The organism is Mannheimia haemolytica (genome assembly GCF_004342115.1).
Classification (GTDB): domain Bacteria; phylum Pseudomonadota; class Gammaproteobacteria; order Enterobacterales; family Pasteurellaceae; genus Mannheimia; species Mannheimia haemolytica.
The window spans coordinates 1-57,551 of sequence record NZ_SMAC01000010.1 but is presented as its reverse complement, the minus strand read 5'-3'; the positions used below and the strand labels follow the sequence as shown (position 1 = coordinate 57,551).

General features: G+C 40.5%; 60 protein-coding genes, 1 tRNA gene and 2 pseudogenes (1 of these 63 running past the window's edge). 15 read left to right on the top strand and 48 right to left on the bottom strand.

Going from position 1 to position 57,551, the window contains the following annotated elements; translation table 11 throughout:
- The 11 genes from pyrF to pheS all read right to left on the bottom strand — a co-directional run.
- On the bottom strand, positions 1-200 hold the start of the coding sequence (gene pyrF, locus EDC41_RS05015; protein ID WP_006248559.1) for an orotidine-5'-phosphate decarboxylase. The gene continues 493 nt to the left of window position 1, outside the view; 200 of the gene's 693 nt are visible here — the first part of the coding sequence; the start codon lies at positions 198-200; its stop codon lies beyond the left edge, outside the window.
- Positions 201-223: 23 nt separating this feature from the next.
- Positions 224-1,420, bottom strand: coding sequence for a lipopolysaccharide assembly protein LapB (gene lapB / locus EDC41_RS05010; protein WP_006248558.1), 1,197 nt, complete (start codon positions 1,418-1,420; stop codon positions 224-226).
- A gap of 3 nt (positions 1,421-1,423) precedes the next feature.
- Positions 1,424-1,711 (bottom strand): LapA family protein, encoded by a 288-nt coding sequence (locus EDC41_RS05005; protein ID WP_006251188.1) that lies wholly within the window; start codon positions 1,709-1,711, stop codon positions 1,424-1,426.
- Positions 1,712-1,747: 36 nt separating this feature from the next.
- The gene (locus EDC41_RS05000) at positions 1,748-2,029 is read right to left on the bottom strand and encodes an integration host factor subunit beta (protein ID WP_006248556.1); all 282 of its coding nucleotides are present in this window, start codon (positions 2,027-2,029) and stop codon (positions 1,748-1,750) included.
- Positions 2,030-2,157: 128 nt separating this feature from the next.
- Positions 2,158-3,825: a 30S ribosomal protein S1 gene (gene rpsA, locus EDC41_RS04995; RefSeq protein ID WP_006251187.1), complete on the bottom strand. Its 1,668-nt coding sequence runs from the start codon at positions 3,823-3,825 to the stop codon at positions 2,158-2,160.
- 91 nt (positions 3,826-3,916) lie between these two features.
- Complete coding sequence (gene cmk / locus EDC41_RS04990; RefSeq protein WP_006251186.1) at positions 3,917-4,591, bottom strand: (d)CMP kinase; 675 nt, start codon at positions 4,589-4,591, stop codon at positions 3,917-3,919.
- Between the two features lie 8 nt (positions 4,592-4,599).
- The gene (degS, locus tag EDC41_RS04985) at positions 4,600-5,643 is read right to left on the bottom strand and encodes an outer membrane-stress sensor serine endopeptidase DegS (RefSeq protein WP_006249332.1); all 1,044 of its coding nucleotides are present in this window, start codon (positions 5,641-5,643) and stop codon (positions 4,600-4,602) included.
- A 15-nt stretch (positions 5,644-5,658) separates the two neighbouring features.
- Positions 5,659-6,180, bottom strand: a complete 522-nt coding sequence (locus EDC41_RS04980) for an NlpC/P60 family protein (protein ID WP_006251185.1) — start codon at positions 6,178-6,180, stop codon at positions 5,659-5,661.
- Between the two features lie 38 nt (positions 6,181-6,218).
- A complete protein-coding gene (locus tag EDC41_RS04975) occupies positions 6,219-6,515 on the bottom strand; it encodes an integration host factor subunit alpha (RefSeq protein ID WP_006249334.1) in 297 nt (98 codons plus the stop codon).
- A gap of 57 nt (positions 6,516-6,572) precedes the next feature.
- Positions 6,573-8,960 (bottom strand): phenylalanine--tRNA ligase subunit beta, encoded by a 2,388-nt coding sequence (gene pheT, locus EDC41_RS04970; RefSeq protein WP_006252789.1) that lies wholly within the window; start codon positions 8,958-8,960, stop codon positions 6,573-6,575.
- A 47-nt stretch (positions 8,961-9,007) separates the two neighbouring features.
- A complete protein-coding gene (gene pheS, locus EDC41_RS04965; RefSeq protein WP_006249336.1) occupies positions 9,008-9,994 on the bottom strand; it encodes a phenylalanine--tRNA ligase subunit alpha in 987 nt (328 codons plus the stop codon).
- A gap of 228 nt (positions 9,995-10,222) precedes the next feature.
- On the opposite strand from pheS, the gene EDC41_RS04960 reads away from it, so the two are divergent.
- Positions 10,223-10,882 (top strand): NAD(P)H-dependent oxidoreductase, encoded by a 660-nt coding sequence (locus EDC41_RS04960; protein WP_006249338.1) that lies wholly within the window; start codon positions 10,223-10,225, stop codon positions 10,880-10,882.
- 59 nt (positions 10,883-10,941) lie between these two features.
- Here EDC41_RS04960 and EDC41_RS04955 read toward each other — a convergent pair.
- The 7 genes and pseudogenes from EDC41_RS04955 to rplM form a co-directional block, all read right to left on the bottom strand.
- A pseudogene (locus EDC41_RS04955) lies at positions 10,942-12,266 on the bottom strand (L-cystine transporter).
- 100 nt (positions 12,267-12,366) lie between these two features.
- Positions 12,367-13,119: a Zn-ribbon-containing protein gene (locus EDC41_RS04950; protein ID WP_006251547.1), complete on the bottom strand. Its 753-nt coding sequence runs from the start codon at positions 13,117-13,119 to the stop codon at positions 12,367-12,369.
- On the bottom strand, positions 13,119-14,018 hold the full coding sequence (locus EDC41_RS04945) for a cation diffusion facilitator family transporter (RefSeq protein ID WP_020824087.1): 900 nt from the start codon (positions 14,016-14,018) through the stop codon (positions 13,119-13,121). Before EDC41_RS04945 ends, EDC41_RS04950 begins: the two co-directional genes overlap by 1 nt.
- A gap of 8 nt (positions 14,019-14,026) precedes the next feature.
- Entirely contained in the window at positions 14,027-14,590 is a 564-nt protein-coding gene (locus tag EDC41_RS04940) for a hypothetical protein (protein WP_006251545.1), read from the bottom strand.
- A complete protein-coding gene (gene yaaA / locus EDC41_RS04935; protein ID WP_006251544.1) occupies positions 14,590-15,366 on the bottom strand; it encodes a peroxide stress protein YaaA in 777 nt (258 codons plus the stop codon). The genes EDC41_RS04940 and yaaA overlap by 1 nt, the downstream gene beginning before the upstream one ends.
- A 99-nt stretch (positions 15,367-15,465) precedes the next feature.
- The gene (rpsI, locus tag EDC41_RS04930) at positions 15,466-15,861 is read right to left on the bottom strand and encodes a 30S ribosomal protein S9 (protein ID WP_006249344.1); all 396 of its coding nucleotides are present in this window, start codon (positions 15,859-15,861) and stop codon (positions 15,466-15,468) included.
- 16 nt (positions 15,862-15,877) lie between these two features.
- Positions 15,878-16,306: a 50S ribosomal protein L13 gene (rplM, locus tag EDC41_RS04925; RefSeq protein WP_006251543.1), complete on the bottom strand. Its 429-nt coding sequence runs from the start codon at positions 16,304-16,306 to the stop codon at positions 15,878-15,880.
- A 298-nt stretch (positions 16,307-16,604) separates the two neighbouring features.
- Here rplM and EDC41_RS04920 point away from each other — a divergent pair, with 298 nt between their 5' ends.
- Positions 16,605-17,000, top strand: a complete 396-nt coding sequence (locus EDC41_RS04920) for a Z-ring associated ZapG family protein (RefSeq protein ID WP_006248128.1) — start codon at positions 16,605-16,607, stop codon at positions 16,998-17,000.
- Positions 17,001-17,160: 160 nt separating this feature from the next.
- Here the strand turns inward: EDC41_RS04920 and guaA are convergent, their stop codons facing one another.
- From guaA to EDC41_RS04885, 7 genes are all read right to left on the bottom strand, one after another.
- Complete coding sequence (gene guaA / locus EDC41_RS04915) at positions 17,161-18,732, bottom strand: glutamine-hydrolyzing GMP synthase (RefSeq protein ID WP_006251541.1); 1,572 nt, start codon at positions 18,730-18,732, stop codon at positions 17,161-17,163.
- A gap of 16 nt (positions 18,733-18,748) precedes the next feature.
- Complete coding sequence (locus EDC41_RS04910; protein WP_006248130.1) at positions 18,749-19,060, bottom strand: hypothetical protein; 312 nt, start codon at positions 19,058-19,060, stop codon at positions 18,749-18,751.
- Between the two features lie 121 nt (positions 19,061-19,181).
- Positions 19,182-19,853 (bottom strand): HAD family hydrolase, encoded by a 672-nt coding sequence (locus EDC41_RS04905; RefSeq protein WP_006248131.1) that lies wholly within the window; start codon positions 19,851-19,853, stop codon positions 19,182-19,184.
- 120 nt (positions 19,854-19,973) lie between these two features.
- Complete coding sequence (guaB, locus tag EDC41_RS04900) at positions 19,974-21,437, bottom strand: IMP dehydrogenase (RefSeq protein ID WP_006252792.1); 1,464 nt, start codon at positions 21,435-21,437, stop codon at positions 19,974-19,976.
- A 227-nt stretch (positions 21,438-21,664) separates the two neighbouring features.
- On the bottom strand, positions 21,665-24,832 hold the full coding sequence (locus EDC41_RS04895) for an efflux RND transporter permease subunit (RefSeq protein WP_006248133.1): 3,168 nt from the start codon (positions 24,830-24,832) through the stop codon (positions 21,665-21,667).
- A 13-nt stretch (positions 24,833-24,845) separates the two neighbouring features.
- Complete coding sequence (locus tag EDC41_RS04890) at positions 24,846-26,051, bottom strand: efflux RND transporter periplasmic adaptor subunit (protein WP_006248134.1); 1,206 nt, start codon at positions 26,049-26,051, stop codon at positions 24,846-24,848.
- Positions 26,052-26,081: 30 nt separating this feature from the next.
- Complete coding sequence (locus EDC41_RS04885) at positions 26,082-26,624, bottom strand: TetR/AcrR family transcriptional regulator (RefSeq protein WP_115262407.1); 543 nt, start codon at positions 26,622-26,624, stop codon at positions 26,082-26,084.
- Between the two features lie 268 nt (positions 26,625-26,892).
- On the opposite strand from EDC41_RS04885, the gene EDC41_RS04880 reads away from it, so the two are divergent.
- Together EDC41_RS04880 and EDC41_RS04875 are read left to right on the top strand one after the other, a co-directional pair.
- Entirely contained in the window at positions 26,893-27,114 is a 222-nt protein-coding gene (locus tag EDC41_RS04880; RefSeq protein ID WP_006248136.1) for a YejL family protein, read from the top strand.
- Between the two features lie 4 nt (positions 27,115-27,118).
- Positions 27,119-28,852 (top strand): DUF3413 domain-containing protein, encoded by a 1,734-nt coding sequence (locus tag EDC41_RS04875; protein ID WP_006253659.1) that lies wholly within the window; start codon positions 27,119-27,121, stop codon positions 28,850-28,852.
- Between the two features lie 66 nt (positions 28,853-28,918).
- Here the strand turns inward: EDC41_RS04875 and EDC41_RS04870 are convergent.
- From EDC41_RS04870 to EDC41_RS04830, 8 genes and pseudogenes are all read right to left on the bottom strand, one after another.
- Positions 28,919-29,833 (bottom strand): annotated as a pseudogene (locus EDC41_RS04870) (MFS transporter).
- Between the two features lie 152 nt (positions 29,834-29,985).
- A complete protein-coding gene (gene mukB, locus EDC41_RS04860) occupies positions 29,986-34,446 on the bottom strand; it encodes a chromosome partition protein MukB (protein WP_006251536.1) in 4,461 nt (1,486 codons plus the stop codon).
- 175 nt (positions 34,447-34,621) lie between these two features.
- Positions 34,622-35,338 carry a chromosome partition protein MukE gene (gene mukE, locus EDC41_RS04855; protein ID WP_020824088.1) on the bottom strand — a complete coding sequence of 239 codons (717 nt, stop codon included), beginning with the start codon at positions 35,336-35,338 and terminating at the stop codon, positions 34,622-34,624.
- A 48-nt stretch (positions 35,339-35,386) separates the two neighbouring features.
- The gene (gene mukF / locus EDC41_RS04850; protein ID WP_006248140.1) at positions 35,387-36,730 is read right to left on the bottom strand and encodes a chromosome partition protein MukF; all 1,344 of its coding nucleotides are present in this window, start codon (positions 36,728-36,730) and stop codon (positions 35,387-35,389) included.
- Positions 36,731-36,987: 257 nt separating this feature from the next.
- Positions 36,988-37,875 carry a UTP--glucose-1-phosphate uridylyltransferase GalU gene (gene galU, locus EDC41_RS04845; RefSeq protein WP_020824090.1) on the bottom strand — a complete coding sequence of 296 codons (888 nt, stop codon included), beginning with the start codon at positions 37,873-37,875 and terminating at the stop codon, positions 36,988-36,990.
- 135 nt (positions 37,876-38,010) lie between these two features.
- Positions 38,011-38,196, bottom strand: a complete 186-nt coding sequence (gene csrA, locus EDC41_RS04840) for a carbon storage regulator CsrA (RefSeq protein ID WP_006248142.1) — start codon at positions 38,194-38,196, stop codon at positions 38,011-38,013.
- Between the two features lie 89 nt (positions 38,197-38,285).
- Positions 38,286-40,913 (bottom strand): alanine--tRNA ligase, encoded by a 2,628-nt coding sequence (gene alaS, locus EDC41_RS04835; RefSeq protein WP_006252798.1) that lies wholly within the window; start codon positions 40,911-40,913, stop codon positions 38,286-38,288.
- A 194-nt stretch (positions 40,914-41,107) separates the two neighbouring features.
- Positions 41,108-41,533, bottom strand: a complete 426-nt coding sequence (locus tag EDC41_RS04830; RefSeq protein WP_006252799.1) for a universal stress protein — start codon at positions 41,531-41,533, stop codon at positions 41,108-41,110.
- Positions 41,534-41,763: 230 nt separating this feature from the next.
- On the opposite strand from EDC41_RS04830, the gene EDC41_RS04825 reads away from it, so the two are divergent.
- On the top strand, positions 41,764-42,537 hold the full coding sequence (locus EDC41_RS04825) for an FNR family transcription factor (protein WP_006252800.1): 774 nt from the start codon (positions 41,764-41,766) through the stop codon (positions 42,535-42,537).
- A gap of 143 nt (positions 42,538-42,680) precedes the next feature.
- A complete protein-coding gene (locus EDC41_RS04820; RefSeq protein ID WP_006252801.1) occupies positions 42,681-43,472 on the top strand; it encodes an enoyl-ACP reductase FabI in 792 nt (263 codons plus the stop codon).
- 52 nt (positions 43,473-43,524) lie between these two features.
- Here the strand turns inward: EDC41_RS04820 and EDC41_RS04815 are convergent, their stop codons facing one another.
- On the bottom strand, positions 43,525-43,821 hold the full coding sequence (locus tag EDC41_RS04815) for a Bor family protein (protein ID WP_006248148.1): 297 nt from the start codon (positions 43,819-43,821) through the stop codon (positions 43,525-43,527).
- A 24-nt stretch (positions 43,822-43,845) separates the two neighbouring features.
- Entirely contained in the window at positions 43,846-44,124 is a 279-nt protein-coding gene (locus tag EDC41_RS04810; protein ID WP_006251532.1) for a Bor family protein, read from the bottom strand.
- A 159-nt stretch (positions 44,125-44,283) separates the two neighbouring features.
- On the opposite strand from EDC41_RS04810, the gene EDC41_RS04805 reads away from it, so the two are divergent.
- From EDC41_RS04805 to EDC41_RS04785, 5 genes are all read left to right on the top strand, one after another.
- Positions 44,284-46,260 carry an exoribonuclease II gene (locus EDC41_RS04805; RefSeq protein WP_006252803.1) on the top strand — a complete coding sequence of 659 codons (1,977 nt, stop codon included), beginning with the start codon at positions 44,284-44,286 and terminating at the stop codon, positions 46,258-46,260.
- A gap of 91 nt (positions 46,261-46,351) precedes the next feature.
- Positions 46,352-47,164 carry a bis(5'-nucleosyl)-tetraphosphatase (symmetrical) ApaH gene (apaH, locus tag EDC41_RS04800; RefSeq protein ID WP_006251529.1) on the top strand — a complete coding sequence of 271 codons (813 nt, stop codon included), beginning with the start codon at positions 46,352-46,354 and terminating at the stop codon, positions 47,162-47,164.
- A 63-nt stretch (positions 47,165-47,227) separates the two neighbouring features.
- A tRNA-Val gene (locus tag EDC41_RS04795) sits at positions 47,228-47,304 on the top strand.
- Positions 47,305-47,531: 227 nt separating this feature from the next.
- Positions 47,532-48,530, top strand: coding sequence for a tyrosine-type recombinase/integrase (locus tag EDC41_RS04790; protein ID WP_006248153.1), 999 nt, complete (start codon positions 47,532-47,534; stop codon positions 48,528-48,530).
- Between the two features lie 277 nt (positions 48,531-48,807).
- Positions 48,808-48,990, top strand: a complete 183-nt coding sequence (locus EDC41_RS04785; RefSeq protein ID WP_006248154.1) for a hypothetical protein — start codon at positions 48,808-48,810, stop codon at positions 48,988-48,990.
- Between the two features lie 269 nt (positions 48,991-49,259).
- Here the strand turns inward: EDC41_RS04785 and EDC41_RS04775 are convergent, their stop codons facing one another.
- From EDC41_RS04775 to EDC41_RS04725, 12 genes are all read right to left on the bottom strand, one after another.
- Positions 49,260-49,550 carry a hypothetical protein gene (locus EDC41_RS04775; RefSeq protein WP_006248155.1) on the bottom strand — a complete coding sequence of 97 codons (291 nt, stop codon included), beginning with the start codon at positions 49,548-49,550 and terminating at the stop codon, positions 49,260-49,262.
- The gene (locus EDC41_RS04770; protein ID WP_006248156.1) at positions 49,525-49,794 is read right to left on the bottom strand and encodes a hypothetical protein; all 270 of its coding nucleotides are present in this window, start codon (positions 49,792-49,794) and stop codon (positions 49,525-49,527) included. Before EDC41_RS04770 ends, EDC41_RS04775 begins: the two co-directional genes overlap by 26 nt.
- The gene (locus tag EDC41_RS04765; RefSeq protein WP_006248157.1) at positions 49,784-50,116 is read right to left on the bottom strand and encodes a DUF6378 domain-containing protein; all 333 of its coding nucleotides are present in this window, start codon (positions 50,114-50,116) and stop codon (positions 49,784-49,786) included. Before EDC41_RS04765 ends, EDC41_RS04770 begins: the two co-directional genes overlap by 11 nt.
- A gap of 10 nt (positions 50,117-50,126) precedes the next feature.
- On the bottom strand, positions 50,127-50,579 hold the full coding sequence (gene ssb / locus EDC41_RS04760; protein WP_006248158.1) for a single-stranded DNA-binding protein: 453 nt from the start codon (positions 50,577-50,579) through the stop codon (positions 50,127-50,129).
- Positions 50,579-50,911: a hypothetical protein gene (locus tag EDC41_RS04755; RefSeq protein WP_006248159.1), complete on the bottom strand. Its 333-nt coding sequence runs from the start codon at positions 50,909-50,911 to the stop codon at positions 50,579-50,581. Before EDC41_RS04755 ends, ssb begins: the two co-directional genes overlap by 1 nt.
- A gap of 12 nt (positions 50,912-50,923) precedes the next feature.
- Entirely contained in the window at positions 50,924-53,284 is a 2,361-nt protein-coding gene (locus tag EDC41_RS04750) for a replication endonuclease (RefSeq protein ID WP_061888586.1), read from the bottom strand.
- Entirely contained in the window at positions 53,281-53,613 is a 333-nt protein-coding gene (locus tag EDC41_RS04745) for a hypothetical protein (RefSeq protein WP_061888587.1), read from the bottom strand. Before EDC41_RS04745 ends, EDC41_RS04750 begins: the two co-directional genes overlap by 4 nt.
- Positions 53,610-53,852 carry a hypothetical protein gene (locus EDC41_RS04740; RefSeq protein WP_006248162.1) on the bottom strand — a complete coding sequence of 81 codons (243 nt, stop codon included), beginning with the start codon at positions 53,850-53,852 and terminating at the stop codon, positions 53,610-53,612. The genes EDC41_RS04745 and EDC41_RS04740 overlap by 4 nt, the downstream gene beginning before the upstream one ends.
- A gap of 15 nt (positions 53,853-53,867) precedes the next feature.
- Positions 53,868-53,993 (bottom strand): hypothetical protein, encoded by a 126-nt coding sequence (locus tag EDC41_RS14015; RefSeq protein ID WP_006250962.1) that lies wholly within the window; start codon positions 53,991-53,993, stop codon positions 53,868-53,870.
- Positions 53,994-54,002: 9 nt separating this feature from the next.
- Complete coding sequence (locus tag EDC41_RS04735) at positions 54,003-54,296, bottom strand: hypothetical protein (protein WP_042803562.1); 294 nt, start codon at positions 54,294-54,296, stop codon at positions 54,003-54,005.
- Positions 54,297-54,304: 8 nt separating this feature from the next.
- Positions 54,305-54,637: a hypothetical protein gene (locus tag EDC41_RS04730; protein ID WP_006248165.1), complete on the bottom strand. Its 333-nt coding sequence runs from the start codon at positions 54,635-54,637 to the stop codon at positions 54,305-54,307.
- 82 nt (positions 54,638-54,719) lie between these two features.
- On the bottom strand, positions 54,720-54,992 hold the full coding sequence (locus EDC41_RS04725) for a hypothetical protein (protein WP_006248166.1): 273 nt from the start codon (positions 54,990-54,992) through the stop codon (positions 54,720-54,722).
- Between the two features lie 139 nt (positions 54,993-55,131).
- Here EDC41_RS04725 and EDC41_RS04720 point away from each other — a divergent pair, with 139 nt between their 5' ends.
- Positions 55,132-55,377, top strand: coding sequence for a hypothetical protein (locus EDC41_RS04720; protein WP_006253660.1), 246 nt, complete (start codon positions 55,132-55,134; stop codon positions 55,375-55,377).
- Between the two features lie 98 nt (positions 55,378-55,475).
- On the opposite strand, the gene EDC41_RS04715 is transcribed toward EDC41_RS04720, so the two are convergent.
- Positions 55,476-55,688 carry a helix-turn-helix domain-containing protein gene (locus EDC41_RS04715; RefSeq protein ID WP_006248168.1) on the bottom strand — a complete coding sequence of 71 codons (213 nt, stop codon included), beginning with the start codon at positions 55,686-55,688 and terminating at the stop codon, positions 55,476-55,478.
- Positions 55,689-55,811: 123 nt separating this feature from the next.
- Here EDC41_RS04715 and EDC41_RS04710 point away from each other — a divergent pair, with 123 nt between their 5' ends.
- The 3 genes from EDC41_RS04710 to EDC41_RS04700 all read left to right on the top strand — a co-directional run bounded on the left by EDC41_RS04710 (position 55,812) and on the right by EDC41_RS04700 (position 57,448).
- Positions 55,812-56,498 (top strand): XRE family transcriptional regulator, encoded by a 687-nt coding sequence (locus EDC41_RS04710; protein ID WP_006248169.1) that lies wholly within the window; start codon positions 55,812-55,814, stop codon positions 56,496-56,498.
- A gap of 3 nt (positions 56,499-56,501) precedes the next feature.
- Positions 56,502-57,020: a BRCT domain-containing protein gene (locus EDC41_RS04705; protein WP_061888588.1), complete on the top strand. Its 519-nt coding sequence runs from the start codon at positions 56,502-56,504 to the stop codon at positions 57,018-57,020.
- Positions 57,021-57,118: 98 nt separating this feature from the next.
- Positions 57,119-57,448: a hypothetical protein gene (locus EDC41_RS04700; RefSeq protein ID WP_006248171.1), complete on the top strand. Its 330-nt coding sequence runs from the start codon at positions 57,119-57,121 to the stop codon at positions 57,446-57,448.
- Positions 57,449-57,551: the final 103 nt, after the last annotated feature.

The following is a 57,551-nucleotide window of genomic DNA, read 5'->3' as shown; positions in this document are numbered from 1 at the left end:
TTTGGAATATCATGATATTTTAAATCAAGGAATACATCAAATTTACGTTCGTGTAATTGTTTGACAAAATTTGTGCCTAAGGTTGTAAACATTTCTTTGCCTACTTTTAAACGACAAAGCGACGGATCGACCAAATCCACAAATTCTAATGCTTCACGTTCAGTTTCATAGTCTAACGCAACAATTACTTTATTGTTCATTTTCAATTCCTCAGATTCTTTCTTTATTGAATAATACCTTCGATACTTTGTACCGGCTTAATTTTTTCCCATTGATTACAAGAAGGACATTGCCACATTAAGCGATAACTTTGATAACCACAATTTAAACAGCGATATTGGAAGCTGCGTTTTATCTGATTTCCCACCATATTATGTAATAAAACTAAGCTTTCCTTACCATTTCCTTCCTCCGCAAAATCTGCTTGATAGCGAATAAAGCGGTGAAAAGTAATTAAATTCGGATAAGTACTCAACTGCTGGTATAGTTTAGAATGTGCAGCATTGATACCATCTTTTTCTTCAATAAATTCAGTTAAAGCAATATCTACACTACTATTATGTTTTACTCGGTTTGCTCGAATGAGAAATAACTCATAGCCATTTAAATCCTCAAGAGCCATATAGCTTTGCTTAATTCGTCCAAGCACTTCGCTAATATAATCAGGGTCTTGCACAAGAATCTGTTCGAAATAGCTTAATGCTCTTAGATATTCTCCCTCTTCTAAATAGAAATCACCTAATATTATAGAAGCGCGTGTGGATTGAGGATAATATTCTAACGCTTTATTTAACGATTCAATAAATGCCGCTTTATCATCAAATTTAACCCCTTGCGCATATTCACAATAAAAATGTGAAAGCGGTATTTTATCTGCATCCGGCTCTATTCGAAGCCGTTTTTCTGTAACATTAATCGCTTTTTTCCATTCTCTGGTTTTTTGGTAAATAACAGCAAGCTGAGATAAAGAATATTTAGCAAACTCAGGTTCATCAACTAATGAAATGTAATAATTTTCTGCACGGTCATAGAAACCTGCAACCATAAAGTCTTTAGCTAATTGCTGTTTTGCTAATAATTTTTGATCAAATGAATAATGAGGGCTATTCACTAATGTTTGGTGAATACGTAAGGCACGATCTACCTCACCTCTTGAACGGAAAAGATTACCTAGGGTTAACTCCGCTTCAAATTGGGATTCAGATGCAATATGATTTTCGGATTCTTGTTTTTGTAACATAGAGAGGAAAAGGTCCACCGCCTTTTCCTGCTGATTAGATAAAAGAAAATTTAACCCCGTAACATACTCACGAGAGAACTTATTACTAGCGGTTTCTTGATCCTTCTTTGCACTACGTTGTCCCATATACCAGCCATATAGTGCTGCAATAGGCAATAAAAGGAACAATAATTCAAGCATTGATTATTCAGCCTTTGGAGTCGTTAATTCAGTTATTTGCTGAGCTTGGCGCTTTACACGACGATTTAAAGCAACGTTTTGAAACTTAATTTTTAAGTAAAAAATACCCGTTACCAACCAACCAAGAATCAATCCTAAGCCAAATAAAATCGCAACTAACGTTGATAAGCGTAATTCACTCTGAGCAAAAATATAGTTAAAGGTGATAAGTTGATCATTATTGGCACCAATCGTAACAGCGACAATAATAACTGCAATCACAATTAAAATACCTAAAATATACTTAATCATATAATCTCCTTACTACGATTATTGAATTAATAAGACTTAAAGCAGATCAACTCTCTCTTTTAGATCTTTACCAGCTTTAAAATGTGGTACATATTTCGCGCCTAAAAGAACACTTTCTCCTGTTTTGGGATTGCGACCTAAACGCGGCTGCCGATAATGTAGAGAAAAACTACCAAATCCTCTTACTTCTATCCTTTCACCTTCTTCTAAAGTAGCCGTTAACTGCTCTAAAAGCTCTTTTACACAATGCTCCACCATTTTAATTGGTAAACTTGGATTTTTAGATGCTAAACTCTCAATTAATTCAGATTTAGTCATATTATTTCTACCAAAAATTAATTCTATTTTGAATAATCATTTATTATGAAAATAAGTATTCAAAATGGCATTTCTAAGTTTAAATGGGTATGTTCAAAACATACCCATTTTAGATTAGTCTATACTAATTATTCGCCTTTAGCTGCTTTGAAAGCTTCAGCAAATGCATTAGGTACAACAACTTCCTCTTTGTTCACTTGTGCAATTGCTGCTGATTCTTCAGCTTCGTTTTTTGCACGAACAGATAAGTTAACTACGCGAGATTTACGATCAACACCGGTGTATTTCGCTTCGATTGAATCGCCAACAGAAATAACAGAAGTGATGTCTTCTACACGCTCAGCAGTTGCTTCGTTTGCACGAATAAATGCTTCAACGCCACCTTCCAATTCAACTTTAACGCCTTTAGCATCAACTTCTACAACTTTACCTGTTAAGATTGCACCTTTTTTAGTACCATCTACAAAGTTTGTGAAAGGATCAGATTCTAATTGTTTGATACCTAAAGAGATACGCTCTTTCACTGCATCAACTTGTAGAACAACAGCTTCTACTTCATCACCTTTTTTGTAGTTACGAACTGCTTCTTCACCTGAAACATTCCAAGAAATGTCAGATAAGTGAACTAAACCGTCAATACCACCTTCTAAACCGATGAAAATACCGAAGTCAGTAATTGATTTGATTTTACCTGATACTTTATCATTTTTGCTGTGAGTTGCCGCAAATTGTTCCCAAGGGTTTGCTTTACATTGTTTTAAACCTAATGAGATACGACGACGTTCTTCATCAACTTCAAGTACCATTACTTCAACTACATCGCCTACGTTAACCACTTTAGATGGGTGAATGTTTTTGTTTGTCCAATCCATTTCTGAAACGTGAACTAAACCTTCAACACCGTCTAAAATCTCAACGAAGCAACCGTAGTCAGTTAAGTTAGTTACTTTACCAGTTAATTTGCTGTTTACCGGGTGGTTTTCAGCAATTACAGCCCAAGGATCTTGACCTAATTGTTTTAAGCCTAATGATACACGAGTTTTGTCTTTGTCAAATTTTAATACTTTAACAGTAACTTCATCGCCTACATTAACCACTTCACTTGGGTGTTTAACACGTTTCCAAGCCATATCTGTGATATGTAATAAACCGTCAACGCCACCTAAATCTACGAATGCACCGTAGTCAGTTAAGTTTTTAACTGTACCTTTAACTTCAGAACCTTCAACTAAGTTTGCTAATACCGCATCACGATCTTGGTTGCTTTCTGTTTCGATAACAGCACGACGAGATACTACTACGTTGTTACGTTTTTGATCTAATTTGATTACTTTGAATTCGTACTCTTTACCTTCTAGGTTTAAAGAATCACGAACCGGACGAGTATCAACTAATGAACCAGGTAAGAATGCACGAACACCGTTTAATTCAACAGTGAAACCGCCTTTTACTTTACCATTTACGAAACCGATAACTGTAGCTTGTTCTTCAAATGCTTTCTCTAAAGCAATCCAAGCTTCGTTACGTTTTGCATCACCACGAGAAACTACTGTTGCACCAAAACCGTCTTCTACAGCTTTAAGAACAACATCTACTTCATCACCCACTTGAACTTCTAATTCACCTTGTGCGTTAGTAAATTCTGAGGCATCGATTGCAGATTCAGATTTGAAACCTGTATCAACAATAACTAAGCCTTTTTGGATAGCAACAACAGTACCTTTAACAACATCACCTAAACGTGGTGTAGCTGCAAATGATTCTTCAAGTAGTTGAGCAAACGATAATTCTGACATAATAAATCTTCTTAAAAATAAACATCCATCTAACGTCCTGTTAAACGGGGTTGATAATAAAAGCTACACAAATCCTATGTGAAGCAACAAACTAAAATTTAATGTATTGAGCGATATGATTTAATGCTTGGTTAATCACATCTTCAATTGATAAATGCGTTGAATCTAACAGCAACGCATCTTTAGCCGGAACAAGTGGCGCGACTGCTCGATTTCTATCGCGAAAATCACGTTCTTTTATCTCGGCTAAAATCTCGTCAAAGTTAGCATTAAATCCCTTTTCTTGCAACTGTTTTACACGTCTTTTTGTGCGTTCTTCGGCACTTGCATCTAAAAACAGCTTAATTTGTGCATCAGGAAACACAACTGTCCCCATATCTCGTCCATCTGCAATCAGACCTTTTTCGCTACTAAAGGCTCTTTGGCGTTCTAAAAGTGCTTCACGTACCAAAGGGAAAGCAGCGACTTTAGAGGCATTTTGACCTGCTTCTGCCGTTCGGATTAAGTCGCCTACATTTTCTCCTTCCAAAATCACCTGAATCTCGCCATTTTCTGGCAAAAATTGAATATCAAGATTACGCCCAACTTCCGCTAGTTTTTCCTCATCATCAAGGGGAACCTCTTTTTTAATTGCGCTTAATGCAGTAATCCGGTATAAGGCTCCAGAATCTAAAAAATCAAACCCTAATTTTTCAGCCAATGCATGACATAACGTTCCTTTACCTGCACCACTCGGCCCATCAACTGTAATCACTATTTTTTTCATTTTCTACCCTATTGAGTCTGTAACTCAGTAATAGTTACATCAAAGTTAAGTAATTGTTCATCACGTTGAACCAATACTTTTACTGTAGTATAAGGTTTCATTTCAGCAAGCTCTTCCATCATTTGAGAAGGAGAGAATGCCTCAATATCTCCGACTTTAAGCACTAAGTCACCTGCTTGAATCCCCGCTTTTGCGGCTGGCCCATTTTTATCTACATTAACAATGATCACCCCTTTTTCATAACCTTGCATTTTTGCGGTGTCAAGCAAATCTGTACTTACCCCAAAATAGCCACGAATAACTCGGCCATCTTTAATGATCTTACTCATAATTTGATTCGCCAGATTAATGGGAATCGCAAAATTTAGGCCCTCTGACAATTCATTCGTATTTTTCCCAAAACGCAAAGTGTTAATACCTATTAGCTCACCAGCAGTATTAATTAAAGCACCACCTGAGTTCCCTTGATTAATGGAAACATCTGTCTGAATAAAATTTTGTCTACCACTTTCTGTTAAGGTTTTTCGCCCAATAGCACTGACTATCCCTTGCGTAATGCTCTGTCCTAAATTCAAAGGATTACCAATTGCCAACACCACATCGCCAATTTGTAGTTTGCGCTCCGGATTTTGTGGAATAGTAGGTAAATTCTCACCCTCAATTTTTAAAACAGCTAAATCAGTTAAAGAATCATCGCCGACTAATTTTACATTAGTCGAAATAGCACCGTTTTGCAAAGCAATCACGATTTGATCCGCATCTTCAATCACATGCCTGTTAGTTAAAATATAGCCATCGCTACTCATAATCACACCCGAACCTAAATTCTTAACTTCAAATGTTTCATTTTCAGAACTAAAATTTCGGCTATATACGTTAACGACTGCGGGGGAGGCTATTTTAACCGCTGCATTGTAGCTTACAATCTCTTTTTGAGTGAATGCTGATAATGAAAACGAACTCCCTTTACTCTGAATAATTGGAGCTACAAACAAAATTAAAATTGCACAAAAAAGTCCAAATATGACCGCTTGTCCGATTTTTTTCAGCATGTATGTTACCCTAAATTATAAACGACGAGCCTGCCAGAAAGCCTTAGACCAATATGGCGAATCCAAATCAGAATAAATCACCCCTCCCTTTGTTGAGGCGTGAAGAAATTGCCCATTTTTTACATAAACACCAACGTGTTTCCCATTTGGACCACGCCCTGTCTTGAAAAAAACTAAATCACCTGTACGCAATTCGTCTTTGGATATACGCTCACCAGCCTTAGCCTGCTCTGTGGTGGTTCTCGGCAAATCTATCCCAAAAAGATCTTTAAAAGTGACTTGCATAAAACCAGAACAGTCGATGCCAGCCTTGCTATTGCCACCTAAACGATAGCGAGTGCCTTTCCATTCGTGTTGATGTTCACTTAATCGACTAATTGCCATAATAGGATCAGAAAGGTCTGATTGGTATATTGAACGATAAACTTTACTTTTTACTTGAGACTTAGAGGTTGTATCTGAACTTGAACAAGCCACTAACATCGCTGTAGTAGCTAACAAACAACCTAAGGAAAGCCACCGTTTGGTTAATTTCATTTATTACTCCACATTAAATCTAACTAATATAACTGCCCCTATGATTGGGAGCTAGCTTGCTCAACACGTTCTCGTAATTTTTGCCCAGCTTTAAAAACTACTACTCGACGGGCTGAAACAGCCACATTTTCCCCCGTTTTAGGATTTCTTCCTGGACGAGCTTTTTTTTCTCTCAGTGAAAAATTACCAAAACCAGATAATTTCACTTCTTCACCATTTTCGAGGGAGGATCGGATCTCTTCAAAGAACAATTCAACAAATTGCTTCGCTACACGCTTTTCTAACCCAAATTTTTCAATCAGGTTTTCTGCAATTTCAATCTTGGTAAGCGCCATCATTTATCCTTAGTTTATTGTTATGGCTGATAAAATAAATCAGCCATATTTTACTGATTAATCACGAAGTACCGCATTGAAACGTGTTGCTAATTCAGCTAATACCGCTTGAATTACCGCATTGATTTCATTTTCTTCTAATGTTTTTTCATTATCTTGAACCGTTAAGCTAATGGCTAAACTCTTCTTACCACTTTCTAAATTCGAACCACGGTAAACGTCAAATAAATTTACTGCCACTAATTTATTACCACCAGCTTTACGACAAGCCTCTAACACCTCACCTGCAGGAACAGATTCATCAACCACTACCGCAATATCACGGTTATTTGCAGGAAATTTAGAAATTTCGCCCGCTTGTGTAACCGGACGCTCTGCAATAGCTGATGCTAGAATTTCACATACAATCGGTTTGCCTTTAATGCCAAACTTTTGCACAATTGACGGGTGAACAGTTCCGATAAAACCAATTTCTTTGCCATCAAGCATAATCGCAGCCGATTGCCCCGGGTGTAATGCTGGGAACTGTTTTGCGACAAATTGCAGATCGTGGCGGATAGCGGTTAAAGAAAGAATACGCTCAATATCGCCTTTTAAATCAAAGAAATCGGCTGCTTCTGATTTGTTTTCCCAATGTACCGGACGTTTATCGCCTACAATCGCCGCACCAAAAACAAATTCTTGACGCACGCCTGATTCCGCATTGCTATCCGGAATAAAACGTAGACCTGCTTCAAAAATACGCACACGGTTTTGCTGACGGCTTTGGTTATACACGATAGTGTCCAACAAACCGGTTAAAAGAGAAACACGCATTGCCGACATTTCACTTGAAATCGGGTTTGGTAAAATCAAGGCTTCTTGCTGTGGGTGCAATAATGATTGTTTTTTCGGATCAACAAAGCTATAAGTAATCACTTCTTGGTAATCACTATCTACCAATGCCATACGAATACGGTTTGCTTCCAGTAATTTTTCCGGCGTACCTTTCATCGTTAAATGAGCAAGTGGCGAATTATTTGGGATACTGTTGTAGCCATAAATTCGCGCGATTTCTTCAATTAAATCTTCTTCAATTTCAATATCAAAACGCCAACTTGGAGCAATTGCCGTCCAACTATTATCCGCAAATGTTACGTTCAAGCCTAAGCGGGTTAAAATATCGGTTACCGTTGCATCGTCAATATGATGACCAATCACCGAATCTAATTTACTGCGTCTAAGCGTGACAGTATTGCGTTTTGGTAGGTTTTCTTGGCTCACGGCTTCCACAATTTCACTTGCTTCACCGCCGCAAATTTCCAGTAATAATGCCGTTGCACGCTCCATTGCTTGACGAGTTAATTCTGGATCAACCCCACGCTCAAAACGGTGTGATGCGTCGGTATGTAACCCATATTGACGAGCGCGACCGGTAATCGCTAATGAAGCAAAAAATGCAGACTCTAACACCACATCTTTCGTATTCTCGCTCACCCCGCTGGCTTCGCCACCGAAAATACCTGCCATAGCCAATGCCCCTTTGCTATCAGCAATCACTAAGGTATTCGATTGTAATTTAGCGTTTGTGCCATCTAGCAATACCAATTCTTCGCCTTCTTTTGCCATACGCACTTGAATGCCACCTTCAATTTTCGCTGCATCAAAGGCGTGCATTGGCTGCCCTAATTCTAAAAGGCTCAAGTTAGTAATATCAACGATTGGATCGATTGAGCGAATCCCACAACGGCGTAATTTCTCTTGTAACCAAAGTGGCGATGTCGCTTTGACATTCACATTTTTCACCACACGGGCTAAATAGCGAGGGCAAGCCTCCGGTGCTTGTAATTCCACTGAAACTTTATCTGAAATCGTGGCTTTTACATCTGTAATAGTTGGAGCTTTCACATCGACACGGTTAATCACCCCCACTTCACGAGCAATGCCGGCAATGCTTAAGCAGTCGGCACGGTTTGGCGTAAGGCTGATTTCAATCGCCACATCATTTAAATTTAAATATTCACGGAAATCTTGACCAATAGGTGCATCAGCAGGTAATTCAATAATACCGCTATGATCTTCTTTAATCCCAAGTTCTGAGTAAGAACATAACATCCCCTCTGAAGGCTGACCACGCAATTTGGTTTTCTTAATTTTGAAATCGCCCGGTAGCACTGCACCTTCAACAGCGCAAGCCACTTTTAAACCTTGACGGCAGTTTGGTGCACCACAAACAATATCTAATAAACGTTCGCCACCAACATTCACTTTAGTGACACGCAATTTGTCAGCATCCGGGTGCTGGGCGCATTCCACCACTTCACCCACAACTACACCCGAAAACGCACCAGCTACCGGCTCTACATCGTCAACTTCTAACCCTAACATTGTAATTTGGTCGCATAACTGTTCTGTGCTAATTGCTGGGTTTACCCATTCACGCAACCAAGATTCATTGAATTTCATTATTTCTATCCTATTTGTAAAATTTTCTAAATTTTTAACCGCTTGTATTACTTAAATTGTTTTAAGAAACGTAAGTCATTTTCAAAGAATGAACGTAAATCCGTGACATTGTAGCGTAACATCGTTAAACGCTCGACGCCCATTCCCACAGCAAAACCGCTATATTCTTCAGGGTCAATCCCTACATTGCGTAACACATTCGGGTGTACCATACCGCAACCTAACACTTCTAACCATTTGCCGTTTTGACGCATTACATCTACTTCTGCAGAAGGCTCAGTGAATGGGAAGAATGACGGGCGGAAACGCACTTGTAAATCTTCTTCAAAGAATGCTTTGAGAAAATCGTGAATTAAGCCTTTTAACTCGGTAAAGTTTGCTTTTTTATCCACATATAACAATTCGATTTGGTGGAACATCGGTGTGTGGGTTTGGTCGTAGTCATTACGATATACACGCCCCGGTGCCACAATACGGATAGGCGGTTTTACATTTTCCATTGTACGGATTTGCACACCCGAGGTTTGGGTTCTTAATAAACGATTGGCATCAAACCAAAACGTATCGTGATCCGCTCGAGCCGGATGATGATCCGGAATGTTTAACGCATCGAAGTTATAGTAATCGGTTTCAATTTCAGGTCCGTTTGCTACGGTAAAACCTAATTCAGAGAAAAATTTCACCACACGCTCAATAGTGATAGAAACAGGGTGCAAACCACCTAATTCAGTTTTACGCCCCGGCAGTGAAACATCAATGCTCTCATTAGCTAATTTTGCATTTAATACAGCTTGTTCCCATTCTTCTTTTTTGGCATTTAACACATCAAGCACAACTTGCTTTGCTTCATTAATTTTTGCTCCGATTGCCGGTCTTTCTTCCGCTGCAATATTGCGTAATTCTTGCATTAACGTTGTAAAATGCCCTTTTTTACCAAAATATTCGACTCTAAACTCTTCTAAAGCCTCTAAATTTTGATCAATCTTATCTAAAGCTTCACGTGCTTTATTAGTTAAATCTTTTAGGTGTTGCATTACCTATCCTCTAAACTCAATGAAATAAAAAATTTCATGAATAATAATACTTTAGCCAGAAAAAGTAAATCAACCGATTCGTTAAATGATTGATTTTTAAGGTAAAGCAATTTTAAACAAGCGGTCATTTTTTCCTAATTTTTTGCAAATTAACAGGCGTGAAATTCGCATTCTGCTCTAAATCAAGTTATCATTAATCTACTTATTTCACTTATAAAAGGAAAAACGATGTTTAATATTAGCAAACAGCAAGTTTTAGACGCTTTTCACTTCCGTTCGGCCTGTCGCAGTTACGATCCAAACAAAAAAATCAACAAAGAAGATATGGATTATATTTTGGAACTCGGGCGTCTCTCACCAAGCTCTGTCGGTTCTGAACCGTGGAAATTTTTAGTGCTACAAAACCCGGAAACCCGTCAGAAAATCGCCCCGGTTTCGTGGGGAATTAAACACCCAATGGAAGAAATGAGCCATTTAGTGGTGATTTTAACCAAAAAGAATGTCCGTTATGATTCTGTCTATATGCGTGATATGTTAGCCAAACGAGGCTTAACCTATGAGCAGATTGAAGCCTCGCTGGTACGCTATAAGTCGTTCCAAGAAGAGGATATGAAATTGCTTAGTGAACGTGAATTATTCGATTGGAGTACCAAGCAAACCTATATTGCATTAGGCAATATGATGACCGGTGCGGCTCTGATTGGTATTGACTCTTGCCCGATTGAAGGTTTTCATTACGATACCGTAAACCAAATTTTATCGGACGAAGGCTTATTTGACCTAAACGAATATGGTGTGTCTTGTATGATAACTTTTGGCTATCGCAACAAAGAAATTAAGAAAAAATCCCGCAAACCTACCGAAGAAGTGATTGCGTGGATTGAATAATCACCTTAACTTATAAAAACGGGCGAATTAATCGCCCATTTTTATATCTTTAGTTTTGACTACTCGGCTTTCACCCATTTATTGGTTAATGTGCCCGCCACCATTGCACCATTCACGTTTAAGGCGGTGCGAGCCATATCAATAATCGGCTCAACTGAAATGAGCAAGCCTACTAACTCAATCGGCAGATTCAAGGTTGATAGCACCACAATCGCCGCAAAAGTTGCACCACCACCTACACCGGCAATGCCAAATGAGGAAATTGCCACCACCAAAATCAAGGTTAAAATATAGTTTAAGATAAACGGATCCATTCCCACTGTTGGAGCGACCATCACCGCCAACATTGCCGGATAAATTCCCGCACAGCCATTTTGCCCGATGGTTGCCCCAAAGGTTGCAGAAAAGTTGGCAATCACACTGTTATTACCTAATTATTGGTTTGCGTCTCAATATTCAACGGAATGGTTGCCGCACTGGAACGAGACGTAAAAGCAAAACTTAATGTCGGCAACACTTTTTTGTAGTAATCCAACGGGTTGATTTTAGCCACAAAGAGTAAAATACCGTGCACAATAAACATCAAACCAATCGCAATGTATGATGCCACAATAAAGCTACCTAAATTTACAATATCGCTCCATTGAGAAGTTGCCGCCATTTTGATCATCAACGCAAATACGCCATAAGGGGTTAGGCGAATCACAAAACGTACTAAACGCATAACCAGTTTATTTAAGGTCTCTACACCTTGTGCGATACGTTCGCCCAACGCTTTATCTTCTTTGCCTAAGCTCAGTGCAGCAATGCCTAGCAGAGCCGAGAAAATAACCGTGTTGATGATCGACGTTGGGTTTGCACCGGTTAATTCTAAAAACGGATTTTTCGGAATGAAAGAAAGCAACATTGAAGGCACAGATAAGTTGCTCACCTGCTCCACACGCCCTACCACTTTCTCTTGAGCGGCAAGCTCACGGGAGCCGGCGACTAAACCCTCGGCAGATAAATCAAACAGATACACTAAAGCAATACCAATCGCTGCGGCAATCGCGGTGGTCACTAATAACACTGATAGCACACTAAAACTAATTTTGCCTAAAGATCCTGCCTCTTTTAAGCGGGTAATTGCCGATAAAATAGAGACAAACACCAATGGCATTACGATCATTTGTAGCAAGCGAACATAACCGTTACCAATTAAGTTAATCCAATCAAGAGTTGCATCAACAGTAGCTTTTTCGTAAAAAGTTTGCAAAAAAGCACCGCTTGCAAGCCCTAAAAATAACCCAATAAACACCGTTTGACCGAGTTTTTGCGTAGATTTATAAATTTTAGCCAATAAAAATAGTATTGCCGCAAAGACAATTAAGTTGAAAATAAGCACAGAACCTCCAAAGTAAAACCGCTTATTATAAAAATGCCGCAAGAGTATTACGCTTGCGACATTCATTCAAGATGATTTATTACTTTGGTATAACTAAAAGTTATAATAATTCCCAGCTTAGATTAGAGATCAAACGGCAAGGATCACATCTAAAATGGAAAATATCATGCAACGGCTCAGTTAATTTCCATTCTCCGCCACAACAAGGGCATTTGCGTTGATATTCACCTTCATCACGCCCTAAACGGTAGAGGTAATAAAAGGTGGGAATGTGGGTTCTCTGCTCAATTTGCTGACATAGATCTCGACCGATCGTTGCAAGAACGCTTGTTTCATCGCTAATTTGAGCAAGTGCGTGGCACTCTAGCACATTGCCGTTCATTTGTAGCAGATCGCACGCTTGCCAATTTTGCTGCCATTCCAATATCGCTTCGCTAAGAGACTGATCCTGTAAAGAATAAAGCGGAATTGGGGCAAACTGCTCTCCATCATAGAGTGGCGAGCAGGTATCTAAATGGGTGGTATATAATATTTGAAACGCTGGCGATCGGTTATGACTGCTTTCTTCGCCCTGATAATCTCGCCCGACAAGCTCAAAACTTGCAAAATTCACGCCAATTTCAACCGCTTGTTGCAACGCTTCATTCACTTCATCGCTATTATATTGTGGCAAAAGGCTTTCTTGTGTCGGCACACAAACCCGAGCTTGAAACTCATTTTGGTGAAAGGTAATCGGCATTTCTCTGCCAATGACTTGCCCGTTATATAACCACTGATTTAAGACTTGGCTGATTGCCGTCACCGGATCTTGCTCAAAATTATGGTAGCTGAAATGCACGATTGCCAGATACATTAAATATTCTCCGCCATAAATTCTTGTTTGACCACCGTAGTCGGCTCTTGATGAATGATAACGTGAGACATTGGAAATGCCGCCAGCAATTTCTGCTCAAGGCTATCAGTTATTTCGTGAGCTACCAGCAGCGTTAAGTGATCGTCTAATTCCAAATGTAGTTGGATAAACCGTACCGCACCTGCACGGCGGGTTAGAATATCGTGAATCCCTAAAATGTTCGGATGTTGCGAAGCAATCTGTTTTATCTGTTCAATTTCTTCATCGGGCAAGGCTTGGTCTAGCAAAGTTTGTACCGCACACCAAAACATTTTCACTGCATTAAAGGCAATGTAGAGGGCAATACCAATTGCAAAAACCGCATCAGCATAGACAACACCGGCACTATTGAGCAACATTGCCACTAAAATTGCTGCGTTCATTAATAAATCAGTTTGGTAATGTAATGAATCCGCCTCAATCGCCGGACTTTTCGTGAGCGTAACGACATAACGCTGATAAAAGACTAAAAGTGCGGTGATCACAATGGAAGCAATACTCACAATTACCCCAATATCAGATTGAGCAATTAATTCCGGATTAGTCAGTTTGTGGAAGCCTTGTAGCAGCAGGAAAAGCGCCGAGCCGGAAATAAAGGCACTTTGAGCAAGTGCCGCTAAAGATTCCGCTTTGCCGTGTCCGAAGGCGTGATTCTCGTCTGCCGGTTGCAACGCAAAACGCAACACCAAAATATTAGTCAGCGAAGCAAACAGATCTACTACCGAGTCCGTCATTGCTGCCAAGATTGAAATTGCGCCGGTTTTCCACCACGCAAAGGCTTTAATCACAATCAGTAAGATCGCAACAATAATCGCTAAATTTGCTGCACTTTTGACTAATTTGCTGTATTTTTCGTTCATTTACTACATTATTTACTGCATTGGACTTGCCAACCCAGTTGGTTTAATTCAAGAGAAAGTTTGGCAATTTCTTGGCTGTAAGCGGTCAAATTTGGCAATTTTTTTGCAATTGCCTTGCTAACTTCCCGCTTATCTGCAAATTGAATCTGCCCATAACCACAAGCTAAATTCCGCCCACGGGTTACTTCTAACATCACATTGTTAAAACGTTCTGTCGGTGGGTAAATCACACTACTGTGTAATTCATTTTGTTCGATTGCCACTTTTGCTTCAAGCTCCGGCTTTTTCGCAAAACTTGCTTGGCGGAATGCAGCTCGTTGCTCTAAGGTTTGATTTTTACTGTTTTTATCCAAGAAAAATAAAATGCCTTTTTGCCAATTTTCCAGATTTTTCTCACTCTTTTCGGGCAAATAAAGTAAATGTTGCATTTCGTCAATTTGGCTGTGAGTAACTTTTACAAAAGTATCCTGCCCAAAGCGAATAGCATCAGGCACTGCAAATTGTGGGCTTTGGCTGACACAACCTGCCAATGATAACGCAACCAAAGTTATTCCCTTTTTGGTAGCCGACATTATGCCTGCTCCTCACGTTTAAAAACCAGCTCGTTTTCACTAGAACTATCTGCATCAAGCCAATAGCCCCCATAGTTAAACTGTTTGAGCTGTTCGATGCTAGTCGGTTGGGTGTCTAACATAAAGCGGACCATCATTCCACGGGCTTTTTTGGCATAGAAGCTGATCACTTTATATTTGCCGTTTTTCTCATCTAAAAACACCGGCTTGATAATAGTCGCATTTAGATTTTGTGGCTTAACTGCACCATAATATTCATCAGAGGCAAGATTAATTAAAATATCATCGCCTTGTTCATCAATGGCTTGCTGCAAGTGTTCAGTAATAATATTACCCCAGAACGCATAAAGATCTCTGCCCTTCGGATTTGCCAACTTAGTTCCCATTTCTAAACGATAAGGCTGCATTAAATCGAGCGGTTTTAATAAACCATACAAGCCTGAAAGCATACGTAAATGTTGCTGAGCATATTCAACCTGCTCTTTAGTTAGCGTTTCTGCATCTAACCCTGTGTAAACATCGCCTTTAAAAGCAAAAATGGCGGCTTTAGAGTTTTGTTGGTTATGCTCAAGCTGCCATTCGGCAAAGCGAGCGACATTTAAAGCGGCTAATTTATCGCTGATTGACATCAAACTTCCTACTTCGGCTGGTGAAAGCTGTTTACAAATATCAATTAATTCTTGGCTACAAGCGGTCAAATTTGGTTGAGAAAATGCAAAACCGTCAATATTGGTTTTAAAATCAAGGGTTTTGGCAGGGGAAATAATGGCTAACATAAATGCCTCTATCAAATAGTTAATCAGGGCGGTTATTCTACCACAGTCATAAAGACAAAAAAGGCAGGAAACCCTGCCTTCTTGAAAACGAAAAGAAAATTAACGTTTTGAGTATTGTGGACGACGACGTGCTTTGTGTAAACCCACTTTTTTACGTTCAACGCGACGTGCGTCACGAGTAACGAAGCCTGCTGCACGAAGTGCTGGGCGTAGCGTTTCATCGTATTCCATTAATGCACGAGTGATACCGTGACGGATTGCACCCGCTTGACCAGAAATACCACCACCTTTAACAGTGATGTAAAGGTCTAATTTATCAGTTAATTCAACCAATTCTAACGGCTGACGTACGATCATACGAGCTGTTTCACGACCGAAGTAAACTTCAAGTGAACGTTGGTTGATAGTAATGTTACCTGAACCCGGTTTGATAAATACACGGGCTGAAGAGCTTTTGCGGCGACCTGTGCCGTAGTTTTGATTTGCTGCTGTCATTTTTATGCTCCGTGAATTAGATATCTAAAACTTGTGGTTGTTGTGCTTGGTGATTGTGTTCTGAACCTGCGTAAACTTTTAATTTACGGAACATTTCACGACCAAGTGGACCTTTTGGTAACATACCTTTCACTGCGATTTCAATCACAGCTTCAGGACGACGAGCAATCATTTCTTTGAAGGTTGCATCTTTGATGCCACCTACATAGCCAGTGTGCCAGTAGTAGATTTTGTCAGTTTGTTTTTTACCTGTTACTGCTACTTTGTCTGCATTGATCACGATGATGTAATCACCGGTATCAACGTGTGGAGTGTACTCAGGTTTATGTTTACCACGAAGACGGCGTGCCAATTCAGTCGCTAAACGACCTAATGTTTTACCCGTCGCATCTACTACATACCAGTCACGTTGTACTGTTTCTGGTTTTGCTACAAAAGTTTTCATTAATTAAATACCAAATTTAAAGTTTAAAACCCAATACCTCATTGAGGTATTTCCTATTATTTTACGGTGAACCCGACCCCTTCGAGTCTGATTCAGACCAAACTTGTGTGGCGGGGAAAACCACACAAAAACAGGGTGGCGAAATTATACAGAGATTTCACTCAAAAATCTAACATTTTTTGCTGATAATCTTTCAAAATTGAACCTATATCACATTTTAATCATTTGGAGCTTTTCAAATAAAAACTGAAATGTTAAAAATAGCAGTAATCAATCACTAAAACATAAGGAGTTTATGATGGAACAATGGACAACAGATGTTTGGGCAGCCATTATGGCAGCATTTATTGTAGGTGCTGTAATAGGTTGCACTCTAGTTAGAGTATTTAACAGTAGTGTCAGAAAACAGCATGAACTGGAAAAAGAGTTGAAGCAAACCAAAACTCAAGTGGATGAGCAAAAACAAAAACTTGAACAACACTTTGAGCAATCAGCCCAATTACTTTCAAGTTTAGCTTCTGATTATAAAAAGCTTTATACCCATTTAGCACAAAGCTCTGAAAAGCTATTACCAGAAGCATCAAAAAATATTACCTTTTTCCAACAAACCAAATTACCTATTCCGGCAGAAAAAACGGAAGAAGATCAACCTAGAGATTATTCCGAAGGTTCATCTGGCTTACTGAAATCATAAAACTAAAAATTGAATATTTAGTTTTACTAAAAGGCACTTAGTTTAAGGATTGATTCCGTTGGAATCAATCCTTTATTCTAAACCGCTACATTAAGCAGTTAACAACATTTTTCAGCTTTAGATACTGAACTTAGGTTATAAGAAGCCTATTTTGTAAGAGTTATTCCCACTCAATGGTTGCCGGTGGTTTTCCGCTCACGTCATACACCACACGGGAAATACCGTTCACTTCGTTAATAATGCGGTTGGAGATTTTGCCTAATAGATCATACGGCAAGTGCGCCCAGTGAGCGGTCATAAAGTCGATGGTTTCCACCGCACGCAAGCTGACGACCCAGTCATATTTGCGTCCATCGCCCATTACGCCCACCGATTTCACCGGCAAGAATACCGTGAAAGCTTGGCTGACTTTGTAGTACCAGCCGGCTTTGTGCAGTTCTTCGATGAAGATCGCATCGACTTTACGCAGTAAATCGCAGTACTCTTTTTTGATTTCGCCCAGCACACGCACGCCTAAGCCCGGGCCGGGGAACGGGTGGCGGTTGAGCATTTCAGCCGGTAAGCCGAGTGCCAAGCCGATTTTGCGCACTTCGTCTTTAAACAATTCACGCAACGGTTCGACTAAGCCGAGCTTCATATAATCCGGCAAGCCGCCAACGTTATGGTGTGATTTAATCACGTGGGCTTTGCCGGTTTTGCTGGCGGCGGATTCAATCACATCAGGGTAGATCGTGCCTTGTGCAAGCCATTTGACCGAGCTAAGTTTTTTGCTTTCGTCATCAAACACGTCCACAAACACTTTACCAATGGTTTTGCGTTTAGCTTCCGGTTCGTCTAAGCCTTTTAACGCTTCTAAGAAACGGTCTTCGGCATTCACTCGCACAATGTTCAAACCGAATTTGTTGCCGAACATTTCCATGACTTGATCGCCTTCGTTCAAGCGGAGCAAGCCGTTATCCACAAATACGCAGTGCAGGTTTTTACCGATAGCACGATGTAATAGCAAGGCGGTGACGGAGGAATCCACCCCACCCGACAAACCTAAAATCACCTCGTCATCGCCCACTTGCTCACGAATGCGTTTCACCGCATCTTCAATGATGTTTTCTGCCGTCCAGTTCGTTTCACAGCCGCAAATGCCGACCACGAAGTTTTTCAGCAACGCCAAGCCTTGTTTGGTGTGGGTCACTTCGGGGTGGAACTGCACGCCATAGAAACGGCGGCTTTCGTCCGACATCGCGGCAATCGGGCAGGTTGGGGTAACGCCTGTGATGGTAAAGTGCGGTGGTAATTTGGTGACTTTGTCGCCGTGACTCATCCACACGTCCAATTTTGGCTCGCAAGCGGTCAAATCATCGTTTAAATTTGCAAAAAGTTGATCGGCAGATTTGATAGCCACCGAGGCATAGCCAAATTCACGGTGGTCGGACGTTTCGGTTAAACCGCCCAACTGCATCGCCATTGTCTGCATTCCGTAGCAAATGCCCAGCACTGGCAGACCAGCGTTAAACACATACTCCGGCGCTCGTGGGCTGTTTTCCTCAGTGGTGCTTTCAGGACCTCCTGAAAGAATAATCCCCGTTGGGTTAAATTCACGGATCTGCTCTTCCGTTACGTCCCAAGCCCAAAGCTCGCAGTAAACCCCAATCTCCCGCACACGGCGTGCGATAAGCTGAGTATATTGTGAACCGAAGTCTAAAATTAAAATTTTGTGGTGGTGGATGTTTGTCATTGTAATTTCCTTTAAATTATGGCGTTGTGGTCATGTTAATAAAAGTGCCGCCTACCCCATCGTTTCTATATGTAATAATAAAAGATTGCGTTTTATTACAACCTGTTGCAGTCCAAAGTTCTTTTGCATTACCTTCACTTGGAATATTGATGATTTTTGTATGAATTTTATCAGGAGTACATTTATGTATTGCTTGAAAATACAGATTTATATTTCTTTCTGTGTCCAACTTTAATAAAGGACTGGCCGTTGTTTCTCCTGAATAAGATGGTCCGAAAATACTGCACGCAGATAAAGCGACGATTGAAATTAAACTTAATTTTTTCATTCTATTTATCCTATTAATATTAAAATATCCACTCTCATTTCTAGGTTACTCAAGCCGATAGACTGTTCCAAGTACTTGAAGTAGAAACATTGACAAAATTTCTATAAAAATCGACCATTTATTAACTTGGAGTATTACATTTTTGAAGAATCTTCAAAATCTCTTTCATATCTTTGCCCATATAATCCGCTAAACTTTGGTCAATCAGTATTCGTTTTTCTTCGTAACCAATCACCGTTAAGCCTGCGGTTTTGGCGGCGAGCATTCCGTAGTAGGAGTCTTCAATCGCCACTGCATTTTGTGGCTCAACGCCTAATTTTTCGCAGGTGTAGCGGTAAATGGTTGGGTCTGGCTTGCTGTGTTCAAACTGTTCACCGCTGACGATTAAATCAAATTCGTCTTTAATGCCGCAAACCGTGAGAATATTTTCAATATGCGAAAGGGCGGAAGAAGAGGCAACCGCAAGCTTAATTTGATTCTGCTTGGCAAATTGAATAATTTGCTGAATATCGGCTCTGAAAATGGTTTTAAAATCCACTTTGCTAAACAGATCTTGGAAAAAGGCGTAGTAACGTGCACGAATTTCCTCAATCGGCAAACTGGATTCGCTTAGTTTTTTGATAATCACCGGAATTTCTTTTAAACATTTGCCTACCACTTCCGATTGTTGTTCTAAAGTAATCGGGCGGCTGTGTTCTTTGATGTCTTCAATAAACTGTTTTTGTAAGGAAAATTCCAGATATTCGGTATCCACAATCACGCCGTCCATATCAAAAATGATAGCTTGGAGCATATAGCCTCTTTTGTAAAATTTTAAGAAAATCTAACCACTTATTCCCTCTCTCTGTTTTAAATTACTGAACGTAATTTAAAACGGTCTCTCTCCCACAAGGGGAGAGAGTGAGAAAGGCTATTAACCCATTCGGTAGTTCGGTGCTTCTTTGGTAATTGTCACATCGTGGACGTGGCTTTCTTTAATACCAGCACCACTAATGCGGACAAATTCTGCTTTGGTGCGGAGTTCTTCAATAGTGGCACAGCCGGTTAATCCCATACAGGAGCGTAAACCGCCCATTTGTTGGTGGATAATTTCTTTCAAGTAGCCTTTGTAAGCGATACGCCCTTCAATCCCTTCCGGTACGAGCTTGTCGGCGGCATTATCAGATTGGAAATAGCGATCTGACGAGCCTTTACTCATTGCACCTAATGATCCCATTCCACGGTAGGATTTGAATGCTCTGCCTTGATAAAGCTCAATTTCACCCGGGGCTTCTTCTGTGCCGGCAAACATCGAACCGACCATTACGCAACTTGCACCGGCGGCAATAGCTTTTGAAATATCGCCTGAATAACGAATTCCACCATCAGCAATCACAGGAATGCCTCGATCTTTAAGCGCAGCTGCCGCTTCTGCGATTGCCGTGATTTGTGGCACGCCAACGCCTGTTACAATTCTGGTGGTACAAATTGAACCCGGGCCGATTCCTACTTTCACAGCACTGGCTCCTGCATCAGCTAACGCAATCGCTCCTTCTGCAGTGGCAATATTACCGGCAACAATCGGTAAATCAGGGTATTTTGCACGGGTTTCACGCACACGTTGTAATACACCTTCAGAATGCCCGTGCGAAGAGTCGATTAATAGCACATCGACACCCGCTTTTACTAAAGCATCAATTCGTTCTTCATTGCCCGGACCGGCTCCCACTGCCGCCCCCACACGCAAACGCCCAAACTCATCTTTACAGGCATTCGGTTTGCTTTCCGCTTTTTGGTAGTCTTTTAGGGTAATCATTCCTTTTAACTGAAATTCATTATTCACTACCAGCACTTTCTCCACTCGGTGTTCGTGCATTAAGTGGAAAATTTCTTCACGGCTTGCGTTTTCTTTTACCGTCACTAAACGGTCTTTTGGTGTCATAAATTCACGCACTGTTTTGCTTAAATCCGTGACAAATCGGGTATCACGTCCGGTAATAATTCCCACTAAATTTTGGTTTTCATCAATCACCGGATAGCCTGCAAAACCGTTCTTTTTCACCAATTCAGCCAATTCCGCTAATGTCATATCAGGAGAAATCGTCACTGGCTCAGAAACAATACCACTTTCAAATTTTTTCACTTTACGCACACGGTCTGCCTGGCGTTCAATCGACATATTTTTATGGATAAAACCAATGCCGCCTTCTTGAGCAAGGGAGATCGCAAGCTTAGTTTCTGTAACGGTATCCATTGCAGCAGAAAGCATCGGAATGTTTAAACGAATGGTTTTAGTTAATTGAGTAGAAAGATCAGCAGTATTAGGAAGCACAGTAGAATGTGCCGGGACGAGAAGAACATCATCAAAAGTGAGGGCTTCTTGTTTAATTCGTAGCATTGCAATTATTCCTTAAAAAATGATTAAATTGAAAATCTGTACTGGAAAATTGCGAGCGGATTATACAGAGGAACTAGGTTTCTGTAAATAGGGAAACGTTTACGCTATCTGAAAATATACTTTCAAGCGGTTAAATTTTGTGATTTTTTAGCAAACAATAAATAAAAAACGACCGCTTGTAAGCCAACAAAAAAGAGCGTATCGCTACGCTCTTTTGCTATTTAAAACTATGCTTCTTTTGTCGTTGGGAAATATTTTTCCTCGTCAAATTCACGTAATGGCTTGTGTTCTTGCCCTAAGAAAGTGTAGATAACCGGCAAGATAAACAGAGTAAACAATGTCCCGATTGCCAAGCCTGCTACGATTACCATACCCATACTGAAGCGGGCGATTGCACCGGCACCCACCGCAAACAGAAGCGGAATTAAGCCTGCAATCATTGCTGCCGTTGTCATCATAATTGGGCGTAAACGAATCGTGGCTGCGTGGAAAATAGCTTCATAGCGTGATTTGCCGTGCAGTAACTGCTCTTCTTTCGCCACTTCACACATCAAGATACCGTGTTTAGTAATTAAGCCGACAAGGGTAATTAGACCTACTTGTGAATAGATATTTAAGGTATAACCTGCCGTCCAAATACCGTTGGCGAATGCCATCATATCTTTCGAGCCAGTGCCTGCTGCAATCCCCATAAACAAGCCTTTCATTGCGGTTGGAATGTTCATTACCAACAATGCACCACTCACAGCTAACGGCACAGAAACCAAAATTACTAATGGGTCACGCCAAGATTCAAATTGAATTGCAAGTACAAGATAGATAATGATAACTGCTAGAGCGAAAGTCATTGCCATCGCATTACCTTCTTGAACGAACTGGCGAGATTCACCACGGAAGTCATATTGATAACCTGATGGTAAAGTGCGATCTAATTCTGCTTTCGCCCAATTTACCGCATCGCCGATTGAGCCAGATACTACCCCACCAATGGTGGCCGAGTTTAATTGGCTCATACGAGGTAAAGAAGATGGTGATGTTTTTAATTCCATCGTCACAAATGAACCTAACGGGATAGATTGCCCTGTTGCAGTCGTGACATAGTAATTCATTAAATCTTCAGGATTTAAACGATCATTACGCACCGCTTGCGACACAATCGGGTAAGCACGAGAGTCAATATCGACACGAGTAATAATCGCACCGGATAAGAATGCCCCTAATGTGCCACTCACCTGCTGCATTGTCACGCCATAAGCACCCATTTTTTCACGGTCGAATTTCATATTCATCGTGACCGTATCAAATTTCAAATCTAAATTCGCAAAGAAGAACTGACCGGAAGTTTGGGCTTTTTTCAAGAATTCAGAGGCAACGATTGCCAATTTTTCATAGCTATCAGCGGTAGTAATCACTAATGAGAATGGTAGACCATTTTCACCGGTTGAAATTTCAGGGAATGCAATTGCATTCACGTCCATACCCACCACTTTTTTACCGATTGCAGCCACATCATTAGAAATCGCAGCACGTTCACGGCTACGATCATTCCAATCTTTTAATGCAATAATCGATAATGCACTATTTGCACCATTAAAGCCTGAAACTGTCATTAAGGAAGATACTTCAGGTAATTTAGTTACTTCCTGATTAAATTGGGCTAACGCTGCTTCGGTATAATCTAAATTGGTGTTTGAAGGTCCATTAGAAATACCAACCACAAAGCCACGGTCTTCTGTCGGTGCAACTTCACTGGAAAGTGAGCCAAATAACATCGGTAAACTGGCGAAGATCAGCACCGCAAAGAATAAGACGAAACCACGAACAGCCATAATACCGCTTAGCATATTGGTATAGCAGCTGGTCATTTTATCTAGTGATCTATGCACCACGCGGGCAAATGCTGACTCTTCCCCTTCTTTATGTTCTTTTAATATTCGGCTAGACATCATCGGCGAAAGGGTTAATGCCGCAATCCCCGAAATAAATACCGCACCGGCAAGCGTTAAAGCGAACTCTTTAAATAGTGTCCCTGTTACCCCGGTCATTAATGCCATTGGTGAATATACTGCACCCAGAGTAATAGTCATTGAAATAACCGGTAAAGCAATTTCACGTGTACCGATAATCGCTGCATCAAATGGCGTTTTACCTTCTTTAACGTGACGTTCTACGTTTTCAAGTACGACAATCGCATCGTCCACTACCAAGCCGATCGCTAATACCAACGCCAGCAAAGTAAGCAAGTTGATCGAGAAACCAAACATTTGCAGGAAGAATAATACCCCGATTAAGGAAATCGGAATGGTAATCACCGGTACAATCATTGCTCGTAATGAACCTAAGAACAGGATAATTACTACCAATACAATGACGGTTGCCTCACCAATAGTTTTAATTACTTCTTTGATAGAACTATCAATCGCAATGGTTTTATCGTAAACAATATCTCCTTGAATGGTGCTTGGTAGATTTTTTAATACCTGCTCAAACATCGGATAAATATCTTTCGCTACGGTTAAAGAGTTTGCCGTTGCGGCTACCGAAACAGCAAGCACAACTGCATCTTTACCGCCAACCGTTGCTCTTGCTGCATCTTGGTATTTATCCAGCTCAACAGTCGCAATATCTTTTAATTTGATGGTTTTTCCATCTTTGGTGGTTGAAACCGTAACCTCTTCTAACTCTGTCACAGAAGGCGTGGTAGAAAGTACTTTGTTTCTATAAACCGTATAGTAACCGTTAGAATTACCCGCAGCGGTTTGCAAGTTATTGGCACTTAATGCCGATAATACAGCCGCCCCTGATAGGTTATTGCTCGCCATTTTATCCGGATCAAGCCAGATGCGTAAGCCAAAAACAGAGCCATACACATCAACGCTAGAAACACCATTTACCGTAAAGAACTGTGGTTTTACTACACGGTTAATATAATCGGTAACTTGTGATGTATTAAGTTCATCAGAGACAAATCGGATATACATTAACGCATCATTTGAACCGGTTGAGACTCTAATTGACGGATCATCAATACCGCTCGGTAAATTTGAGCGTACCGCATTCACTTTTGCCGAAATATCGGAAAGTGCGGCATTCGGATCGGTATTTAACTTCATTTTTGCCGTTACCGTAGTGGTACTTGGAGAGCTTGATGAAGTCATATAGTCAATATTATCCGCTTGAGCAACAGCCTCTTCTAACTGTGAGGTAACCAGTGTCTGCATTAAACGTGCATCTGCACCTGAATAGTTAACACTCACGGTTACAATCGAGACCGTCATCTCCGGATATTCACGCACCTGCAATTTTTCGATTGCTTGCAAGCCTAGGATCGTAATCAATAGGCTGATACAAACTGCCAAAACAGGACGTTTAATAAAGATGTCAGTAAATTTCACTTAACTCACTCCACTACAGTTTACTGTTTTTCGCCGGTGTGGTAATGCCTACGGCTTCTGTATCAGAAACTTTAACCAACGCATTATTACTTAAACGTTGTAAACCGCCTGTTACAATCAGATCACCTGCTTTCACGCCTTTGGATAATTGTGAATAGTTTCCTTTGCGGTCAGCCGTTTTCACTTCCATCTGTTTTGCACGGTACATTTTGTTTACATCTAAACTTGGGTTTTGTACCGCCATTTTGTTCACCATTTCTTTATCTTCATCAGATAATGGTTGCAGCACATATACCGTTTCACCATACATAGTGTAAGCGATAGAAATTTGTGGTACGACGATTTGTCCGGTTTCTGTTGGTAAAGCAACATTTAAGCGGGCAAACATACCTGAAAGCAATTTTTCCTGCCCTTCTTCAATCACCGCTTCCACATTAATTAAGCCGGTTAAACGATCCACAGCCGGATCAATAGCCACAATTTTAGCTGGGAAGGTTTGTGCCGGTAACGCATCAATTACGGCTGTCACTTTTTGCCCAATCGAGATTTGCTCTAAATTAGTTTGCGGCAAGGTAAAACGTACTTTCATTGAAGATTGATCTTCCACACGCACAATTTCCGTACCCATTGTAATGTATTGCCCAACATTCACATTCACGATACCCGCTAAACCACTAAACGGAGCATAAATTTGACGGCGTTTAATCGTAGCACGCAATGCCTCGATATTGGCTAATAATTGGTTGTAGGTAGATTGAGCATTATCAAACTCGGCTTTAGAAGCACTGTTTGAGGCAATCAGATTACGGTAACGCTCTAAATTTGCTTTGGCATTCGGTAATTGCGCTTCAGAGGCTCTCAAGTTAGCAATTTCAACACTGCTGTCAAATTCTACTAACAGATCACCTTTTTTCACACGCTGTCCTGAAGTGACCAAAACACGGCTAACCACGCCTGAAGTTTCAGCACTTAACATTGCCCCTTGATTTGGGCGAATATAACCGACCGCAGAAATGGTTGGTGTCCATTCTTGGGTCGTCACTTGCATAGCAGTAACTTCGCTCACCGCCTCCGGCATATTTGCCGCTGCTTCGGCTTTTTTCATTGCCCCGATTTTTTGTAACCCTACGATTGCAGCAAACACAATCAATACGATTAACAATGTGAGTACAATTAAAAACTTTCTGCCTTTACCCAGCTTCTGTGTTTCCGTTGTCATACATTCTCCATAAAACTAATAAAAAGAAACTTAAAAAGTGATTGCTTTCCAAGTGCGTAAAATAATCTCGTCTAAATATCCATCAAACTGATTTTCTTGATTCAGATTTTGCAGATATTGGATATCCACCAATGTGCCGATGCTTAATCCATAAAGCAACTCATTAGGTAGATCAGCAATAATCCTTTGCTTTTTCCCTTCTAAAATTAATTTATTCCAAAAGGAAGTTTCATCAGCTATGGTTTCCCGAATCAATTCATCAATCCCTATCACCGCTTGAAACTGTTTTACCAAATCTAAACGCTCGATTAAAAACTGCCATTTTTTATTGACCAACGCTTTATATTGCTCAAATAACGCCATTTCAGGCTTAAACTCAAAATGCATATAACCGTTATAACATTCGAGTAATTGGGCAGCCAATGAGTGCAATAAATCATCTTTGGTTTTAAAGTAAAGATATAATGTACCGGAAGCGATCCCTGCTTCTTTTGCAATACTACGCATTGAAAGGTTTTGCAAACCTTCTTGCACAATCAGCGACTCGGTTGCCGATAAAATACGGTTTACCATCTCTTATTTTGGCTCGCTTCGCCTAGACATTTTATCTCCTTACCTATAATGAACAGCCGTTCATTTTAGCTTTTTTTATGAAAAAAGAAAGCAGAAAACACCTATCAAATTAAAATAAAATAGTTGCAAAATTCCTCATTTATTGAACAAGCGGTCATTTTTGGCTAAAACTTTGCAAAAATCACTCAAACAATAACGCTTAACGCTACTTTATTATTATTTTTGTGCTACTATTTGTACCTAATTATAGGATCATCTTTATTTCAATATGGCAACGAAATCTAAATACCACACCAAACAATTTGAGCAGCTATTGGCTGACCTCATCGCCACCATAGAAAAGCATAAAGCACCGGTGGATTTATCGTTAATGGCATTAGGCAATATGATAACTAACATTTTAATTGAAAATATTCAAAGCCCGGCACAAAGAGAAGCTCTCGCTGATGCCTTTGCCGATGCATTAAAACAATCACTAAAAACCAAATAAGATGATGTTTGCACGCCTACGCAGTTTATTGCCGACCAATTCTCGCCAATATCGAGAAGAAACCTCACAGAAAATCACGTGGGGGCATTGGTTTGCACTATTTAATATTGTGTTGGCACTACTCATTTCCTCTCGTTACGCATTTAATGCAGACTGGCCGAACACGCTTGTAGGCAAACTTTATTTCTTTGTCAGCCTGTTCGGGCATTTCAGCTTTGTGGTCTTTGCAGGATTTCTATTAATTCTGTTTCCGCTCAGTTTTATTGTTAAGAATCATCGCACCTATCGTGGGCTTTCCGTGATTTTAGCCACCATCGGGCAAACCGTGTTATTGGTGGATACTGAAGTCTTCAAGCAATTTTATCTGCATTTATCACCGCTTGTATGGGATCTGTTAGTTAATCCGGAAGAAGGGGAACTGACCCGTAAATGGCAACTGCTGTTTGTACCAATGCCACTCCTTTTGCTGGCAGAAATGCTCTACTCTCGCTGGTGCTGGCAGAAACTGCGTAGTTTTAGCCGCCAAAAATGGGGCAAATATGTCGCTCTCTTTTTCGTGATCAGCTTTACCGCTACTCATTTAATCTATGCGTGGGCAGATATGAATGCCTACCGCCCGATTACCGCTCAACGAGCAAACTACCCACTTTCTTACCCGATGACGGCTCGTAATTTCTTAGAAAAACACGGTTTTATTGACCGAGTAGAATTTAATCAAGAAATTGAAGAAAGTGGCAGACTAGATACTTTCTATCTGAATTATCCAAAATCTCCCTTGATTGCGACCAAAACGCCCTCAACTAATATTTTACTGATTAATTTATCAGGTTTATCTAAACAGATAATAAATGCCGAAACAATGCCTAAGCTGACAGAAATCAGCCAACAAAGCCACCGCTTTATGCAGCATTACAGTAGTGGTGATTCAGCCTCTGCCGGTGCATTAGGTCTATTTTACAGTTTAAGCGGTAAATATTTGGATTCCGTTTTAGCCGATAAAACCGTGTCACCGCTTATCGAAATCGCTAGAAAATCGGACTATCAATTAGGGCTGTTTTCACATAATGGTTTTGCCGACCCGATTTATCATCAGGCGATCTTCTCTGGTATTTTATTGCCTACGGCGCACAGTAATGTAGGGGCGATTGGGCAATGGAAAAACTGGATCAGCTCTCGCTCATTGGAAAATCCGTTCTTTAGTTATTTAGACTTAAGAATGCCCTTCGCCCACACCGCTCAAGAGCAGGCAAAATTATTAGATTGGCAATTCGCTGAAATCTGGCAACATTTGACCCAAAATGCACTATTGGCGAATACGCTGGTAATCATTACCGCCGATATTAGTAATGAAGTTGGAGCAGAAAATAGCTTCGATAAACAACACATTCAAGTGCCGATGATGTTCTACTGGCAAGGCGAAAGCAAAGAGTACCATTTCCTTTCAAGCCATTTAGATATTATGCCAACCTTACTGAGCCAATTCTTCGGCGTGCAAAATCCGCTGAATGATTATGCACAAGGTATGGATTTAAGCACCCAGAACCAACGTTTATGGGTATCCAGTTCTAATCACAAATGGAATGTGGCGATTATGCCGAATGGCGATCAATATCAAATTGATCGTAAAGGCAACTTTAAGCACTTTAACAGCAATGGCGAACACGAGAAAGATGCTCGACCACCATTAGCGTTGTTCTTACAAATGATTCAACAAAGCAATCAATTTATTGAAAAGTAATGTTCAACAAGCGGTCATTTTTGCAGGAAAATTTGCAAAATTTCAGCAAAATATGACCGCTTGTCACTATCTGAGCTGTCTATATTTCAAGCTAACAAATACAAACCAAACCATTGCTACAAAAGCTGCTCCCCAGTAATGCTCCACCGCCAATGCCTAAATTATAAGTGCCGGAAAAAATTGCAGTTGCGACATCAGTCGCATCAGGGGCAAGTTCAAGCACCTTCATTTGCAACGCAATGCTCATTCCGGTAATGCCAATTCCCCAGACAAAAGCGACCATAAACATTGCCACTGTTGAGTCACTCAAAAACAGTAAACAAAGCTGGCTGCACATAATAATGGCGATCCCGCTTAAGATAAATTTATTCGGGGCTTTGCCATATAACCGACCAAATAAAAAACTTGCCACCACACCTGCCAAGCCAAAAACCAGCAAAATAAAGGTGGTGTTTTCCACACTCACCGAACTGATTTTAATCATAAACGGCTCAATATAGCTGTAAGCGGTAAAATGTCCTGAAACGATCAATGCCACCAGCAAATAAATGCCGATTAACATCGGGCGTTTAAATAACAAAGGCAAACTTTTTATCGAGCCTGCATTTTTGCTTGGTAAATAAGGCAGCAACCGCCAAATCATCATTAGCACAATCAAAGCGATAATCCCAATAATGCCAAAGGTTGCCCGCCAGCCTAAGGCTTGCCCGATCATTCGCCCATAAATAACATCAGCAACAGCCGTTTTCTTTCCATATTCGCCGTGAGTAACATCAACGGTAACGATAATAAAAATACCACCCACGCATAAACCGTCATCATAATGCCTGCCGATGAAGGCTCCATTTGGAAACTGCTTGCAATGTCTGAAAGCAATGCAATAGGAATAAATTCGGTGGTGTTTACTATAAAAGCCGCAAAGGCAAGACTAAATACTCTAAGGAACGATAATCTCCGTTGAGCTTTTCGAGCAAGTTTCATATTAATTAAATCCGAGAAAAACACATTTATTTTCAAAATTTTAAAAATAAATGTAAAAACAAAATCAAATTTCCAAATTTCTGAAAATAAAAAGATTGCCAATGTTTCCATCAACAATCTTTTTATACATATTTAGATTAAAGTGCTAAGTTTTATTTAGCAAAGCCTTTTAAACCAACAACGTGAACATACTCTTGGTTATTGGTGATTTTACGCACCAATTTATAAGTTGTGCCTCGTTCAGGGCTAATATTTTCAGGGGCTGCAATTAATAACTGCATATCCAAACGTTCGCAGAGTTCAAATAGCGTATTAATTGAGGTAGCATCTAATCGAGCCGCTTCATCTAAGAACAATAAGCGAGCCGGTAGAATATCTTTGGCACGCATACGGCGAGCTTCTTCTTCCCAGCTTTGAACTACCATTAAGAGAATCGACATACCTGTACCGATCGCCTCACCGGTCGATAATGCACTACTTTCTGCACGCATCCAGCCGTCTGCACCACGGAAGGTTTCCACTTCTAAATCTAAGTAGTTACGGTAATCCAATAACTCTTCACCAATGGTCTGTGGTGTACGTTGCCCCATCTCAATATGAGGGTTCACCCGTTTATACAACATCGCTAAGGCTTCGGAGAAGCTCAGTTTTTGGCTGTCGAATAAATCTTTGTGTTCCTCACGATTATTGGATAACGCATTGAGTAAAATAGCGTGCGTATCTCGGATATTCACCACCAAACGCACCCCTTTTACCTGACCGAATGCAATATTTTGTAAACCTTGGTTCAGTTGCAAAATGCGTTGTTGTTCACGCTGAATGGTTTTACGTAAAATATTTGCCACACTTTCCGCACTGATCGCCAGTTTTTTCTCACGACCGGTTAATTCATTGGTTAAGCGTGAAAGCTCGATTTCCATCTGCTCAATCGCATCAATCGGATCATCGGTTTTGATAATGTCTTGGCGAATCCGCTCACGCAAATGCTGATAAACCGCAATAAAGAACGCCACTTTGTTTTCCGGCTTGCGACTATCTTCAGAAGCCCGCAAGCTATCACGTAGGTATTCATTATCCGCCACGGCGGTGCGTAATGCCCCGAGAGCTTTATCCGAAATCGAACGTAATTCTTCAGCCGATTGATAAGCCAATTCACGGCGATTTAAACGTTTTTCCACATCGCTGTTACGAGATAAACGTTGCACAATACACCAGCTGGCTTTTGCCTGCACCACCAATTCACGTTGTGTATGATAATCACGTTCGGCTTTACGTAAGGTGCGGTTAAGGTTATCCATTTCCGCCTCGATCACCGCAATTTGTTTATCTAAATAACCTTTGCGGGAACGTTGCTGGCTTAAACGTTGTTGCAATTCATCACGGCGGAATCTGGCTCGCTCTTCCGCTCCGCTATCACCACGCACGCCCAAATCGTCAATTTCACGAATTAACTCTTGTAGCATTTGGTTTTTCGCCTCATAAGAACTGCGTAAGCCGGTCAATACTTGGTTATATTGTGAAAGTTGAGCTTGAGCTTGACGCAGCTGATCACGAGCCTGTTCACGCTCACGTTGTGCATTTTCCAAACGTTGGCGTAGCTGTTCGGTTAATGCAGAGCCTTCTGTACCCACCGTTTCTTGATAGCTAAAATGGAGGCGGCGATTCATTACATCAGCCAAGCTGAACACTTTTTGCTGTAACACTTTTTGCTCGGCAACTGAACGGCGGTAATCGGCTTCCAACTGTTCAAATAAAGCCGGATCACTTTTTAATGCGGCTGCAATCGGCTCAAGTTGGCTTAATGTTGCTCCAAATTGGCGGATAAACATTTCATCTTCTTCTGCCAATTCTAATTGCTCACGACATTCCTCCGCTCGTGCTTCCAGCGTTTCATCGGCTAATAAATTCGCAAGCGGTAGAATTTTATTCAACATTTGCAACTGGGCTTTTACGCTTTCTAATTGGTGACGTAATTGCTGTTCGTTACCGGCTGATTGTGCCAATTCACGTTCAATTTCTGCCCGTTCTGCCGCAATCTCTTGCATTAACATTTCAGGGTTTTCTTGGAACGCTAAATTTAAGTGCGTGCCGATAAATTGGCTTAAGTGTTGATGTAAACGCTGGCATTTCTGCACATCAAAGGCACGTTCAGCGTGTTTTTCTGCGGTTTCATCACGCTCTGCTTTTAAAGTCGCTAAATGTTTTTCACGAGCAGCACGTCCGAATAACGGCACTTCAGGGAATTTAGAATAACGCCATTGGCGATCGGAGACTTTCACCACCACGCCTTCGCCTAATTCCTCGGCACTAAATACCGCATCGTCAAAGGCGGACGGATCACCTTCAATTAAATAAAGATCACTTGGGCAATCGTCTAATTTCTCTAGCTGTGTTTTAACCGCCTCTAAATCACGCACTACAATAGCGTGGCGAGCCTCGCCGTATAAGGCGGAGAAATAAGGCGCATCTTCAATTGATACATCATCATATAACTCAGAGAGTAACACTCCACCAAAACGTTCTGCCAACTGGTTTAAGCGGGCGTCTTCCGAGCCGTCCGGCTGGCTTAAGCGATTAATTTGCTCATCAAGCAGTTGTTCTTTACGAGCCAATTCATCACGAGCAAGGGTGGCTTCACGCTCTTTGCTCAGCATATTTTGCATAAACTGCATCACTGATTGGCTGGCTTCAAACTTCTCGCCACATTGCTCTTCTAAACGAGTCAGAGCCGATTGTGCCGTATGCCAAGCCGGTGCATTCTTCGCTAATTGCTGATATTGTTGATTAAGCTGTTCACGTTGTTGGCGTTGGGTTGAACGTTGTTCTACAAAGTCCGAAAGCTCTGCCTCTAAATCTTCTAGGCGAGCTTGCTGCTCTTCAAAATAGGCGTCTAATTCTTCCGCTGAATTGAGTTGTTGTTGCGATTTTTGGTTAAATTCCGCCACTAAACGCTGGGCATTTTGCTGTTGTTGCAAACGCTGTTCTAAATCGTTGAGTTTTTGACGTAAACTCACCGCTTGCTGAGCTTGCATTTTTTGCTCAGGGAAGGCAGAAAGTAACGCACGAGCCTCTTCCCACGCTTGCAAGCGGTCAATTTCACCGGAAATTTTGCAAACCGATTCAAACGCTTTTTCAAATTGGGTTTTCGCCATATCCGACACGCTTAAACGTTGTTCCAGCTCAAATACTTGATCGGTAAGATCTTCGGCTTGAGCCACAAATTCTGCGTGGTAATCTTCAATATTATTTAAATCTAAATTCACTAAGCCGGTTAGCTGTTTGGCTTTTTCTAACGCATTCACCGCTTGTTGGTATTGCAATGCACGAGTTTGCTGTGCATCTAAGGCTTGTTGGTAATCCGCCATTTGAGAACGCAATTCTTCAACGTAATCATCTGCCTCATCCGCACGAGCCTGAGCATTTTCGGCAATTTCCGCAATTTCTTCCAATGCCTCTTGCTGTTCTTCCAGCTTAATATTCAGCTCTTCAACTTCGTCTTGGTAGCGTTCGATTTTCTCTTGGTGGCGTAACGCATTCATCACTAAATTTAGATGATCGTTCGCACTATTGTAATCCGCCTCTAACGCCTGCTCTGCTTCGGCAATATCCGCACTTTCACGGCTAAATTCCACAAAGCGTTGCTGTTCGAGCAAAATTTTGGATTTTGCCGCATACCACTCTTTGCGTTGCTCTAAGGCTTGTTGTACATTGCCACGGCGTTCATTCGCATTACGCATATAATCCGCCGACACATAATTGGTCGATTCGGTAATTAAGCGTTTGAACATATCCCGATCCGATTGCGTGACCTTAATCGCCTCTAAGGTCATACGGTTTTCACGCAGAGCGGATTCCATATCTTGGAACGCTTGGCGAACGCCCGTATTTTCCGGCAACAAGTAATCACGCAAGGATTTGGTGATCACACTTGAAATACCACCATAAAGCGAGGCTTCGATTAATTTGTAGAATTTGCTACGGTCGGCTGCCGAACGAAGGCGTTTTGGGATTACGCCCAAATCGAACATAAAACTGTGGTAATCAGTAATCGAATGGTACTGTTTGAATTGGACTTCGCTGTTCTCAAATTGATCTTTGAGTTCATTTAACGCCAGCACTCGAGCCTTATTCCCCACTTGTTCGGTCAGTAGGCTGATAATGCTTTGCTCTTGAGGAATATTCTGGAGCGAGAACGAACGAATATCGACTTTTTTATCCCGTCCGACAATTTGTTGCAAACGCACGCCGGTAATAATCCGTTGCCCACGGGAATTGAATGACTCTAACACCGCATAGCAAACACCCGCTTTTAACTTACCGTATAAGCCTTTATCACGAGAACCGGCGGTTGAGCCTGCTTCAGTCGTATTACGGAAATTAAGCAAGGTTAAATCTGGGATCAAGACGGTCACAAACCCTGCCATTGTGGTAGACTTACCTGCCCCGTTACCGCCTGAAAGCGTGGTCACTAAGTCATCTAAATCAAAGGTTCGAGCAAAAAAACCGTTCCAGTTAATCAGCGTTAAAGAGAGAAATTTACCGCGTTGTACATCATTCGGGCGTGCAAGCGGTGCAATTTGAGGATTATTTTGCAATTCTGTGGTATCAATCATTATGTTTTCTCACTAATTGTCCTAGCACGCTAAAGCGTACTAGGTTAGGTATAGGTGAGTAGCTCCGCTACTCTAATCGCAACCTCAGCCTTGGAGGGCTGCTTTATGCTTAACCTAGTTCGGCTTTACCGTGTCTAGGGCAGACTCATTAAATGCTGAATCTATTCGAATGAAATCACTCATTTTCTCCGTCAAAGGGGGCTTCATCTGCAATATTTTCATCTATTTCAACCGCTTGTTCGTTTAACAACGCAGGGGTTGTCGCTTCACCATCACGAATTAAGCGAAGCTGTGCCTCTCTTGGGTCATCACCGGTACGCACATCAGCCCCAAAACGGAAGACCGATTCTGAAATCACAAATTTTTTGCTGTTTTGCTCGCCTACTCGGGTAATAATGCCGATACGGGCTAATCTGCGTAACGCTCCGCCGACTTTTTCTGCCAGCTTGGCACGGTCTAAATCGGAACCGGTCGAACGTGGGTTTACCGCTTTTAATAATTTGCTTTCATCGGCAAGACTGAGTAATTCTTCATACACATCATCTTGGCTGAAAATCCCCTGCTGAGCCAAACGTTCCGGACTTAAATAGAGGTAGCACAACACCTTACCCACTAACATTTCCATTTCTGACATTGCCGAACGGGCAATTAGTGTCGAGGCTTTCGGGCGTAGGTAGAAAAAGCCTTCCGGTGCTCGAATCAACTCAACGTGATAACGGCGGTAAAAACTCTCTAGTTCCGCTTGAAAATCCATCAAAAAGACGTGTTGGTCAAGCTGCTCGGTATTGATATGGCGACCGGCTCGTAATTGGCTGTCTAGCTCCGGAAAAATCGGGTTGGCAATCGCAAGTGCCAGTTTCGGGGAAATGAAATCTTGGATATTCTCTGTCATTGTCATTCTCTTCAATTTTGCAAAATTCTGGGTAAAAACGACCGCTTGTTATTTATTGTATTGGTCGATAACATTCGCCTGCACTTCCGCCCCTTGCTCGTTAATCGGCTGCCATTGTGGGTAAACGGCTTGGCTATCTTGGCTTGCCATACCTAACTTAACAGCTTGATCGACAATAATACGAGCCACGTCAAAATGGCGGGATTCCGGGAATCGGGCAAGCTGTTCACGCAAGATAACGCCTAAATCTATCGGTTTACCTTCAGCACGGAACGGCGCTAAATGAGCTTGCATTGCCGAAACAATTTGCTCTTGCACATCTGAAAGCGACTCATACTCTAACTCACTTGGCAACTCGCCCACCGATTCTGCCTCATTTAACATTGCTTCATCATCACGCAAGTCCAGTAACGAATCGGCTTTTGCAGTATAAAGCAACCAAGGGCTGTTGTAATAATCTTGAATCGATTGGCGTAACCGTTGCCCGAATACACGGTTTTTGTCCATATCAATCGCTGTACGAATAAATTTATGCACATGGCGGTCATAGCCGATCCAAAGATCGATAGCTTGTTGTCCCCAGCTGATAATACGGTCTAACTTATTTTGTAGATTCACAATCAGCTGATCGATAAAATCCAAATCATTACGAGCCATCAGGCAACTTTGAATCCGCAATAATTGAGCTTGCAGTTTATCACCAGCGGCATTTAAGGTATCTTGCAACTCACGCAAATTCCCCGAGGTTTCGTCTAACAATTGCTCACAACTCATAATTGCTTCGTGCCAGTTTTGGCTAAGCAGTTCGGCTATTCGTTCACGGATTTGGTGCTGATTTTCGTCCATAATCCGTTGTGAAAGATCGATGCTGTCAAAGATTTCGGCCACCGAATATTTCAATGGGGCAAACACATTATTTCGCCAAAAACGTTCATCTTGTGCCTGCTCTATTCCCTCTTCCGCTGCTACTGAAGCTCGCTGAATTTCATCTGCCACAATCGAAAGTTGAATCGATAAACGCAGGGTAGAAAATTCCCGCTGGCGAACGTAATAATTTGAAATTCCCACCCCTAACGGCGTAACACGATAAATCGCCAAACCTTCCGTAAATTCGCTACTAAAACGGTTTAACAACCGTTGTCTGACTAAATCATTAATCGCATTATTGGCACGCTGGGTAAAAGTGGCATCAGATTGCTCAAACGAATTTGAAACATAACGGAAAAGATCAATAAGATCACTTTCTAACAATTCACCATCTGTCTGTTCTTGGTTATAAATAGAGATAGCAAGTAGAAACGCTAAGCGGTCGGAAGAAAGCGAAAGTGAAAATTCACGATCTTTCGTCCAAGAGATGAGTTCTGGAATAGTCTGTGCCAATTCGTTCTGCATACGGGCTTAATCTTTAATTTCTATACAAAAATGGTATTTATTGTAACTGAATGTAATCAAAATGGGAATGGATAAAACGCAGACAAGAGAAATGAACAATATAAGCGGTCAAATATGGGTGATTTTTTGCAAAAAGTATTTTAAAGGTAAATGAATCCGAAAATTTATTATCACTACGCTAATTTATGATACCATAAATAGAAAGGACTGGATCCAATAGAATATCAGACCTTAGATCATAGTCTAAACTCTAAGGCTTAGAGTGATTTAGCTAACTCTTTAATAAATGCTTTAAATTCTTTTCCGCATTTGTCATGATTTAAACTATATTCTACAAATGCTTTCATATAGCCGACTTTATCACCACAATCAAATGAGCGCCCTGTCATATGAAAAGCTTCAACCGTTTCTTGGTGAATCAACATATCAATTGCATCCGTCAGCTGGATTTCATCACCTACGCCTACTGGCGTTTTTTCTAATAAATTCCAAATATTTGAGGAAAATACATAACGTCCTACTACCGCTAAATTAGAAGGCGCCTCTTCAATACTTGGTTTTTCAACCATTTTCGCAATAGGCGCTGCCCCCCCGAGAGGGATATCTACACCATGGCAGTCAGCAACCCCATAGCTACTTACATTTTCCATTGGAACCGGCGCAACCATAATTTGGCTATATCCGGTTTCTTGGAAACGCTTCACCATCGCAGCTAAATTTTCCGTTTTTTGGTTTGCTGTAAATTCACCAAGTAATACATCTGGTAATACAACCGCAAACGGTTCATCGCCAACCACTGTTCGTCCACATAGAACCGCATGACCTAAACCTTTGGCTTGCCCTTGGCGAACGTGAATTAAGGTAACATCTTTTGGTACAATAGAACGTACATCATCTAATAATTGACGTTTTACTCGTTTCTCCAGCATCGTTTCCAATTCAAAAGAGGTATCAAAATGGTTTTCGATAGCATTCTTTGAAGAGTGAGTAACCAATACAATTTCTTTAAAACCTGCAGCCACACATTCATTTACAATGTATTGAATAAGAGGTTTATCTGCAAGGGTAAGCATTTCTTTTGGAATAGCTTTGGTTGCGGGTAACATGCGCGTTCCCAATCCAGCAACAGGAATAATGACTTTCATTTGGAATCCTTTGATGACTTAACATATTAGATATAACTGAAATAAACCGCTTAGACATAACAAGCGGTCAATTTTCAGAAAATTTTGCATTGCCTGCTTCGCTGTTATCATCTAGCAGCTTTACAGTTAAAATGCTTATTCCGCATTTTCCTCTTCTACTGAGGCTTTTATTCTTTCATAAATCTCTCGGCGGTGTACAGAGATTTCTTTTGGTGCATTCACACCTAATTTAACTTGATTTCCTCGGATGCTGAGTACCGTAATCTCAACATCATCTCCTACGAGTAAAACTTCCCCAATCTTACGAGTTAGAATAAGCATAATTGTCTCCTAAAAAGTGAAAAACTCTATAAATACTTAAATATAGAGTAAAGTTTTAAAGGCGAGTTCAGCTCGCCTTGTTATTATTTTTAAAGTTTTGCTGTAATCCATTCTTGAGCAAGTGACAATGCCTGCAATAAATGTTGTGGTTCTGAGCCTCCGGCCATTGCCATATCAGGACGTCCGCCCCCTTTACCTCCCACTTTTTCAGCCATTGCACCAACTAATTGACCAGCATTGACTTTATCGGTTAAATCTTTGGTCACACCTACAATCAAATTGACTTTATCTTCCGCCGTAGTCGCAAATACAACAACTGCACTGCCTAATTGATTTTTTAGGTCATCAACCATCGTTCTCAATGCTTTTGGTTCAACATTCTCTAATTGTTGAATCACTACATTCACGCCATTGATTTGGGTAGCTTGTTTGGCTAAATCTGAACCTGCTTGTGCTGCAAGTTTATCTTTTAGCTGTTGAAGCTCTTTTTCTGTACGTTTAGCCTTCTCTTGTAATTGAACAATTTTCTCAACGAATGAATGACTGTCTGCTTTTAACAATTCAGCACTTTGTTGAACGGCTTGTTGTAAGGTATGCAACCAAGCAATCGCATTTTCACCAGTGACAGCCTCTATACGGCGTACACCTGCTGCTACCGCACCTTCAGAGGTAATTTTGAATAAGCCAATATCACCGGTTTGTTTAACGTGTGTGCCGCCACAAAGTTCAATCGAGAAATCTGACATTTCCACTACACGCACTACTTCGCCATATTTTTCACCAAATAACGCCATTGCACCTTTCGCTTTTGCAGATTCAATATCCATTTCTTCAATGATTACCTGAATATTTTCACGCACTTTAGCATTCACGATACGTTCAACTTCTTCAAGTTGTGATTTAGTAATTGCTTCCGGCTGAGAAATATCAAAACGTAAAATATTTTCTGACACTAATGAGCCTTTTTGAGCAACGTGGTCGCCTAGCACTTGGCGTAACGCAGAATGCAGTAAGTGGGTAGCACTGTGGTTTAATGTAATAGCATGACGACGCTCTCTATCTACGATCGTATTAACTTTGTCGCCAACAGAAAGTGAGCCGGAAGTTAATTGCCCAATATGCCCGAATACTTGACCATATTTTTGCGTATCTACTACCTCAAAATTGCAAATTTCTGCGGAAATTTGACCGCTATCTCCCACTTGTCCGCCCATTTCTGCATAGAATGGGGTTTTATCTAAAATCACTACCGCATTTTCACCCGATTGAATAGACTCAACCGATTTTCCATTACTAAATAACCCAATTACAGTAGCATCATTTAAGCTGGTTTCAGTATATCCACTAAAGCATGTTTTACTGTCCACTTTAATCACATTGTTATAATCTGTGCCAAAGCTACTGCTGGCTTTCGCACGCTCACGTTGTGCGGTCATTTCTGCATTGAAGCCGTCTTCGTCAATTTTAATATCACGTTCACGGCAAACATCTGCGGTTAAATCTAACGGGAAGCCATAAGTATCATAAAGTTTGAACGCAACTTCGCCAGATAAGGTGTTATTTTCAACCTTCGCTAATGCTTCTTCTAATAAATTCAATCCACGCTCAAGAGTACGGGCAAATTGCTCTTCTTCTGCTTTGAGTGTCTTTTGAATATGCGCTTGTTTTTGGGTCAGCACCTCACCAGCTTGCCCCATTACCGTTGCAAGTGTTGGCACCAATTTATAGAAAAAGGCTTCTTTTGTACCCAAAATATTACCGTGACGAACCGCACGGCGGATAATACGGCGTAATACATAGCCTCTTCCTTCATTTGAAGGTAAAACACCATCGGCAATCAGATAGGAACAAGCACGAATATGGTCTGCCACTACACGTAAAGATTTATTATCTAAATCTTTCACATTAAGCAAAGTAGCGACTTCTTTAATTAAAGTTTGGAAAATATCCGTTTCGTAGTTGGAGTTTACGTGTTGCATTACCGCAGTCATACGTTCTAACCCCATCCCTGTATCTACAGAAGGCTTAGGCAGTTTTTCCATCGTACCGTCTGCTAAACGATTGAACTGCATAAATACAATATTCCATACCTCAATATAGCGGTCGCCATCTTCTTCTGGGCTACCCGGTAAGCCACCCCAATGTTCAGGCCCGTGATCATAGAAAATCTCGGTACAAGGGCCACAAGGGCCGGTATCGCCCATCGCCCAGAAGTTATCTGAAGCATAAGGTGCGCCTTTATTATCGCCAATGCGAATAATATGTTCCGATGGTACACCTACTTCTTTATGCCAAATATCGTAGGCTTCATCATCAGTTTCATACACAGTTACATATAATTTTTCTTTTGGTAAGCCAAGCCATTGTGGAGAAGTTAAAAACTCCCAACCGAATTTGATTGCATCTTGCTTGAAGTAATCACCAAAGCTGAAATTCCCCATCATTTCAAAAAAAGTATGATGGCGAGCGGTATAACCTACGTTTTCTAAATCATTGTGTTTACCACCTGCACGTACACAACGTTGTGCCGTAGTCGCTCTGCTATAAGGGCGTTTTTCTAACCCAAGAAAAACATCTTTGAATTGGTTCATGCCCGCATTGGTAAATAATAATGTCGGATCATTCTCGGGAACAAGAGAGCTGCTTGGAACAATCGTATGTCCTTTAGTTTGGAAAAACTCTAGAAAAGATTGTCTGATATCTGAAGTTGTTTTCATTAAAAATCACTCTTTTTGTAAATAGAAGTTAAACATTTAGTTATCTTGCTATTTTACACATTTTTTATGCTATTGGGGGAGCTATATGCTACTTATTTTTTCAATTAAATAATTTTTGTAAATTTTCCCAAAAAAATAACCGCTTGTAAGACAGATAAACTGTCTCAAGCGGTTATTTTTCATTCATTTTCTTGCTATTCATCTGCTAATGGCACAACCAGCATATCAACAGTGATATTATTCATGACTTGACGAGTTGAAGACATAAATTTACTCCAGAAGTCCTGATGATGGCCAGTGATGAGTAAATCGACATTGTGTTTTTCTACGGCCTCTTCCAAAACTTGACTAAAATCTCCCGTTCCGTTTAAACATTCAGATACAGGATAATTTACTTTTGAGGCAAGTTCAGCCAGTGCCGTATTTGTTTCTTCAACAACACTGTCTTGTACCGAAGACATATTAATATCAATTAATCCTGTATAGAGATCCGAAAAATTAACATCAACGTGAATGAGGGAAAGTTTAGCTCCGCATTTTTCTGCTAACGCAGCCCCCTTACGCACTAAAACAAGACTTTCTTCAGAAAGATCCACTGCAACTAAGATATGTTTATACATAATATGCTCCTTGCTTGTGAGAGTTGTTTACTTTGTGTATAAACATACTAACACACTCTTTTTGATAAAAACTTGAAGTAGATCTCAAAAATAAAAATTTGATTATATTTTTCATACCTCTTTGTAAGTATTTTTATTTTTCCTTGGTATACTTTGCTTCATGTAAATTTAATGGTAAACTTTGTTCTAAATCAAATTTAGGAATACTTTTCTAATTTAAGGTTGAATGGATGAAAATTGTATCAGAACCTAAAACAAGCGGACGTCATACTTGCACAATTCATTGTCAAAATTGCAGTATTAGCCAACTATGCTTACCTTTTACTCTTAATGAAACGGAATTAACTCAACTAGATAATATTATTGAGCGTAAAAAACCGATTCAAAAATCGCAAGTTATTTTTAAGTCAGGTGATGAACTGCGTTCGCTTTATGCTATCCGTTCTGGGACATTAAAAGCCTATACCTTAAGTGAAAGTGGTGAAGAGCAAATTACCGGTTTCCATTTACCTGGCGATCTGATTGGCTTTGATGCAATTACCAATATGCAGCACGAAAGCTATGCTCAAGCACTCGAAACCTCAATGATTTGTGAGATTCCATTCGATATTTTAGATGATCTTGCCGGCAAAATGCCAAAAATTCGCCATCAAATTATGCGTTTGATGAGTAATGAAATTAAAAGCGATCAAGAAATGATTCTATTGCTCTCAAAAATGAATGCGGAAGAAAAACTAGCTGCATTTTTGTATAATCTTTCCCAACGTTACTCAGCCCGTGGTTTCTCTGTAAAAGAGTTCCGTCTAACTATGACCCGTGGAGATATCGGCAATTATCTTGGTTTAACCATTGAAACTATCAGCCGTTTATTAGGGCGTTTCCAAAAAAGCGGTATGATTTCAGTACAAGGAAAATATATTATTATTAACCGTATGGAAGAATTAGCCAAATTAGCCGGGGCAATCAAACCGCAGCAAAATATTATTGCTCAAACTACCGCTTAATTTATCTTACCAAATCCCTTTTTGAGACCTCGTTCAAAAAGGGATTTCTGATCCGATGAGCCGCTAACTCCATTTGCCCGTTTTTCCTATATCCGTTATAATCGACACAATTTTGCCCCAATCAATATAAAAGAGGAATTTTTATGGGTATCTTAACTGGTAAACGTATTTTAGTGACAGGTTTAGCAAGCAACCGTTCGATCGCTTACGGTATTGCAAACGCAATGAAGCAACAAGGTGCAGAACTTGCATTCACCTACTTAAACGATAAATTAAAACCACGAGTTGAAGAATTTGCCAAAGAATTTGGCTCAGACATTGTCCTTCCGTTAGATGTAGCAACCGATGAAAGCATTACTGAGTGCTTTACTGAATTAAGCAAACATTGGGAAAAATTTGACGGTTTTATTCACGCTATCGCATTTGCACCGGGCGATCAATTAGACGGCGATTATGTAAATGCCGCAACCCGTGAAGGTTATCGTATTGCACACGACATCAGTGCCTATAGCTTTGTTGCAATGGCTCAAGCTGCTCGCCCCTTCTTAAATGAAAATGCCACCCTTTTAACCTTAAGTTACTTAGGTGCAGAGCGTGCAATCCCTAACTACAATGTAATGTGCTTAGCCAAAGCCTCTTTAGAAGCTGCAACCCGTGTAATGGCAGCCGATTTAGGTAAAGAAGGTATTCGTGTAAATGCGATTTCAGCCGGCCCGATCCGTACATTAGCTGCTTCAGGCATTAAAAACTTCAAGAAAATGCTTTCTGCTTTCGAGAAAACCGCTGCTTTACGCCGCACCGTAACTATTGATGATGTAGGTAACTCTGCAGCTTTCTTATGCTCAGATTTAGCCTCTGGTGTAACAGGTGAAGTGTTACACGTTGATGCCGGCTTCAGCGTAATGGCAATGGGTGAATTAGGCGACGAAGAGTAATTCCTATAAAAATAACGGACTCAATTGAGTCCGTTATTTTTTTAATAAAATATTACTTACAATATACATTTGCAGTACGAGGTGTATAAATACCGATAGTCACAAGACCTAATAGAATGTCCCCACCTGAAAGTACTGTTTCAACCTGCTGCACTTTATCTTTGGAACCACAAACCTCTACAACATTCAATGTTTCTTCTTGCCCAATCCCACCTATAAAGAACGACTGAGTTACACTCTTAGTTGGTTTAATATTATCAGTAACTTTGCCGCCAATATGGGCAGTTTGTGTTGTACATGCTGTAGTCAGCAGGGCTGTTAATACAGACATAGCAAGCAATTTTTTCATTTTCAACTCCTTAAATTACTAGGATTAGTTACAATATACACGGATTTGGCGAGGTGAATAGATACCATAAGTAATTGTACCTAACAAGCCATTAAAGAAAGTAGTTTCAGTTTCTACCTTACCTACCTTATCTGCACCATTACAAATTTTTGCTGCATCTATCTCTTGTTTTTGAGCAAACCCTGAAACAAAGAAGTGTTGAACACGATCATATTGAGCTTCCTTAGCAGGAGATAGTTCAAGTGTTTGAGTAGAACAGGCTGCTAAAGAAAATACTGTTGCAATTGCAAGTAATTTTTTCATTGAAAAGTCTCCATTATTTTTAAATGGATTATATTCTACTAACCTTTATAAGTTATAGCAACAGCATTTATTTGCTGAACTTGGTTCAAATCCGTTATAATGCCATTGTTTTTTTCGGTGCAACGATAGCACCTTTTTTTATTTTTAAAATGAGAAATTATGTTTCAAAACAATCCCCTTTTAGCCCAACTCAAACAACAAATTGAAGCAAGCAAAGAATATGTCGCAGGCGTTGTCAAAGCCTCAGACAAAGCATTCGGTTTTTTAGAATGCGATAAAAAAAGCTATTTTATTCCACCTGCGGAAATGAAAAAAGTAATGCACGGTGATTCAGTGAAAGCCGTAGTCAAACGTGATGGCGACAAAGAACAGGTAGAAATTGATTCACTACTTGAGCCAATGCTGGATAGATTTATTGCCCAAGTTCGCTTGAATAAAGAGGGCAAATTGCAACTTGCGGTTGATCACCCAAGCATTAAGCAAACTATCCCGGCAAATACCCATAAAAAAGTCACTGAAAAATTAGAAAATGGCGACTGGGTGGTTGCACAATTAAAAACGCACCCATTGCGTGACGACCGTTTTTTCTTTGCTCAAGTTACCCAATTTATCTGTAAAGAATCTGATAATTTTGCCCCTTGGTGGGTCACACTTGCCCGCCACGAACAGCCTCGTGAACCGGTCGCAAATGAAAAAAACTATGAATTACACGATGAATTAGCTCGTGAAGATTTATCTCATCTTTACTTTACCACTATTGACAGCCCAAGCACGCAAGATATGGACGATGCTCTGTTCATCGAACCAATTAAGCAAAATGGCAAGCGAACCGGCTGGCGTTTAGTGGTAGCGATTGCTGACCCAACCGCTTATATCCCAGAAAATTCCCATATTGAAAAAGCCGCTCGCCAGCGTTGTTTCACCAACTATTTGCCGGGCTTTAACATTCCAATGTTACCTCGAGAACTCTCAGACGATCTCTGTTCGCTTGTCCCGAATGAAAAACGCCCTGCCCTCGTTGGCTTTATTGAAACCGATTTAAACGGCAATCTCATTAAAGAGACAACCTTTACCTCTGCTTGGGTCGAATCAAAAGATCGCTTGGCTTACGACGATGTTTCCGATTATCTCGAAGGCGTGGAAAATGCGTGGCAACCTCAGTCTGAAGAAACAAAACAACAAATTGAGTGGCTACATCAATTTACTCAAGCCCGCATTCAATGGCGTGCCGAGAATGCGTTGCTATTCAAAGAACAAGGCGATTATACCTTTGAGTTAAATGAAGATGGCTCGGTAAAAGATATTCACGTTGAATATCGCCGTATTGCGAATCAAATGATCGAAGAATCAATGATTCTTGCCAATATTTGTTGTGCAAAATTCTTAAGCCAACATGCCAAAACCGGTGTATTTAATACCCATTCAGGTTTTGATCCGAAAAATTATGAATTGGTAAAATCATTTTTACTCCAAACTTTAGCCAGCGATGAAAATCGTGATGAGCTTGCCGAACGCTACTCCGCCGAGCGTTTAGCAACCTTAGAAGGCTATTGCCAAATGCAACGTGATATTCAAGACTACCCAGAGAAATTCTTAGAGTTGCGTTTACGACGTTATTTAACCTTCGCTGAATTTAAAGCCGAAGTTGCCCCGCATTTCGGGCTAGGCATTACCGATTACGCCACTTGGACATCACCCATCCGTAAATATGGCGATATGGTAAACCACCGTTTAATCAAGCAAGTGTTACTTGGCAAACAAAGCCAAGCGGTGGAAGAATCAGTTTTAAGCCGTTTACAAGAAGCTCGCCGTCAAAACCGTTTAGTAGAACGTGATATTGCTGACTGGCTTTATGCTCGTTACCTTGCCCCAATGGTGGAACAAGCGGTCGAATTTGAGTGCGAAATTGCAGATGTTTCCCGTGGTGGCTTGCGTGCGAAAGTCATAAAAAACGGTGCTCAAATTTTTGTGCCATTCTCCAGCTTGCACGACAACAAAGAGGAAATGGAATACCGCCAAGAAGAACTTGCACTTTATATTAAAGGTGAAAAAGCCTATCAGATCGGGCAAGCGGTGAAAGTGAAACTCACCGAAGTACGCTTAGAAACCCGCTCAATCGTAGGAAATATCATTTAAATTTCAAGCGGTTATATTTTGATGAGATTTTGCAAATTTTCTCTAAAATATAACCGCTTGTTTATAACTTTAGGGGAACAAAGGAGAAACAATGGCAACTTATATTGTAGGCGACCTACACGGTTGCTTTAACGAATTTCAGCTTTTATTAGAAAAAGTCAATTATAACCCCAAGCAAGACGAACTCTTTTTAACAGGGGATTTAGTCGCCCGTGGTGAGGACTCTTTAGCCTGTTTACGTTTTGTGAAAGACTCTGCAAACAATGCCAAAACCGTGCTAGGCAACCACGATTTGCACTTGCTTGCCACAATGCTTGGCATCAAACGGGTAAAACCAAATGATAAGATTGATGCTATTTTTGAGGCTAAAGATCGGCTCGATTTGCAAAATTGGCTCAGAAATCAACCGCTTGTAATTCATCACCCCAAACATCAATTTTTGCTGACTCACGCAGGAATCAGCCCTGAGTGGGATTTAGCAACTACCCTAGCTTGTGCCAAAGAGGCAGAAAAGGTGCTACAAAGTGACAATTATGCGGACTACATCGCCCAAATGTATGAGAATAAGCCCGAACGCTGGAGTGAAGATTTGCAAAGTGTTGAACGTTGGCGTTATATCATCAATGTGTTTGCCCGTATGCGGTTTTGCTACACCGACAAGCGGTTAGATTTTGACTGTAAATTACCGCTTGAACAAGCCCCTCAAGAACTGCTGGCTTGGTTTGACTTAGATAATCCGTTATTTACACAGAAAAACATTATCTTTGGTCACTGGGCAAGCCTAATGGGCAAATGCACTCGTCCAAACATCTATGCACTTGATACCGGCTGTGCTTGGGGAAGCCATTTAACCATGCTCCGTTGGGAAGATAAACAAATTTTTACCCAAAAGCGTCTAAAATAAAAGCATTCGACCAAAAGCATATTGCACTAAGTTCCTTTTTCCAATAGAATGCACACCGTTAACGCGACTATAGCTCAGTTGGTTAGAGCACCACCTTGACATGGTGGGGGTCACTGGTTCGAGTCCAGCTAGTCGCACCATTATTTTTAAGCCTGAATATCCCCATTCAGGCTTAACCCCAAAAATACCCCTTATAAATCAATAGCTTATTGATTTAAAACACTTCCCCAAGTGTAGCATAACATCAATAAAAACATCATTTTTGATATGAAAACTTGATATTTATTGATCGTTTATGATCTCTATTAACATTCCTTTGCACACATTTGCACACTTAAACTGCACACATGCACAAAGGAATAAAAAAATGGCTACTATTATTAAGAACGGCAACAAATACCGAGCACAAGTCCGCAAAAAAGGCATTTATAAAACTGCCACTTTCAGCACCAAAACAGAGGCAAACCGCTGGGCTTACGCTTTAGAGGCTCAAATTGATGCCGGAGAATATAACACCACCCCGAACATTCTTTTTGCCGAATTAATCGACAAATACCTCAAAGAGGTCACTCCGACCAAACGTGGCAAAAGGGAAGAACGCTATCGCCTGCTAAGAATTGCCGGCAGCAACTTGGGAAATATACCATTACCGGCACTCACCAAAGAGCATTTACGCCAATGGCAAAACCAACGCTTGCAAGAAGTGCAGCCGGTTTCCGTCTCAAGAGAAAGAGCCACTTTATCGGCACTCTTTACAAAAGCAATGGAATGGGATTATCTCAAAGAAAATCCTCTAAAAACGCTGGAAAAAATCAAAACGCCACCAGCAAGAACTCGCCGATATAGCGATGAGGAGATAGACAAACTGATTTTTGTCTCCGGCTACAGCCCTAACCAGCCACCGCTATTAATGCAACAAAGAGCCGGAGCAGCACTATTATTTGCGATTGAGACTGCAATGCGAGCGGGTGAAATTGCTGGTTTAAAATGGGAACATATAAACCTGCAGGCACGCACCGCATTTTTGCCACAAACCAAAAACGGTTATTCACGCACCGTGCCACTCTCAACCAAAGCAATAGCAATTTTAAATCAGTTGGCACAACTTGAACCGAACAAGCAAAACAGTGTTTTCCAGCTCACCAGTCGCAGCCTTGATTCGAATTTTCGCAAGCTGAAACAAAAAGCCAATCTACACAATGCCGATCTGCATTTTCACGACACACGGCGAGAGGCACTCACACGTTTGTCTAAATATCTGACGGTAATGGAGCTTGCCAAAGTATCGGGGCATCGAGATTTAAGTATTTTGCAAAATACCTACTATAACCCTGATATTTCAGAACTTGTGAGCAAACTGCAATAAAAACAAAAGCCGATAAACGAAAATTTATCGGCTTTTTTGTATTTATTACTTGCAATGTAGGATACCCTATATTATAATAACCTCACTTTCAAGAGACAGCTTGAAAGTGAGCGTAAGGCTTAAACCTTACGAAATGAAGAAGGATAGCACAATGTTTAAATACATTATCCTAGTTGTCTTCTTATTAGTCCTTAGCTCCCCAGCTTACTAATCTGAAGCAACTCGCTGGGGGTGAAAGCTCCCAGCTCTTCAACAAAATTTATAATAGGGATAAATTATGGCAATGTCAAGAAATGAAATCCAAGCTAAAAGCGAGGCAAAACGAGGAATAAAGCAAAAATCCTTTAAACTACCGCTTGAGGTGATCGCAGAAATCGAAGTACTTAGCCAAAAACTCAACATTCCACAAAACCAGCTGATTATTCAAGCTATTCAACAATTCAAGCAAAACAACCCATAAAACAAAAGCCGATAAATAATGAAATTTATCGGCTTTTGTATTTTGAAATACTTTACAAATAATCGTTATTATCCATCTTTACAAATGCCAGCCAATGCGTTTTGTTATGTTTACCGCTTTTATGCCCATAGATAGGTTGGTATTCGATAACATTTAAAATTTTCGATACAGGGATTCCCGATTGTCAGCAAACAATACCGAGGGGTTGTGCTTATTAAAGTGAAACATTCGGCTACCGCAACAAGCATCTAAGATTATCTTTTTTATCATCACTTCACCTTCCACATCAAACAAAATTTCACCACTTCACCGGATACCCACTTCTTCGCCCCCCTGCCCTTGCCTCGTAAGCCGTCAAGGGCAATCGGTTTCGGAAAATGTGGACTAGATACAACACTTCGGCTGGTGTGTTCTTTAGTGTAGCCGAAATATGCTGCTACATCGCCCAAATCCCACAATTCACGGCTATGCTCATTCACCCCTTTGGTTTTTAATAACCGCTCAACCTCACAAAGTTTTGCAAAAACTTGCTCATTACTGACCGCTTGTAATTGTTCCATTTTTACCACCTAAATCATCAATCCAAACATCTACAGGCATTTCTTTTTGTTCTAACACTGGCTTAACTTTCACATCAATTTCCAAATCATACTGACTAAACCCCCGTAACCCACTTTCCTCAAATTTAAAAAGATTAAAAATATGATAAGCAACCACATCCTGCACAAGCTCAATATCTTCTTTTTTCCGCTGTGGATGCTCAACTCTGACTCGTATAAATTTACTCCCCATTTTATTTTTCATTTAATTTCCCTCCCAGCACCGCATAACCCGCAATATCTCGCCAGTTATCTTCATAGTCCGGATTACAACCTGCAAAAATGCGAGCCAGTTTCAAGCAGATCATCTCGCCTGCCTCTTTTTGATGTGGTTTAAGTTGAGTATTGGTATCCAGCAACACTGCTTTTAACTGCTGGCTCATTGTGGCAACATCATCAAAGTTGCCGTAATTTTTGCCACGTTCTCCGATTATTTGTTCTATGTTTACATTTTTCACTTCAAATTTTCCTGTAGGTCTTATATGTAAATTTGCACTAAATGGCATTTGTTTTTCCCATTCTCTCATTATTCACCCCCTAAAACGGAATATCATCATCAAACTGCGGAATATCTTTCTGCTCGTCCGCAGTCATCACGTCTTGATTTTTCTGCTTTGGTTGCGGTTTATTTTCTGCCTTATTTGGCGTATTTGGCGTATTTTTCTCACCACTACTGAGCATTTGCATCTGCTCGGCAATAATCTCTGTAATACTCCGCTCAACACCGTTGCTATCCGTCCATTTTCGGGTTTTAATTTTCCCGATAATTGATACCAAATGCCCTTTTTTTACATACAATTCGGCGATTTCAGCTAATCGGCGATAAAGCACCACCCTATGCCATTCGGTGCTTTCTTTCTTCACACCTGTTTGCTTATCTGTCCACTTTTCAGAGGTCGCTACCGATAAAGCCGCAGCTTTCTCACCATTTTGCATTGTTCTAATATCAGGGTCTTGCCCCAAACGTCCGACTAATGTGACTAAGTTCATTATTTCGCCTCCAATAATCCTAACTTCATTTCAATTTCGTCTAAAGTTTCCAAGACATATACATAGTTATCCCTTGCTCTACAATAATTCTTCTTTACATCAAAAAGATAGTTCTCAAAATATTTACGTCCTTCTTCATTTAAAATCAGAACCGAACCATTCCAATCTTCAAATCCATAATCATCAGCTGGTATCTCTCCCTCTCGAAATCCTTCAATAAACTTAGTTTGAATAATCTCATCATAACGAAACGCTCTGCAACGCACCGGTTCTCCATATTCATCTTTCTCAATGAAATAATTAATCAAATTTAAACGAATAAATTTAACCATTTTCTTAATATCCTAATTCAAAAAACTCTCATAATTATCAACAATATGCTCAATTAAACGCCCACGGCTATAACTCACAAACATTGTTTTTTGCGAATTTCCCCAAATTTTTAACCGCTTGCCGTTTAGTAAATCGTCTATTTGATGTTCAGTAACCCGTCCTCGCATTGTAATCAGTTCATTTCTTAGGCAATTTCGAGCCTCTTCACTAATCTGATTATTTTTTGACCCCGTACAGTTACTGACACAAGTCCAAGGGGGAGCAAGCTCCCCTAATAAAGCGATAGCCTCTTCGTTAAACCCTAACTTCTCGTAGTATTTACGTTTAGCTTCCGCTCGTTCCGTTTCGGTTGCATTTTCTAATTTTTTCTGTAATTGTTGCTCCTCCCAGTTTTTAGGTTTAAGTTGAATGCTCCACTCTTTCGGGCGTGTATTAATCTGCACACCGTTTTTAATGTTAATAATGCCGCTCACTTTTAATGATGGCTCTTGATACATCGTATATAACGCCTCACCGGTTTCGCTTTTGCGTTCGGTATAAGTAATACGTGCAACTAAATCGGCACGTTTAACCAACGCACCGCCTAATTCTTCGGTGAAAACGTCCCACTCACCGCTATCTGCAATCACACGGAGTTTCTCTAAAGTTTCATCTTCTTGCTCTACACTCCCCAAACGGCGTAACTCACGCCATAAGCTGATCGGAATATTACCTAACTGCTGGAACTGTCGAATACACCAAACGCTAGACCACGCTCCTACACGAGCGGCATTCTCTTTCGCCTGAATATTTGCCTCGTCTGAAAGCTCGCCGTCCATTCCAAAACCGTCAATGTTTTTAGAAACATATTTCACTAAATAGCCCGTTGCCGAGCCTTTCTCTTTCTCAATACGCTTGAATTTGCAACGGTATTTTTTCGCACCGGCTTCTGTGCCATCGACCTCTAAGGCATAACTCAAGAACACGCGGCGAAGCTTTTCCATATCTTCCGGACGAGTGAATAGAATTAAATGCCAGTGTGGGGTAGCGTCAGCGTGAGGTTCAGCCACTCGAAAACCGTAAGCCATTACGCCCTCACGGTTGAGTTTGGCACGGATTTTCGCCCAAGTATTCACAAGGTAAACCTGTGTTTCCGCAGGGCTTGCTCCATTCCATTTCGGGTTCACGCTACTGGTTCTTGAAAGCATTGCGTGATACTTAGACGGAGCAGTCAAGGTAATAAACCACCCCTCGTGCCCTTGCTTATCTGCATAACGCTCAAATCCATTCATACGAGTGAGTAATTCAAGGCGTTTAATTTTCGGGTTAGAGGCAGACTTCAACCACGTTTCAAATAATGAAAGTTGCTCTTCCGGCTCGGCGATATTGGCAATGATCATTGATTTCAAATAATCAATATTCGCCTTGCGTTGAGCCTCAAACGCTTTCAAGCGAGCATTTGAACAGTAAGGCGAAAGCATATTCACCATACCGCACGCAATAGCTAAATGCTCTTTCATCTGTTCGGCAATTTTAGATAACTTTCTAGTCCACCATTTTTCACAGGTCATTTTTAAAAAGCCTGTGGTAATTTCCTCTTCAGTTAATCTACCCTTTCTCGCTTTTTTCTGATAAGGCGAATCAATCTTGAGCTTATTTACCTCTCCCATCATTGCCCGATAGCATTCAAGCAACACACTATAGGCTGTGTCGCCATCTGTCGCTTTGTGCATATTCTGCTCGATGTTATCTTGCTGAATTTGGCGAACACGATAAGCAATACCTAAGGCAAGCTGTTTGATTTGTTCTTCGGTTTGGTAAGCAAGCGGGCGAATGCCGTGAGCTTTTAAATAGCGAGAGCTATTCTCTAAACGGCAAAGGTGCATAGGCAGTTGAATACCTTTCACTTCGGCATCTTGTTTAATTTTTTGTACCGCTTGTTGCGTATCAACACCGGCACCGAAATAAACATTACTATCTAATTCAGCTAAAAAATCTAAATCTTGATGGGATTGCTTCAGAAAATCGAATACATCGCAATACTGGCTAATAACTGCCTCAATGCGTGGCATTTTGCGTGCCATTTCCGCTTTGAACCAGTCTGCTGTGTCGTATTGGCTTTGGTAATGTAGCTTTTGCTTATACTGTCTGCCGAAATGCTCTGCTAAGGCACGAGGCAAACGCTCAAAATAAGATTGGCGTAACGGTTCGTGAATAGGGTCTTTCGAGAATAATTCTTGCTGAACCATTGAAGTGTAAGGCTGTTTGAACGCTTGATATAAACGATCAGAATGAAGCTCTAATGCACAAGCAGAAGCACCGGCAACAGGTGGGAGTGAAACACCTATTGCGAAAGCCTCTGTAGCAGATAGAATCTCATTCTGATAATTCATTTAATGAAAGTTCCGTTATAAGTTAAACAAAATGCTTGCTCTAACAAGCGGATATTCTCAACATCTTGAGGGCTTAACGGCTCTTTAATATTACCGCTCCACCCTAATTCATTTTTCAGTAGCCATAACAACAAAACATCACTTTCTATATGGCTCTCTACGTTCTTATTGGGGTGCGTTGGGTCTTTATATAAAACTACCCTCTCACCATTACAAAATAAGGCATACCGCCGTTTTAGCTCATATCGCTCAATGTGGTAGGTGTTACCGCTCGGGGCTTGCCAGTTTGGGTGAATATGTGTGTAAGCGGATTTAGTAATCTGGCTCATCTCACCGTTACCGTAAATTTAATATCTGTTTTAGCTCCTGCTTCTTGGTTGATGATATGGTTATACAACTCATCAAACGGTTTATCTTCGGCACGAATAAACATATAAGCGATGATTTCGCTTAAATTGGTGGTATCACGCAATAGCTCCTCGCCTTGGTACAACTGATAACACGGCTTACCGTCTGCATCTAAAATATCTTTCTTGATTTTGTAATCGTTCACAGTAATTAATGACATTCTTCTACCCTCTAACTAATAAACTAAACATTCGGTCTGATACCGTTTAAAAAACGCTTGATATTGGCGATAAGCATAGCGATTACCGGTTTTGCACCACAGTTTGTGAAAAAACTCACACAATTCACGGTTACGGCTCATATTTCCCTCCTAATCAGGTGCATTAATGCGTTTTTCACGCAATTTGGAATCGTTCTTCATTACTCGTTGGAAATCGGCAAATTCTTCAAACCACAACCCGAATGAATGCAAGGTGCTTTTTTCTTGTCTGCTATAAGCTCCCCACGGTTTCGGCTCTGGGTTTTCCTGCAAAAAGGCAGCACGCAATAACAACCGCTTATGCTCCTCACTTGCCTGATTCCACATCAAGCCGAAGTGATCGCAACTAAACGCCTTTTTGCTATTACTCACTTTCTGCTTTTGAAACATTGCCACCAAACTCATACCAACCCCTAAGGATTCCCTTTGCTACCCAACACCTTTTTAAACATTGCAAACAAACCTTGCTTTTGGGTCTGTTTGACTTTTTCCAGCTTAATCACACGGGCTTTCAGCTTTTCATTTTGGCGAATTAACCGATTCACTTTTAACTCCAACGCTTGCAGTAAATCGCCAATCTGCTCACTATTCAGCTTTGCCAGCTCTACTTCATCAGCTAACCGGCTTTCTAAATTCGCCACCCGCTTTTCTTGCAAAAACAGATTAAGGCGACGTTTATTCATCTTCTTAAGGCGGTTAAGTCTGTTCCAACGTGATTTGTGTCGGTAATATAATTGCTTACTCATTGTTCAAATTCCTGAATTTAGGGTGCAAAAATCTCGCCCTATGCAAATAAGGCTTATTTTGACGATTGTTTAAAAATTGGGATTAGTCTTGCTTAGGTTGGTCTGCCACAACGCCATCGAACAAATCCGGCGTGTTCAAATCGGCTTCCATCAAGCATTTATTAATACGCATTGCTTCCGGTCGCTCTTTATAAATCGGTGTGCGAACACGGATAATTTGACTTTGCACAAGTTGCTCTGTGCCGCAGTTATTACAATAAGTAACAGCCTGAATAGTCAGCAAACCGATTTTTTCAGATGTACGAACCCGTAAATTTTTACTTTTGCAATTTGTACAGGTGTGGTCTAAATTCATTATTTCCCCTACGCCTTCCCCAAGGCTCTATTCACATTCTTTGCGTTTTTACTGTTGTTTCGGCTTATCTATCCCCATAGACAAGCGGTTGAATTTTGGTTATGTTTTACATATTTTTAACCCTCCAAAAGGAAATTTTATGAATACTGAAGATCAAATTATTGAACTGACTGTTGAAGTTGAAAACTTACGCCATCAACTCAACGCCAAAAACATTATTCTTGATGATTTAAAAGGTCGCTTAACAGACTACCAACGCAAACGACTGGACCGGCTTTTCGAACGTTCACGCCGACAGTATTTAAATGACCTTGACCTTGAAGAAGAGCAAGCTGAAGCTCTTGAAGCAATTTGCAACGAGCTTGAGTCGTTTCTGGCGAACTAATACCAAAATCTAACAAGGTCAAATCTAAACGCCATTTACCGTCTTGATTACGTCTTACGGTAAATTTCCCACTCGCTAGCCCTGCCTGTTCAGGGCTTTTATTTTGCTGTTGCATTTCCCAACTCCTCACAAATTTCACGAATTGTTACCTGCCCGTTTGTGGCAGCTTCGATTTTTAGTAGATATTCAGCGGAAATTCCGCCTCCGTTTAGCCATTTCAAGACCGTAGGCTGACTAACTCCACAAGCTTCAGCTAATTTTGTTTGTGTTCCTACAAGTTCAATAGCTTTCTGAATTTTCTTATTAGTCATAAATATAACTCTGGTTATTGAATGGTTATAATAATATAACCAAAGAAATAAAAAATCAATAACCAAATGAATTTTTATTTCTATACCTTTAGTTATATACTCATCAAAAATAAGGAGTTCCTAATGGATACTTTGGCAAGTCGTTTGAAAATCGTTTTAGACCAAAAAGGTTTAACACAGGAAAAATTTGCAGAACAAATAGGTGTTTCACAGCCATCTGTTTTTAAAATCCTGAATGGACAAACTCGAAATCCCACAAGGATTTATGAAATTGCAAACGTCCTAGATGTCGATGTAAATTGGCTCAAAACCGGCAAAGGCGAAGCACCAGATTTTGCGAAAATCGGAAAAAATCCGACCGCTTATGAAGAGGAAAGCTCAATGCTTCGACTTGAGGTGTTAGATGTATATGCCTCTGCCGGCAATGGTAGTTTTGTCACGGGAGACTTAACCGCTTACACGCACGCAGTAGAATTTGAAAATGCCTATTTTGCACAAGTCTTTCAACGTGCAAATGCCAAAGGCTTATCAATTATTAATGTAGATGGCGACTCAATGGAGCCAACTATCGGTAACGGTGATTTGCTGTTCGTAGATACCACTAAATCCGCTTATCAAGGCGATGGTGTCTATGTTTTCAGCTATGGCGAAAACTTATATGTAAAACGCTTGCAGTTCGCCGGTGATGAATTGTTAGTCATTTCCGACAATCCGCTTTATAAAGAGTGGAGAATCACATCAGAAAATGAGCATAAATTCCAAATTCACGGTAAAGTGGAATTTATGCAAGGGCATATTAGGAGGGTTTAGGTGATGGAACATCAAAATCTAACTCATCTTGTCTATATTACATCACATAAACAAATTGGAGTTTATTCGATTTCTAATTTGAATATTGATGACCTTTACTTCAAAGGTTACTGTATTCAGAAAAATAGAGTTATCACATTAAGAGCTGATCGCATTATTAAACAATTTGATGATTTAGCTCTTGCCGAAAATTATGCCAAAAATATTCCTCAAGATGTGTTTTATCTATTTGATTCTCTTCTGAACCAGCAACGAAAAGAAAAAATAACACCGATCTATAAAATCGGTTTGTGTTTTACTGGATTTAAGCAAGCTAGAAAAAATGAATTAATTCAACTAGCAGTAGATAATGATTTGAAAGTGGTACAAAACGTAACTGGTGCAGTTGATTTTTTAATTTTCGATAAAGAGTCGAAAACTGTTGGACCAGCAAAACTAGCAAAAGCTGAAAAGTTAGGTATTAAAATCATCAACGATGAAGAATTTTTATATATGTTAGAAACTGGCGTTGTGCCGGATTAGGTTTGACTTCTCAATAGATGTTTATACCAAAATCATCTAAACTAAAAACTAACAATTACATAGAAGAATTAAACATCAAATCAATAGGGGAAACCGATATGAAAAAAGCACTTACACTACTTGCACTATCACTATTTGCATTGCCTGTACAAGCCGATAGCCTCGAACTTGCTCGTAATAAAGTAAAGCAAATTTTTATCAGTGATGAAGAGCCAAAGGTAAAAGATGCGACTTGGACTGCACCATTTATCTTTAAGGTTGGAGTTTTTGATGACGGCACGAAAAGAGATGGCTACGCCGAATATGTTTGCCAAGTTTTATACGACCACGGATTTAAAGGTAAAGGTGTGTTGGTTAGCGTAATCGATATAAAAAAACTAGTCCAAACAGGTGATTGGGTTGATCTTGGCAAAGCTAAATGTCAGTAATACATAAGGTGTAGAAGATCAGACTTGATCTGACAATTCACTCTAAAAAGTGAGAGTTTCCCGTTTAGAATATGAGTGTCAAAAATCAATCTAAACAAAAAGG

Bases quoted from the DNA above. Each gene is read 5' to 3' on its own strand.
- EDC41_RS04700 (WP_006248171.1), top strand. From the start codon at position 57,119: ATGAAAAAAGCACTTACACTACTTGCACTATCACTATTTGCATTGCCT.
- EDC41_RS05000 (WP_006248556.1), bottom strand. From the start codon at position 2,029: ATGACTAAATCTGAATTAATTGAGAGTTTAGCATCTAAAAATCCAAGT.
- EDC41_RS04720 (WP_006253660.1), top strand. From the start codon at position 55,132: ATGAATACTGAAGATCAAATTATTGAACTGACTGTTGAAGTTGAAAAC.
- EDC41_RS14015 (WP_006250962.1), bottom strand. From the start codon at position 53,993: ATGAGCCGTAACCGTGAATTGTGTGAGTTTTTTCACAAACTGTGGTGC.
- EDC41_RS04905 (WP_006248131.1), bottom strand. From the start codon at position 19,853: ATGCTCCAAGCTATCATTTTTGATATGGACGGCGTGATTGTGGATACC.
- EDC41_RS04890 (WP_006248134.1), bottom strand. From the start codon at position 26,051: ATGACAACGGAAACACAGAAGCTGGGTAAAGGCAGAAAGTTTTTAATT.
- EDC41_RS04715 (WP_006248168.1), bottom strand. From the start codon at position 55,688: ATGACTAATAAGAAAATTCAGAAAGCTATTGAACTTGTAGGAACACAA.
- guaB (WP_006252792.1), bottom strand. From the start codon at position 21,437: ATGCTACGAATTAAACAAGAAGCCCTCACTTTTGATGATGTTCTTCTC.
- rplM (WP_006251543.1), bottom strand. From the start codon at position 16,306: ATGAAAACTTTTGTAGCAAAACCAGAAACAGTACAACGTGACTGGTAT.
- csrA (WP_006248142.1), bottom strand. From the start codon at position 38,196: ATGCTTATTCTAACTCGTAAGATTGGGGAAGTTTTACTCGTAGGAGAT.
- EDC41_RS04980 (WP_006251185.1), bottom strand. From the start codon at position 6,180: ATGAAATTAACCAAACGGTGGCTTTCCTTAGGTTGTTTGTTAGCTACT.
- rpsI (WP_006249344.1), bottom strand. From the start codon at position 15,861: ATGACAGCAGCAAATCAAAACTACGGCACAGGTCGCCGCAAAAGCTCT.
- EDC41_RS04775 (WP_006248155.1), bottom strand. From the start codon at position 49,550: ATGGAACAATTACAAGCGGTCAGTAATGAGCAAGTTTTTGCAAAACTT.
- EDC41_RS04910 (WP_006248130.1), bottom strand. From the start codon at position 19,060: ATGAAAAAATTAAGTTTAATTTCAATCGTCGCTTTATCTGCGTGCAGT.
- EDC41_RS04940 (WP_006251545.1), bottom strand. From the start codon at position 14,590: ATGTCGGCTACCAAAAAGGGAATAACTTTGGTTGCGTTATCATTGGCA.
- EDC41_RS04880 (WP_006248136.1), top strand. From the start codon at position 26,893: ATGGCAACGAAATCTAAATACCACACCAAACAATTTGAGCAGCTATTG.
- mukE (WP_020824088.1), bottom strand. From the start codon at position 35,338: ATGACAGAGAATATCCAAGATTTCATTTCCCCGAAACTGGCACTTGCG.
- EDC41_RS04945 (WP_020824087.1), bottom strand. From the start codon at position 14,018: ATGAACGAAAAATACAGCAAATTAGTCAAAAGTGCAGCAAATTTAGCG.
- EDC41_RS04740 (WP_006248162.1), bottom strand. From the start codon at position 53,852: ATGTCATTAATTACTGTGAACGATTACAAAATCAAGAAAGATATTTTA.
- EDC41_RS04750 (WP_061888586.1), bottom strand. From the start codon at position 53,284: ATGAATTATCAGAATGAGATTCTATCTGCTACAGAGGCTTTCGCAATA.
- EDC41_RS04770 (WP_006248156.1), bottom strand. From the start codon at position 49,794: ATGAAAAATAAAATGGGGAGTAAATTTATACGAGTCAGAGTTGAGCAT.
- EDC41_RS04745 (WP_061888587.1), bottom strand. From the start codon at position 53,613: ATGAGCCAGATTACTAAATCCGCTTACACACATATTCACCCAAACTGG.
- EDC41_RS04885 (WP_115262407.1), bottom strand. From the start codon at position 26,624: ATGGTAAACCGTATTTTATCGGCAACCGAGTCGCTGATTGTGCAAGAA.
- EDC41_RS04790 (WP_006248153.1), top strand. From the start codon at position 47,532: ATGGCTACTATTATTAAGAACGGCAACAAATACCGAGCACAAGTCCGC.
- cmk (WP_006251186.1), bottom strand. From the start codon at position 4,591: ATGAAAAAAATAGTGATTACAGTTGATGGGCCGAGTGGTGCAGGTAAA.
- EDC41_RS04815 (WP_006248148.1), bottom strand. From the start codon at position 43,821: ATGAAAAAATTGCTTGCTATGTCTGTATTAACAGCCCTGCTGACTACA.
- pheS (WP_006249336.1), bottom strand. From the start codon at position 9,994: ATGCAACACCTAAAAGATTTAACTAATAAAGCACGTGAAGCTTTAGAT.
- EDC41_RS04825 (WP_006252800.1), top strand. From the start codon at position 41,764: ATGAAAATTGTATCAGAACCTAAAACAAGCGGACGTCATACTTGCACA.
- EDC41_RS04820 (WP_006252801.1), top strand. From the start codon at position 42,681: ATGGGTATCTTAACTGGTAAACGTATTTTAGTGACAGGTTTAGCAAGC.
- EDC41_RS04920 (WP_006248128.1), top strand. From the start codon at position 16,605: ATGGAACAATGGACAACAGATGTTTGGGCAGCCATTATGGCAGCATTT.
- EDC41_RS04730 (WP_006248165.1), bottom strand. From the start codon at position 54,637: ATGAGTAAGCAATTATATTACCGACACAAATCACGTTGGAACAGACTT.
- mukF (WP_006248140.1), bottom strand. From the start codon at position 36,730: ATGCAGAACGAATTGGCACAGACTATTCCAGAACTCATCTCTTGGACG.
- EDC41_RS04830 (WP_006252799.1), bottom strand. From the start codon at position 41,533: ATGTATAAACATATCTTAGTTGCAGTGGATCTTTCTGAAGAAAGTCTT.
- EDC41_RS04875 (WP_006253659.1), top strand. From the start codon at position 27,119: ATGTTTGCACGCCTACGCAGTTTATTGCCGACCAATTCTCGCCAATAT.
- EDC41_RS04710 (WP_006248169.1), top strand. From the start codon at position 55,812: ATGGATACTTTGGCAAGTCGTTTGAAAATCGTTTTAGACCAAAAAGGT.
- degS (WP_006249332.1), bottom strand. From the start codon at position 5,643: ATGCTGAAAAAAATCGGACAAGCGGTCATATTTGGACTTTTTTGTGCA.
- rpsA (WP_006251187.1), bottom strand. From the start codon at position 3,825: ATGTCAGAATTATCGTTTGCTCAACTACTTGAAGAATCATTTGCAGCT.
- EDC41_RS04950 (WP_006251547.1), bottom strand. From the start codon at position 13,119: ATGTATCTGGCAATCGTGCATTTCAGCTACCATAATTTTGAGCAAGAT.
- EDC41_RS05005 (WP_006251188.1), bottom strand. From the start codon at position 1,711: ATGATTAAGTATATTTTAGGTATTTTAATTGTGATTGCAGTTATTATT.
- EDC41_RS04705 (WP_061888588.1), top strand. From the start codon at position 56,502: ATGGAACATCAAAATCTAACTCATCTTGTCTATATTACATCACATAAA.
- apaH (WP_006251529.1), top strand. From the start codon at position 46,352: ATGGCAACTTATATTGTAGGCGACCTACACGGTTGCTTTAACGAATTT.
- mukB (WP_006251536.1), bottom strand. From the start codon at position 34,446: ATGATTGATACCACAGAATTGCAAAATAATCCTCAAATTGCACCGCTT.
- EDC41_RS04765 (WP_006248157.1), bottom strand. From the start codon at position 50,116: ATGAGAGAATGGGAAAAACAAATGCCATTTAGTGCAAATTTACATATA.
- alaS (WP_006252798.1), bottom strand. From the start codon at position 40,913: ATGAAAACAACTTCAGATATCAGACAATCTTTTCTAGAGTTTTTCCAA.
- pheT (WP_006252789.1), bottom strand. From the start codon at position 8,960: ATGAAATTCAATGAATCTTGGTTGCGTGAATGGGTAAACCCAGCAATT.
- EDC41_RS04785 (WP_006248154.1), top strand. From the start codon at position 48,808: ATGGCAATGTCAAGAAATGAAATCCAAGCTAAAAGCGAGGCAAAACGA.
- EDC41_RS04960 (WP_006249338.1), top strand. From the start codon at position 10,223: ATGTTTAATATTAGCAAACAGCAAGTTTTAGACGCTTTTCACTTCCGT.
- ssb (WP_006248158.1), bottom strand. From the start codon at position 50,579: ATGAACTTAGTCACATTAGTCGGACGTTTGGGGCAAGACCCTGATATT.
- EDC41_RS04755 (WP_006248159.1), bottom strand. From the start codon at position 50,911: ATGGTTAAATTTATTCGTTTAAATTTGATTAATTATTTCATTGAGAAA.
- lapB (WP_006248558.1), bottom strand. From the start codon at position 1,420: ATGCTTGAATTATTGTTCCTTTTATTGCCTATTGCAGCACTATATGGC.
- yaaA (WP_006251544.1), bottom strand. From the start codon at position 15,366: ATGTTAGCCATTATTTCCCCTGCCAAAACCCTTGATTTTAAAACCAAT.
- EDC41_RS04735 (WP_042803562.1), bottom strand. From the start codon at position 54,296: ATGAGTTTGGTGGCAATGTTTCAAAAGCAGAAAGTGAGTAATAGCAAA.
- EDC41_RS04810 (WP_006251532.1), bottom strand. From the start codon at position 44,124: ATGAAAAAATTACTTGCAATTGCAACAGTATTTTCTTTAGCAGCCTGT.
- galU (WP_020824090.1), bottom strand. From the start codon at position 37,875: ATGAAAGTCATTATTCCTGTTGCTGGATTGGGAACGCGCATGTTACCC.
- EDC41_RS04725 (WP_006248166.1), bottom strand. From the start codon at position 54,992: ATGAATTTAGACCACACCTGTACAAATTGCAAAAGTAAAAATTTACGG.
- EDC41_RS04975 (WP_006249334.1), bottom strand. From the start codon at position 6,515: ATGGCGCTTACCAAGATTGAAATTGCAGAAAACCTGATTGAAAAATTT.
- guaA (WP_006251541.1), bottom strand. From the start codon at position 18,732: ATGACAAACATCCACCACCACAAAATTTTAATTTTAGACTTCGGTTCA.
- EDC41_RS04805 (WP_006252803.1), top strand. From the start codon at position 44,284: ATGTTTCAAAACAATCCCCTTTTAGCCCAACTCAAACAACAAATTGAA.